The sequence below is a fragment of the Pseudomonas sp. MN1F genome (assembly GCF_009391885.1).
Taxonomy (GTDB): domain Bacteria; phylum Pseudomonadota; class Gammaproteobacteria; order Pseudomonadales; family Pseudomonadaceae; genus Aquipseudomonas.
In genome coordinates, this window is sequence record NZ_VZII01000014.1 from 114,128 (window position 1) to 170,965 (window position 56,838).

Sequence of the window (56,838 nt, forward strand, 5' to 3'; positions counted from 1 at the left end):
CTGTGGCTGCTCGGCAGCTGGTACCAGCCTTATGACCAAGGCAATGCCCACGCGGGCGACACCCATGTGGTCTCCGACCAGGCCTACAAGGAAAGCTGGGCGTGGAAGATCGCCCAATCCCACCCCATGGGCTACAGCCAGTACCACTTCGGTTACTGGGCCGAGCAGCCACCGACCCTCAAGCAATTCACCGGTGTCGACGCCAAGGAAGGGCAGCAGCCATGAGCACTCTACACACCCAGAACATCGAAACCGCCGATGTGATCGTCGTGGGCGCCGGCATGGCCGGCAGCGTCATGGCCTACCAGTTGGGCCTGGCCGGCTTGAACGTGCTGGTGCTCGAGTCGGGCCCGGCGATTCCGCCGAACCGCAGTGAGTACCTGGAGCGCTTCTACACCGCCGTGCTCAAGTCGCCCGAGTCGCCATACCCACCGGAGCAGACCGAGCAGACCCCGGCCACGCAGTTCGCCCCGCGAGCAACTATCCAGGACTTGATCACCGCCGGCAGCAGCGACCCGAACAAGGTGCAGAAAAGCTACCTGGTACAGAAGGGCCCGCAACTGTTCGCCAGCACCTATGAGCGGGTAGGCGGCGGCACCATGTGGCACTGGATGGGCACGGCCCTGCGCCTGTTGCCCAACGACTTTCGCATGCGCAGTGCGTACAACGTCGGGGTCGATTGGCCGATCAGCTACGACGACCTGCAGACCGCCTACTGTCGCGCCGAGGAGGAGATGGGCGTGTCCGCCGATGTCGCCTCGCAGACCTACCTGGGCGTGACCTTCCCGCAGGGCTATGAGTACAGCATGCACGGCATCCCGCCGTCGCTGGTCGACCAGGGCCTGGGCAAGAACGTTACGGGCACGGTGTACCAGAGCGCGGAGAAGGCGCCCGACGGCAAGCCGTACCCAGGCGTCACCCTCAATGTCCGGCAGACCCCGGCCGGGCGCAACTCGCAGAACGACAACGGCCGCCGAGTGTGCGCGGGCAATACCAGCTGCACGCCGATCTGCCCGATCCAGGCCAAATACGACGCCACCGTGACCATGGCCAAGGCACTGGATACCGGCAACGTGCGCATCCTCTACCAGACCGTGGCCAGCCAGGTTCAGGTCGATGCCAATGGGGTCACGGGTATTGATTTCATCCAGTACCAGAACGATGGCACGCGTCAGAACGGCACGGCCCAGGGCAAGCGCTACGTGATCGCCGCCCACGCCATCGAAACGCCGAAGCTGCTGCTCAACTCCATCGGCCCGAACAGCCCTGAAGGGGTCGCCAACAGCAGCGGCCAGGTCGGCCAGGCGTTGGCCGACCACCCGGTGTACCTGGCCTGGGGCCTGATGCCCGAAGGCAAGCCGCTGTTCCCGTTCCGCGGGCCGTTGTCCACCTCGGGGATCGAGGACATGCGCGATGGCCCGTTCCGTAGCCAGCGTGCTGCCTGGCGAATCGAGATCGGCAACGAGGGCTGGAACTGGTCGGTGAACGACCCCTACGCCTCGGTCTGCGATTTCATCGACGGCACCAACAACGGCGGCGCCAACCCCGACAAGCTGGCGTTGTCCGGCCAGGCGCTGGTGCAGCAGCTCAACAGCGTGCTGACCCGCCAGTTCCGTCTGGGCTTCCTGATCGAGCAGGTGGAGAAAGACCCCGACAATGCGCTGTGCCGGGTGGAGAGGACCACGGCGTTCACCGACGGCTTGGGCCTGCCTCGGCCTCAGATCACCTACGAACTGTCCGACTACACCAAGGAGGGCTTCAAGCAGGCGCGCCTGGCCGCCACGCATATCATCACCGAGCTGATGGGCGCCACCGAGCTGACCAACCTGAACCCTAAGCTCGAACCCGGCTCACAAACGGTGTTCGAGTACGACGGCCAGCACTACGCGTTCTTCGGCGCTGGCCACCTGATGGGCACTTACCGCATGGGCTCGGACCGCACCAAGTCGTTGGTGGACAAGGAGCAGCGCAGCTGGGACCACCCCAATCTGTTCCTGGTTGGCGACGGCGTGTTCCCCACCACCGGCACCGCCAACCCGACCTTGACCATCACCGCGCTGACCTTCCAGGCCGCCGACGTGGTGGCCAGCGACCTGCTCAAGCGCACGCTGCAGGTGCAAGCCAACCAGGCATGGCAAGGTACGGGCATGCAGGTCAATGGGCAGAGCTGGCAGTTGGCAGTGTGTACGGGCGGGCAGTGGACGGCCAACCCGGCCACCGGCATGGTTGGCGCGCAGGGCAACCCCGCGTTGATCGCCAAGCCCGGCTACACCTTGCCGGGGCAGAACGAAGGGACGTTGATCGGGCGTATCGGCAGCAACGGCGTGCCGTTCCTGGTGGGTAGCCAGGTGCAATTGCCGCGTGGCCAGCAGGGTGAGTTGCAGCTGTGCATCAATGACGACCTGGCGGGACGATATGGGGCTGGCCTGAGCGATAACCTGGGCAGCCTGTCGGTGGAGGTGCGTTTCGGCGCGCTGTAGGCGCTGTCATGCCAACCCCATGGTGCTCCGGCAATGCCGGAGTATTGTGGGGTTGCTCTCTCAGCCCTGGTGATTCAGCGGTTCGCAGCCATGCGCCGGCTACCGCAACACTTGCAAACGCCAAGGCAGCCGCTGCTGCCGACAAGCGAGCAAGCTGCAAGGCAGCGAAAAATCTGGTTTCCTGACACTCCCGAGCAAACCGTTTTTCGGATGCTGAAAAGCCACCAGGAATGAAATGAGAAAGTACCTTACCGTAACAATCGCACTGCTGGCCCCGCTGCTGCTCAGTGCCTGCTCCACAACGGGCACAGCCAAAGCACCCAGCGAAACGGCAATCACAACGCCCAAATACCTGAAAAGTGACTTGTACGGTGTCTGGTACTCCAACGCCGATGACGGCACCTCTCAGGCGCTGGCGTTGCTGCTGCTCAAGGCAGACGGTTCAGCCACCGACTTTCTGATCCTCAGCGAAAAAAACTCAATGCAGAAGATCGTGCAGCAGTCGTCCTGGTCGTACGACGTTGAACGCAATGTCTTCGAGCAGACAGTCAGCGAAGTATCCATTCAAAAAGGCAAGGCGCCCGCAGCGGTCACTCATCCGCATGAAGTCATCCGGGCATCGGTCGAGCTGATCAAGCTGGATAACAAAGTGATGGGCATCAAGTTCAAAAGGGAAGATGGCGAGGTCACCGGCTACCTCAAGGGCAGCGCCGCCATGCTCGAAAAGCTCAAGAGGATCCAGTAAGCGCGCTTGCCCATGGTGCAATCGAACGCCCGCCGAAGCGGGCTGATGGCTTTCACGATTCCATGACCGGGCATTCCACCCGCAAGAAGGGGAAAAGTTCGTCTGGATTTCGGCATTCGTCGTTCAGCTTCACGCGCGCCGCTTCTGCAAGCGAGCGAGTCGAGTAGCTCGGCTTCAAGCGCAGTTTTTCTTGATTGTCATAAATGTCGAAACCACCCGAAACCGTAGCGGCGTAGAAGCGGGACCCTGATTGAAAGGATTCTTTTTCGATGGGTACAGCTGGAACGATAACAAATCTTGTTTGCATGACCCGTGCCTCCCCAGACATTGACCTTAGTATTAGCCTGAGGTGTGAAGGCATCAATATGACTCATCGAGACGATTCAATGGCGCGCCGTGTCAGTGCTGTCAGGCAACCGTTTGCGAAGCAGGCGGCTGTTCAACCTTGAGCTTTCTGCCGCTGCGAGCGCTGGATACGGTTGACCGCGATCTGCACGCAGGCTGCCACGACACAGAGCAAACCGACTTTCCAGCTGCCCTCAAGGCCAAAATGCTCGGCCAGTTTCCCCGCGATGATCACGCACACGAAGATGGCCACAGGTAGGATCAGTTTGTTCATCAGGTCTTCCGGGGAGGGGCAAAGAAAGGCCCAAGTCTACTTCACTGGGCTTGCCCCGTGACAACGGACAGCAATAAGCACTTCCCCGCGACTCAGCTTCAGGCATCATGCTCCTAGCCCCACTCGAAAACCGACCCCCTGCCAATGACTGACAGCACCAAATCCAACCGCGCCATCTACGACCTGGACATGCTTCGCGCCGTGGTCATGGTGGCCGACTGCGGCAGCTTCACCACCGCCGCCGCGCGCCTGCACTCCACCCAGTCCACGGTCAGCCAGAAGGTGCGTCGGCTGGAGGAAATGGTCGGCCACCAACTGCTCGACCGCAGCAACCGCGAGGTGCACCCGACCGACGCCGGGGAAACCCTGCTGCGCTACGCACGGCATCTGCTTTCGGTGAGCAACCAGCTGAGCGAGGCGATGTCGGGCGGGGTCTCGGTCACGGTGCGCATCGGCCTGCCGGACGATTTTGTCGCGGGCAAGACGATGCAGGCGCTGGCGGCCTTCAACCGGCTCAACCCGACGGTCAAGCTGGAGATCACCGGTGGCCTGAGCCGTGACCTGATGAGCACCTACGACCGCGGTGAGTTGGACCTGGTGCTGGTCAAGCAGCGCCGCCACAGCCGCGAGGCCAATGCCTGCCAGCCGGAGCGTATCGAGTGGATCGACAGCGCGCAGTATCCGAGCTTCGCCCAGGAGCCGATCCCGCTGGTGACCTTTCCACCGCGCGGCCTGTACCGTGATGACATGATCGGCGCGGTCGAGGCCATGGGCCGCAGTTGGCGCATCGGGTTTACCAGTTCGAGCCTGGCGGGTATCCAGGCAGCGGTTGCCAATGGATTGGGGGTCAGCCTGTTGCCGTCGCGGGTGGTGGCGGCTGGGCATCGGGTGCTGGGGGCGGAGGAGGGGTTCAAGCCGATTCGAGTGTTTGAGGCAGCGATCTTCCATCGGCCTACGGCGGATCCGATGGTCAAGGAGCTGGCCGAGATTCTGATTGGCATATTGCGGGCAGAGGCTGAGTAAGCGGGGGGCCGCAGAGCGGCCCATCGACGCGCTTCGTCGCCACGATAAGCGCGGCTCCCACAGGTGTGGATGACCTAGTCAAAATAATCAGAGCCAGATTGCATCCCAATGTGGATAGTCGCCAACTCTCTCGACCAGGCCTGCCCGCTTCGGGTTCATGATGATGTATCGCGCGACTGCCCGAATGTCTTCTTCACGGCGTAATGCCCGGTCATGAAAACCCTTCTGCCACAGCTGACCGCTTCGTCCTTTGTGCCGATTGACCATCATTGTGCTTCGCGATTTCACACGTCGCATCAGTTGCCTCAAGCTCATTGGCCCGAGCTCGACCAGCCAGTGAAAATGGTCGGGCATCACCACCCAGGCCAGAGATTTGGCGACACACTCTTCCTGAGCCAGGCGGAACTGCGCCACCAGCAAACGTGCCGAGTGAAAGTCTGTGAATTGAGGTGCCCTGCCCAGCGTCGTGCTGGTCAGGAGATACAGCCGGCTGGTTTCCGAAAACCGGCCAAGCCTCAATCGATCTGAATGGGGACGATCCATGTTCCCTGCCTCCTGATAATTTACCCATCAGGTTAGCGGCCGTGAGTTTATCGCAGGGGTAACAATTGGTACCTGGTGTATCTGTATGGGGGCTGCTTTGCAGCCCATCGCCGGCAAGCGCGGCTCCTACAGGAAATGCACAGCCCTGAGGGCCAGCGCAGTCCACCCTATGGGTCTCACTAGCGACTCAGTTCTACAGCAAATTGCGCAGCCTTCAACTGCAACTGCGCAGGCCCGCCCCAGAATGCGCCATGGCGCACGATCACCCGTTCATGGATGGCCGCCGCCACCGCCGCCGCAGCATTCGGCGCCTTGAACAGAATAAAGCTGGCTTCATTGCCCACCTTCAACCCGTAATCCTGCTTGCCCATCACCCCGGCACTGGCCACGGTCGCCATCTCCAGCGCTACCCGCAGTTCCTCGTCGGTATTGAACCCGGAGCGGTAACTGACCAGCATCGCCCGCTGCAGCATGTCGCCGTTGCCGTAGGGCCACCAGGCGTCCTGGATATTGTCGTTGCCAGTGAACACCCGCACGCCACCGGCACGCAGGCGCAGTACAGGCGGGAGGGCGTGCTCGCCTGGGGCATTGGTCATGATCGAAACGCCGGCACGGGCCAGCACTTCGGCAGTGCGGTCAACCACGGCATCACTGACATCGCCCAGGCCATAGGCGTGGCTGACCGCCACCAGGCCTTGCATGCCCAGTGCCTGGGTACGGGCGGCGATGCGCGCGAGCTGGGCGATGCAAGTGTCGCCCGGTTCGTGCAGGTGGATATCGACCTTCACGCCATGCCGGTCGGCAATGCCGAACACGATATCCAGCTGGGCTTCGGCGTCGCCGTCCAGGGTGGTCGGGTCGATGCCGCCGACTACCTGCACGCCTTCACGCACGGCGGCTTCCATCACTTCGGCAGTGCCGGGGCAGGTCACTACACCGGCTTGCGGGAACGCCACCAGCTCAATGTCGATCAGGTCTTTCCACTTGTCGCGGGCTTCGAGGATGGCACGCAGGTTGGTCAGCCCGGTGGTGGCGTCAACGTCGACATGGCAGCGCATGGCCAGGGTGCCGAACGAGGCGGCCTGGCGGATCAGCGCGTCGGCGCGCTCGACGATTGGCGGGGCGCTGGCGAGTTCGCGTTTTTCCACGGCCAGGCGCTCGCGCAGGCTGGCGACCGGCTGGTGCGGTCGCCAGCGGTCGCCGACGAAGCTCTTGTCCAGGTGGATGTGGCCGTCAACGAAGCCGGGTAGTACCAGCAGGCCTTCGAGGTCGATGGAATCAACGGCGGCGGTGCTGGCGCGCTGCGGGCCGATGTGGCTGATGCGCCCGTCGCGCACGGCGATGTTCAGGGGGTGGCCATCGGCGTCGATGGCATTGATGAACTCACGGTCGTTCATGATGGGGGCCGTTTTTCCGAGGCTTGAGTAGCGTCATACGGTAGGGATGATCCCGGCCCCCCACAAATTAATTATCAGGATCGACCACAGTGCATTTCTTGATGATGTTGTTCGTGCAGATCGCCATCTATTGCGTGTGGGGTTTTATCGACCAGCTGGCGCGTGACCAGGGCATCGACGGTGTCGATATCGGCTGGGCGTTCGGGCTGTCGGCCATCGGCGGTCTGCCCGGGGCAGGGCTGCCTAGCCTGCTGGGGGCGCGGGTCAACCGTCAGCTGATGATCGCCGTGGGGCTGGTGGCGGTGTTCATCTCCATTGCCATGCTCACCGGCCACACCCGCACGCCGATACAGCTGTTTGTCGCGTTGTTGCTGATCAATTTCGGCTGGGTGCTGTCGCTGTCGTATTACATGGCGCTGATCACCACCAACGACCCGACCGGCAAGCTCACGCCGCTGGTCAGCATTACCTTGATGGGCGCGGCGGCGGTGACCCCGGCGCTGATCGCCCTGCTGGTTGAGGGCTCCAACCAGCCGCTGATCTTCTTGCTGGGCACTGCGGCGCTGGTGGTTGCCTTCGCCGTGACCTGCCTGGGGGCGGGGCGCCGGGCGATGCGCAGCAAGGCAGCTGTCTGAACTATCACGCGCCGGTCATGGTCACTCAATCGACACATTACCCTCCTACAGTCGGGACAGGAGCCTTGCACGGCTCCAGTCCGGTCAACCGAATGGGATCGCGCGCGCATGAAGGCAATGGACACGGCTACGGCCAGACGCAAGGGCATCAAGCTCCGCGCCACGGTGATCTACCGCAAGGATGGCGAGGTGCTGTTCGTACGCAAGCGCAACGCCAAATGGAACCTGCCAGGCGGCACGGTGGAGCGCGATGAAACGCCGCTGGAAGCGGCGCATCGCGAGATGGTCGAAGAGACCGGCCTGGCCTTCGACGAGTTGCGCTACATCGCCGAGTTCAGGGAGGACAAGGTCATCCACTACCTGTTCGAAGCCCGCAAGAGCGCGTGCAAGCCGCGCCCTTGCAACGAAATCGAGGCCTGCCGCTGGATCAAGCCAAAGGCGGTAGGCAAGCGCCGGGTAAGGCGCCCGATCAAGACCCTGCTCAAGCGCTGCGCGTGAGCTTACGCACTTGCAAGAACGCCCCGCGCTGACGGGGCGTTTGCTTTTCTACTGCAGCGTCGGCGGTTTGGCCGCTGCAGGCAATGCAGCCACTACTGCCTCTATTCGCGAAATTTCCCGCCCCAGTCGTTCAGCTTCCTGATGCTTGCCTTCGGCCTTCAAGCGATCCCGCTGCCGACGCAGGTTGAGCAAATTCTTCTGCAAGGCCAGGCCGGATTTATTGTATTGATCCATGTTTCTCTCGTGGCATTGGCATCCGTGCCGTTGTAGGAAAAATGGACCGTATCAGTGACAAATTCTTGCGGGAACTGGGGTTTCATACAGGAAAATGGCGATACAGCGATTTTGCCTACATTACCCGGAGGAAGCGTCCTACAAAACCACCTGCGGGTTGTTTCAATTCATGTTCATGAAAAGCCCGCCAAATGCCCGTATTTGCTGAGCTTTTCGGCAAACTGGCTAGGCTACGGGGTTTAGCGGCGCAGCCAAGGCGTTTTCGCCCTGGCCGCAACGTTATGTAGCAATTGCGACGCCGGCGGTGCTCCGCTCACTTGAAGAATTGACTGGGCGTGATACCGAACTGGCGCTTGAACATGCTGGCAAAGGCGCTGGGGCTGTCATAGCCCAGCGTGCCCGCCACATCGATGATGCGCTGGCCTTGGGCGATGCGCTCCAGCGCTTGCATCAGCCGCGCCTGCTGGCGCCACTGGCCGAAGGTCATGCCGGTTTCCTTGCGGAACAGACGCTGGATGGTCTTCTCGTCGACGCCCAGGTGTGCCCCCCAGTCGGCCAGGGTCGAACTGTCCTGCGGCCGCTCGTGCAGGGCCGAGCAGATGGCCCGCAGGCGTTTGTCGCTGGGCTGCAGCAGTTTCAGCGGCAGGGTTGGCAGCACGCAGATCTCGTCGAGGATCAGGCGCATGATCCGCGCTTCGCGTGAGTCCTCGACAAACGGCCCGGCGAAGTCGACCGACGCCTTGATCAGCTCGCTGAGCAGCGGTGAGATGCTGATGGCCTTGCTTGCCAGCGGCAGGTCGAGCGCTGCAGCGGGGTGCACGAACACGCTGCGCATCTTCACGTCACCCACGCAGCGGATGGCGTGCACCTGGCCGCAGGGCATCCAGATGCCGCGGCTGGTTGGCACGGTCCAGCGTTCGGCCTGGGACTCGACCAGCATCAGGCCCTTGATGGCGTAGATCAGTTGGTGCTTGGCATGCGAGTGAGCGGCGATGTACCAGTCTGGCGGGTAGTCGGTTGCCCGGCTGGCTACCTCCCAGGGCCATTCATCGACCTCCATCAGCAGTTCGTGCTGGGGTTTGACCATGATGCTCTCGTCCAGTCCAACAGGCGCGGCCATCTTAGCAGCAGCGGGTAGGCCGTGCTTTCGAGCGGGTTGCCGGCAGCAGCGCGGTGGCCAGGCCCAGCAGCGGCAGGAACGAGATCACCTGGTACACCCACTCGATGCCATGCAGGTCGGCCAGTTCGCCAAGGCCCGCGGCACCGATGCCGCTGATGCCGAACATCAGGCCGAACATCACCCCCGAGACCATGCCGACGCGGCCAGGCACCGCCTCCTGGGCGTAGACCACCAGCGCGGCAAAGGCCGACGACATCACCAGGCCGATGGCCACCGCCAGTACCGCAGTCCAGGCCAGGTTGGCGTAGGGCAGGGCGAGGGCGAACGGGGCCACGCCGAGGAACGAGATCCAGATCACCGCCTTGCGCCCGATGCGGTCACCCACTGGCCCGCCGGCAAAGGTGCCCAGGGCCACGGCGGCGAGGAACACGAACAGGTACAGCTGGCTTTGCTGCACGCTCAGGCCGAAGTGCTCGATCAGGTAGAAAGTGAAGTAGTTGGTGAACGACGCGATGTAGACGAACTTGGCGAACATCAGCACCGAGATCACCCCGACCGCGCGCCACATCGCGCCTTTCGACAGCCCCGGTGCCTGCTGCCCGGCCAGGCCTTTGAGCTGGATCTGGCCGTGGCGGATGGTCCAGCCGGTGACGCGCAGCAACACCAAGATGGCCAGGGCGGCTGCCAGCATGAACCAGGCAATGGCCGACTGGCCGTGGGGGATGACGATGGCGGCAGTCAGCAGTGGGCCGATCGCGGAACCTGTGTTGCCGCCGACCTGGAAGGTCGATTGCGCAGTGCCGAAGCGCCCGCCGGAGGCCATGCGCGCCACCCGCGAGGCTTCCGGGTGGAAGGTCGCTGAACCGATGCCCACCACCGCGGCGGCGAACAACAGCATTTCGTAACTATTGGCCAAAGCCAGCAGGGCGATGCCGACCAGGGTGAACAGCATGCCGGTGGGCAGCAGGTAGGGCATGGGGCGCTTGTCGGTGTACATGCCGACCCAGGGTTGCAGCAACGAAGCGGTCACCTGGTAGATCAGGGCGATCCAGCCGATCTGGGCGAAGCTCAGCGAGAAGTCGCGCTTGAGCATCGGGTAGATCGACGGCAGCACGGCCTGGATCAGGTCGTTGAGCAGGTGGGCGAAGGCGGCGGCACCGACGATGCGGACCAGAAAGCCCTGGGGTTGATCGGCGGTGGCGGTCGGGGCCAAGGTGGCGGCAGGAGTCGTCATGGGCGAGGCTCTTTTTCGAGTGAGGGCAAGGCATTGCCCGACGGAGGTTATCCAGCCGGGCAATGCCTGTCTCACGTCGAACAGGCACTCACTGTCGCGATTCGGACATTCAGTCGTCAGGGTGGCGTTGTCGATCACCAAGCGGTAGAGATTCCGACAGCCAGGCGGGCAAGCGGCTGTTCATCCTGCTATGCCTAACTATGGCGCATTCACTCGCCCCAGGCCCCGGCGCCCCCGGGGCGGGTGTCTGGCACAGGTGCCGAGCAACTGGGAGGTGCCACATGCTTTTCATCATTCAGTGGAGCATTGCCCCGGAAAACCGCAACGCCGTCATGGCCCGCTTCGCCAAGACTGGCGGCCTGCCACCCGCCGAGCTGAAGGTCCATGGCCGTTGGCATGCAGTCGGCGAGCTGCAGGGTTTTGCCGTGGTCGAAAGCAATGACCTGCAACCTGTCTTGCATTGGACGATGGACTGGAGCGACCTGGCGCACATGCAGGTCAGCCCGGCGATGACCGATGCAGAGCTGGCCCCGATACTGGTGGCCGCAGTGAACAAGATGACGCACTGAGTGGCGTAGTCAGGATGGCTGGGGTGTCGTGCCTGCTCTGGCCATCCACTTCAACAGCGTGGCGCTGGGTATCGCCACCGTTGCCGTAACGTAGCCGATAACGGCTGGCGATCAGATCGCGTCCATCCACCGGTGGGTGATCATCCGGGAGTAGGGCTGCGGGGATGATCAATGTGGGGCTCAGATTCTGATGTTGCTTCGGCCTGCCTCATCGCCGGAAAGCCGGCTCCCACAGGTGTTTCACGGGGCTCAATAGCGGTGATTCACCTGTGAGAGCGGGTTGTTAAGCTGCCTTCAGCTTCTGCTCGGTAGCCTTGTTGCGCCCACCGAGCCATACCAGCAGCAACCCGGCAGCTGCCAGTACGCCACCCGCCATCGGCACTGCGGCATAACCGAGGTCCAGGCTGATCACTGCGCCGCCCAGCGCTGCGCCAACCGCGTTACCCAGGTTGAACGCACCGACGTTGATCGACGACGCCAGCCCGGGCGCTTCGATGGCGGCGGTCATCACCCGCATCTGCAGCGGCGGCACCACGGCGAAGGTGAACATGCCCCACACCAGCAAGGCGATGGCGGCACCGATATGGCTGCCCAGCACCAGCGGCATCAACAGCATGATCAGCGCCAGCACGCCGAGGAAGATGCGCGCCGAGCCATCCAGCGACCAGTCGGCCAGGCGGCCACCGAGGCTGTTGCCCAACGTGAAGCCAATGCCGATCAGCACCAGGCCAAGGGTGACGAAGCTGTCCGAGGCGCCGGTCAGTTGCGCCAGCACCGGCGCCACGTAGGTATACAAGGTGAACATGGCGCCAGCCCCCAGCACCGTGGTGGCCATCGCCAGCAGCACGCTGGGACGGGCGATCACCGCCAGTTCCCTGCGCACATGCGGCACGCTACCACGCTCACCCTTGGGCAGGGCGTACCACAGGGCCGCCATGGCCAGCAGGCCGAGCACCGCCGTGCCGGCGAAGGCCATGCGCCAGCCGACCTGCTGGCCAACCCAGGTGGCCGCCGGCACACCGCCGATGTTGGCGATGGTCAGGCCCATGAACATGGTTGCCACGGCGCTGGCCTGTTTGTCCTTGGGCACGACGCTGGCGGCCACCACGGCGCCAAGGCCGAAGAAGGCGCCATGGTTGAGGCTGGTGACCAGGCGCGAGGCGAGCAGGGTGTAGTAGTCCGGTGACAGCGCCGAAAGCAGGTTGCCCAGGGTGAAGATCGCCATCAGCGCCATCAGCGCCGCGCGTTTGCCGAAGCGGCTGAACAGCAAGGTCATGATCGGCGCGCCGACCATCACGCCGATGGCGTAGGCGGTAATCAGCATGCCAGCGCTGGGGATGCTCACGTCAACGCCTTGGGCAATCACCGGCAGCAGGCCCATCGGGGTGAATTCGGTGGTGCCGATGCCAAAGGCACCGATGGCCAGGGCGAAGAGGACGCGTCCGGCTTTCATTGGGCTGGCTCCTGCGCGGTTGGATGGAAGTGCGGCGGTCGGTAATCGGCGATGGACATGGCATCAATCCCAGATCGGCGCCAGGCCTTCAGGGCTGACTTCGCGGCCATTGCGTTCGAGCTTGGCGATACGGGCCATGTCCTCGTCGTCCAGGCGCAGGTCGCGGGCGAGCAGGTTGCTGGCCAGGTTCTCGCGCTTGGTCGAGGACGGGATCACCGCGTAACCCAGCTGCAGGGCCCAGGCCAGGGCAACCTGGGCGACGGTGGCCTTGTGCTTGTTGGCGATCTCGGCCAGCACCGGGTCTTTCAGCACCTTGCCGTAGGCCAGGGTCATGTAGGAGGTGACGGTGATGCCTTGCTCCTTGAGGAACGCGGTCAGCTTGGTGTTCTGCAGGTACGGGCTGAGCTCGATCTGGTTGGTGGCGATTTCGCCTTTGCCCACCACGGCGATGGCTTGCCTGGTCAGCTCGATGTTGAAGTTGGACACGCCGATCTGACGGGTCAGACCCAGCTTCCTGGCTTCGGCCAGGGCTTGCATGTATTCGGCCAGTTCGACGCCGTTGCCTGGGGCCGGCCAGTGGATCAGCAGCAGGTCGACGTAGTCGGTGCGCAGTTTCTTCAGGCTGTCGCGCAGGCTGGGGACCAGCTTGTCGGCGGCGTAGTTTTCAACCCAGATCTTGGTGGTGATGAACAGCTCGCTACGCGGCACGCCGCTTTCGGCGATGGCCTGGCCGACGTCGGCTTCGTTCTGGTAGATCTGCGCGGTGTCGATGACGCGGTAGCCCAGTTCCAGGGCCGACTTGACCGAATCGATGACGGCTTGGCCGGTAAGGCGGAAAGTACCGAGGCCGAAGGATGGAATGCTCATGGATCTGCTCCTTATGAGTGAAAGGTGGACCGGACTGAGCCTAGTTGCTCGAGTGCGGTCGATCTCGAATGGGGGGCAGTGTGCGGGTTTACCTGGGATTGATTAAGACAGGGCGGAGCCAATGTCATTTGACCTGGAGTCACGAATCGGCTGTGCGCTTATGATTCTGGCAAGGGCAATTGCCCAAACGAAACGGCCCGCCAAAAGGCGGGCCGTGGGGCATTGCGAATGACGATCAGCGGCGACGGAACAGCGGCAGCGGCTCGTCGGTGGCGCCCTGGTAGGTCACCGAGAAGTCCTTCAGGCTCTGCAGCGCGTCTTCCGGGTCCTTGTCGGCACGGATGGCGAACGCGTCGAAGCCACAGCGGGCCATGAAGAACAGCTGGTCGCGCAGCACGTCGCCGATGGCGCGCAGTTCGCCCTTGTAACCGTAGCGGTCACGCAGCAGACGCGCATTGGAGTAGCTGCGCCCGTCGGTGAAGGCCGGGAAATTCAGGGCGATGACCTGGAAGTGCTGCACGTCATCGCCGATCTCTTCCACTTCCTGGTCGCTGTCCAGCCACACGCCCAGGCCGCCGTCGCGGGCCTTGAGCACGTGGGCATGGTCGCGCCACATCTGCAGCGGGACGATGTAGTCGTCGCAGTTGGTCAGCTCGTCGAACGAGGTGTCCTTGGGCAGCAGGTGCCAGGTTTCGTCGACGATCTGGTTGTTCTTAATGATTCGCTGCATAGACGCGTTCCTTGAAAGGGTCGATGCCGATACGCTGGTAGGTGTCGATGAAACGCTCTTCCTCGGTACGTTGTTCGACGTACACGGCGATCAGCTTCTCGATCACATCAGCCATGTCACCCTGGGCGAACGACGGGCCGAGGATCTTGCCCAGGCTTGCGTCGCGCGCGGCGTTGCCGCCCAGCGATACCTGGTAGAACTCCTCGCCCTTCTTGTCCACCCCGAGGATGCCGATGTGGCCGACGTGGTGGTGGCCGCAGGCGTTCATGCAGCCAGAGATGTTCAGGTCGATCTCGCCAATGTCGAACAGGTAGTCCAGGTCGTCGAAACGGCGCTGAATGGATTCGGCGATCGGGATCGACTTGGCGTTGGCCAGCGAGCAGTAGTCACCGCCGGGGCAGCAGATGATGTCGGTCAGCAGGCCGATGTTCGGCGTGGCGAAGCCGCTCTCGCGCAGCTCCATCCACAGCGCGTGCAGCTGGCGCTGCTCGACGTCGGCGAGGATGATGTTCTGCTCGTGGGAGGTACGCAGGAAGCCGAAGCTGTAGCGCTCGGCGAGGTCTGCCACGGCGTCCAGCTGCTTGTCGGTCAGGTCGCCAGGGGCAACGCCGGTCGGCTTGAGCGACAGGGTCACGGCCACGTAGCCAGGGCGCTTGTGGGCGCGAGTGTTGCGCGAGCGCCAACGGGCGAAGCCTGGGAATTCGGCGTCCTGGGCGCTGTAGTCGACGTTGTCGAGGGCCAGGTAGTCCGGGTCGACGAAGTGGCGCGAGACGCGCTGGACTTCGGCTTCGGTCAGGGTGGTGCTGCCGCCACGCAGGTGGGCCATTTCGGCCTCGACCTTCTCGGCGAACACTTCCGGGGTCAGTGCCTTGACCAGGATCTTGATCCGCGCCTTGTACTTGTTGTCACGGCGACCGTAACGGTTGTACACGCGCAGGATGGCGTCGAGGTAGCTGATCAGGTCCTGCCATGGCAGGAACTCGTTGATGAACGAGCCGATCACCGGGGTACGGCCCAGGCCACCACCGACCAGCACGCGGAAGCCCAGCTCGCCAGCGGCATTGCGCACCGGCTCCAGGCCGATGTCGTGCACTTCGATGGCGGCGCGGTCTTCCTTCGAGCCGTTGATGGCAATCTTGAACTTGCGCGGCAGGTAGGCGAATTCCGGGTGGAAAGTGGTCCACTGGCGGACGATTTCGCACCATGGGCGCGGGTCGACAATTTCATCCGCGGCAACACCGGCGAACTGGTCGGTGGTGGTGTTGCGCAGGCAGTTGCCGCTGGTCTGGATCGCGTGCATCTGCACGGTGGCCAGCTCGGCGAGGATATCCGGGATGTCTTCCAGCGCCGGCCAGTTGAACTGCACGTTCTGGCGGGTGGAAATGTGGGCGTAGCCCTTGTCGTAGTCGCGGGCGATCTTGGCCAGGGTGCGAACCTGGGTGGCGTTCAGCTGGCCGTACGGCACGGCGACACGCAGCATCGGCGCGAAACGTTGGATATAGAGGCCGTTCTGCAGGCGCAGAGGGCGGAATTCTTCTTCGCTCAGCTCACCGGCCAGGTAGCGGCGGGTCTGATCACGGAACTGCTTGACGCGGTCCTCGATGATCCGCTGATCGTACTCGTCGTATACGTACATAAAAGTCCTGTCTCAGGCTGCATGCAGCTATTCGCGCGCACGGCCGCGCACTCCGGTTCGGAGCCGGGGAACGATAGCAGGTTGGGTTTATGCGCTAAAGTGATGTTTTTGCATATGAAAAGAACCAAACGAACTAAGTGAGACTGACTGGCATTTGTTACCCCAAGGTGCGACGGGTTTATACTCGTTGGTTTGTTTCAAGGGGTGTATCCGCATGCTCAAGGCGCTTTGCCAAAGCTTGTGCCTGAGCCTGCCGCTGGCAGCTTCCGCTCAGGCCGCTTCGGTGGTCTTTCTCAACCCTGGCCATTCGAACGAGACGTTCTGGACCAGCTACTCGCGTTTCATGCAGGCTGCCGCCGACAAGCTGGGCATGACCCTGCGGGTGGAGTACAGCGAGCGCGATGCCACGCTGGCGATGAGCCAGGCCCGGGCGGTGCTCAAGGGCCCGCAGCGGCCAGACTACCTGGTGCTGGTCAATGAACAGTACGTGGCGCCAGAGATCATCCGCCTGTCCCGGGGCACCGGGGTCAAGCTGTTCCTGGTCAACAACGGCCTCACCGCCAGCCAGGCCAGGAGCATCCAGGCCCAGCCCGACAAGTACGGGCAGGTGCTCGGCAGCTTGACCTCCAACGACCAGCAGGCGGGCTTTCGCATGCTGCATGAAATGGTCGCCTTGCTGCCGCGTGACAATGAGCCGATCGACCTGGTGGCCTTTGCCGGGGTCAAGACCACCCCGGCTTCGCAGTTGCGCGAGGAGGGCATGCGCCAGGCGTTGGCCGACTTCCCCCAGGTGCGCCTGCGCCAGGTGGTGTATGGCGGCTGGAACCGCGAACGCGCCTACGAGCAGGCGCAACAGTTGCTGCAGCGCTACCCGAAGGCCCGGCTGGTGTGGGCTGCCAACGACCAGATGGCCCTCGGCGCCATGCAGGCGTTCGAGGAGGCCGGGCGCAAGCCAGGGCGCGATGTGGTATTCGGTGCCATCAACAGTTCGCCGGAAGCCTTGCGCGCCCGTATCGATGGGCGCCTGGGCGTGCTGATGGGCGGGCACACCACGCTCGGTGGCTGGGCCATGGTGCTGCTGCACGACGATGCCCACGGGTTGGAGGTGAATCGCGACGGCAAGCGTGAGCACATGCTGCCGGTGCTGCAGTCAATTGACCAGGCCAGGGCGCGGCGATGGCTGAAGCTGCTGGAACGGGACGACTACGGGGTCGATTTCCAGCATTACAGCGCCGAAGGGCGCCCGCCGAGCTACCAATACCCGTTTCTGACGTCACCCGTCGACTATTGAAAGACCTTGCTTGAGCGAAGGGCATTGCTCGTCTTAACTGCTGGTGGTGAAGTGCATTCCCATAACCACTACAAGAGGCAATGCAATGGGAAACTCTACCAAGGTCCGCAAAGCTGACAGCAGTGTCGATGCCTGGGCGATCCTCTGCCTGATCGTCCTGGTGGTGGTCACTGCCGTATATTGGGTCAGCCACCAGTGACTTGAACTCAAGACCGTGATGCAGCCAGAACGCCTGTGGGAGGGAATCCCGCAGGCGTTTTTGTTGGTTTGCAGCGCGTTCAGCGGGCTGTGAGGTGCAGCGCCAGTTGCACCAGGCCGATCAGCACGGCAATGAACACCAGGGTAAACAGTGTACCCAGCACGATGAAGTGGCTGGCCTTGCCGTGGGTGAAATCGCGGGCGCGGTTCTTGCCGCTCTGCACGCCGAAGGCGGCGGCGAGGATGCTGTGCAGCATCTGCCAGAAGGTCGGGGGCTTGCCTTGGCTGGAATCGTCCATGGTGGCTCCTGAAGAATCAGAGGCTATCAGGGACAGTGTAGGCAATGGGCGGGAGGTTGCCTGTGCCGGCCTCTTCGCGCCGAACCGCCGCGAAGAGGCCGACGCGGTCTTAGCTGTCGTACCCGAGGTTAGGCGCCAACCAGCGCTCGCTCACGCTGATGTCCTGGCCCTTGCGCGCGCTGTAGCGCTCGATCTGGTCCTTGTCGACCTTGCCCACGGCGAAGTACTGCGCCTGCGGGTGAGCGAAGTACCAGCCGCTGACCGCCGCCGCCGGGAACATCGCGAAGTGCTCGGTAAGGAACACACCGCTCGGCCCGGTCTCGCCAATCGCGGTGCCATCGAGCAGGCGGAACAGGGTTTCCTTCTCGGTGTGGTCCGGGCAGGCCGGGTAGCCCGGGGCAGGGCGGATACCGCTGTACTGCTCCTTGATCAGCGCCTCGTTGTTCAGGTGCTCGTCGCGGGCATAGCCCCAGTGCTCTTTGCGCACCTGCTCGTGCAGCCACTCGGCACAGGCCTCGGCCAGGCGGTCGGCCAGGGCCTTGACCATGATCGAGCTGTAGTCGTCGCCCTTGTCCTGGTACGCCTTGGCCACCTCCTCGGCACCGATGCCGGCGGTGGTGATGAAGCCGCCGACGTAGTCGGTGACGCCGCTGGCCTTGGGCGCGACGAAGTCGGCCAGGGACAGGTTCGGCTTGCCATCGGGCTTGATGGTCTGCTGGCGCAGGTGATGCAGGGTGGCCAGGGCCTGGCCGTCTTCGCCGTAGACTTCGATGTCGTCATCGGCAACCTGGTTGGCCGGCCAGAAACCGAACACCGCGCGGGCGCTGATCAGCTTCTCGTCGATCAGCTTGTCGAGCATCTCGCGGGCATCCTTGTACAGCGCGGTGGCGGCTTCGCCGACCACTTCGTCGGTGAGGATGCGCGGGAACTTGCCGGCCAGGTCCCAGGAGATGAAGAACGGGGTCCAGTCGATGTACTCGGCCAGGGTGCGCAGGTCGATGTCTTCCAGCACCTTGACGCCGGTGAAGGAAGGCACCGCTGGCTGGTAGCCGGCCCAGTCGTACTGTGGCTTGGTGGCGATGGCCTGGGCGTAGCTCAGGCGCTCGGTGCGGGCGCTGCGGTTGGCGGTGCGCTCGCGCACTTCCACGTAGTCCTGGCGGGTTTTCTCGACGAAGCCGGGCTTGAGCTCCTTGGACAGCAGCTGGGTAGCCACCCCCACCGCACGCGAGGCGTCGGTGACGTAGACCACGGCGTCGTTGCTGTACTTGGGTTCGATCTTGACCGCGGTGTGTGCCTTGGAGGTGGTGGCGCCGCCGATCATCAGCGGCAGGTGGAAGTCCTGGCGCTGCATTTCGCGGGCGACGTGGACCATCTCGTCCAGCGACGGGGTAATCAGGCCGGACAGGCCGATGATGTCGCACTTCTGTTCGCGGGCGGTCTGCAAAATCTTCTCGGCAGGCACCATCACGCCGAGGTCGACGATGTCGTAGCCGTTGCAGCCCAGCACCACGCCGACAATATTCTTGCCGATGTCATGCACGTCGCCTTTGACGGTGGCCATGAGGATCTTGCCCTTGGCTTGCGGCTTGTCGCCTTTCTCGGCTTCGATGAACGGGATCAGGTGCGCCACGGCCTGCTTCATCACGCGGGCCGACTTGACCACCTGGGGCAGGAACATCTTGCCGGCGCCGAACAGGTCGCCGACCACGTTCATGCCGTTCATCAGCGGGCCTTCGATGACCTCGATCGGGCGCGCGCACTGTTGGCGGCACTCTTCGGTGTCTTCGACGATGAAGGCGGTGATGCCCTTGACCAGTGCGTGCTCCAGGCGTTTTTCAACGGGCAGCGAACGCCATTCTTCGTTTTCCACTTCCTTGGTGGCGCCGCCGCCCTTGTAGTCGTCGGCAATCGCCAGCAGGGCGTCGGTGCCGTGCGGGGTGCGGTTGAGCACCACGTCCTCGACCTTCTCGCGCAGTGCGGCCGGGATCTCGTCATAGATCTCCAGCTGGCCGGCGTTGACGATACCCATGGTCAGGCCGTTCTGGATCGCGTGGTAGAGGAATACCGAGTGGATCGCTTCACGCACCGGGTTGTTGCCGCGGAACGAGAACGACACGTTGGATACGCCGCCCGAGCTCAGCGCGTGGGGCAGGTGATCACGGATGTAGGCGCAGGCCTCGATGAAGTCGACGGCGTAGTTGTTGTGCTCTTCGATGCCGGTGGCGACAGCGAAGATGTTCGGGTCGAAGATGATGTCTTCCGGCGGGAAGCCCACTTCGTTGACCAGGATGTCGTAGCTGCGCTGGCAGATTTCTTTCTTGCGCGCGGCGGTGTCGGCCTGGCCGACCTCGTCGAAGGCCATCACCACCACGGCGGCGCCATAGCGCTTGCACAGGCGGGCGTGGTGCTTGAACTGCTCGACGCCTTCCTTCATGGAGATCGAGTTGACGATGCCCTTGCCCTGGATGCACTTCAGGCCTGCTTCGATCACTTCCCACTTGGACGAGTCGATCATGATCGGCACGCGGGAGATGTCCGGCTCACCGGCGATCAGGTTGAGGAAGCGGACCATGGCGGCCTGGGAGTCGAGCATCCCTTCGTCCATGTTGATGTCGATCACCTGGGCGCCGGCCTCGACCTGCTGCAGGGCGACTTCCAGGGCTTCGGTGTAGTTCTCTTCACGGATCAGCCGGGCGAACTTGGCCGAGCCGGTGATGTTGGTGCGCTCGCCGACGTTGACGAACAGCGACTGGCGGTCGATGGTGAACGGCTCCAGGCCCGACAGGCGGCAGGCCTTGGCGATTTCCGGGATTTCGCGCGGTTTGTACTTGGCCACGGCCTCGGCGATGGCCTGGATGTGGCCAGGGGTAGTGCCGCAGCAACCGCCGATGATGTTGAGGAAGCCGCTGGCGGCGAACTCTTCGACCACCAGCGCCATCTCGGCCGGGGTTTCGTCGTATTCACCAAACGCGTTCGGCAGGCCGGCGTTGGGGTGGGCGGACACGTGGGTGTCGGCCTTGGTCGCCAGCTCTTCCAGGTACGGGCGCAGGTCCTTGGCGCCGAGGGCGCAGTTCAGGCCCACGGAAATCGGCTTGGCGTGGCGCACCGAGTTCCAGAACGCTTCGGTGGTCTGGCCCGACAGGGTGCGGCCAGAGGCGTCGGTGATGGTGCCGGAGATCATGATCGGCAGCTCGACGTTGTCGTCCTCGAACACCTGCTGCACGGCGAAGATCGCCGCCTTGGCGTTGAGGGTGTCGAAGATGGTCTCGATCAGGATCAGGTCGGCGCCGCCCTCGATCAGGCCACGGGTGGCCTCGATATAGTTCGCTACCAGTTCGTCGAAGGTGACGTTGCGGTAGCCGGGGTCGTTGACGTCCGGGGAGATCGAGCAGGTGCGGCTGGTCGGGCCGAGCACACCGGCGACGAAGCGCGGCTTGTCCGGGGTTTCCAGGGTCTTGGCATCGGCCACCTGGCGGGCGATGCGCGCACCCTCGACGTTCAGCTCGTACACCAGCGATTCCATGCCGTAGTCGGCCTGGGAAATTTGCGTGGCGTTGAAGGTGTTGGTTTCGAGGATATCGGCGCCGGCATCCAGGTAGGCTTTCTCGATTGCGGCGATCACGTCCGGGCGGCTGAGCAGCAGCAGGTCGTTGTTGCCTTTCACGTCGCTTGGCCAATCGGCGAAGCGCGTGCCACGATAGTCGTGTTCCTCGAGGCGATAGCTTTGGATCATAGTACCCATGCCGCCGTCGAGGATCAGGATGCGCTCTTTGAGTGCGTGCTGGAGTGCTTGGAGACGAGCGCTGCGGTCGGACATAGGAACTACCTGGTCGGGCAAATTTCAGAAGGTGCCGAATCATAACAAAGCTGCGCGGTTTTTAGGTGCATTGCCCTTTTGCATGAATTCTGTTCATGTTGGGCCGGCGTCAAGCAGGTTATGCCAGCAGAGCACCCAAGGACGACCAGGCAAATCGTGATGGCTTTCAAAACCCAGGACTTTCCGCACATGGTGCATCGTATCCTTGTCAGCGTCTTCGCTCTGCTCATCAGCAGCGTGGCGTTTGCACAAGCCCCCCAATCGAGCCCGGTGATTTCCTACACCCGGGACATCCAGCCGATCTTCACCGAGAAATGCGTGGCCTGCCACGCCTGCAACGATGCCGCCTGCCAGCTCAAGCTGGAAAGCCCCGAAGGTGCGGTGCGCGGTGCCACCAAGGTGCCGGTGTACCAGGGCGAACGCAGCAAGGCCGTGCCCCCCACGCGGTTGTTCTACGACGCCCACAGTGAAGGTGAATGGCGCAACAAGGGCTTCTATTCGGTGCTCGACAACCAGGGCAGCCAGGCGGCGCTGATGGCGCGCATGCTCGAACTGGGGCACAAGAGCCCGCTCACGCCCAACGCCAAGCTGCCTGACGAGATTGTCTTGGGGCTTAACCGCAACAACATGTGCCCGCTGCCCGAAGAGTTTGACGCCTATGCCGGCGCCCACCCCAAGGAGGGCATGCCGCTGGCGGTCACTGGCCTGACCGACAAGGAATACGACACCCTGCGCCATTGGCTCGCTGCTGGCGCTCCGGTCGAATATCAGCCGATCCAGCCAAACGCGGCAGAGGCCAGGCAGATCACCGACTGGGAAGAGCTGCTCAACCGCCCCGGTTCCACCGAGGCGCTGGTCGCCCGCTGGCTGTACGAACACCTGTTCCTCGCGCACATCTACTTCGTCGGTGGCGAGCAGGGCCACTTCTTCCAGTGGGTACGTTCGCGCACGCCAAGCGGCAAGCCGGTCGACATCATCGCCACACGCCGCCCCAACGACCCGCCAGGCACCGACTTCTATTACCGCCTGATCCCGGTGCAGGGCGTGATCGTGCACAAGACCCACATCACCTACCCGATGGGGCCGCAGAAGCTCAAGCGCGTCAAGCAGCTGTTCTACGCCGGCGACTGGCACGCCACTGCGCTGCCGGGCTACGGCCCACGCCACCGGGCCAACCCGTTCGAAACCTTCGAGGCGATCCCGGCGGTGGCGCGCTACCAGTTCATGCTGGATAACGCCGAATACTTCGTGCGTACCTTCATCCGTGGCCCGGTGTGCCGCGGGCAGATCGCCACCGACGTGATCCGCGACAACTTCTGGGCGTTGTTCCAGGAGCCGGCCCACGACCGCTACATCACCGATGCCAAGTACCGCGGCGAAGCCACACCGCTGCTGGCCATGCCGGGGCAGATCGACGATGTCGGCAGCGTGCTGAACCTGTGGCATGCCTACCGCGACAAGCGCAACGATTACGAAAAACTGCGTCGTGAGGCCTATGCCGAAATGCCAGCGCCGGGCTGGGCAACCCTGTGGGCCGGCAACGACAATGCGCTGCTGAGCATCTTCCGCCACTTTGACAGCGCTTCGGTAACCAAGGGCCTGATCGGCGATGTGCCGCTGACGGTCTGGCTGTTCGACTACCCGCTGTTCGAGCGCACCTACTACCAGTTGGCGGTCAACTTCGATGTGTTCGGCAATGTCTCGCACCAGTTGCAGACGCGCCTGTATTTCGACCTGATCCGCAACGGCGCCGAAGTCAACTTCCTGCGCCTGATGCCGGCCGACCAGCGTAGCAAGATCCTCGGCAGCTGGTATCAGAACAGCGGCAAGGTGAAGATGTGGATGGACTACGAGGACATCGACACTGACACGCCGAGCGGCATCAAGCTCGACCCGCGTGACCCCAAGCGCGACTTTGGCCTGAAACTGCTGCAACGCACCGCCAGCCTGAACGCCGCGCCAGACCCGATCAACCGCTGCACCGGCGCCTATTGCTCGCGGCCGCAGATGAACGAGGAAATGCGCAACGTCGAGCAGTCGCTCAGCCGCCTGGTGTCACGCCCGGCCGCCGGCCTGAAGGTGATCAGCCAACTGCCTGAGGCGACCATGCTGCGCATCGAAGGCGAGGGCGGCCAGCGCCAGGTCTACAGCCTGCTGCGTAACCGCGCGCACAGCAACGTGGCGTTCCTGCTCGGTGAGGCATACCGCTACATCCCGGGGCTGGATACCCTGACCCTGTACCCGGGCGTGCTCAGCAGCTACCCGAACTTCATCTTCAACATCCCGGCCAAGGATGTGCCGGAGTTCGTCGAGGACATGGAGTACGCCAAGGATGACCCGGCGAAGTTCGAACGTATCGTCATGCGCTGGGGCGTGCGCCGCAGCCACCCGCAGTTCTGGCGCTACTTCCATGACCTGAGCACCTACATCGAGGAAACCCAGCCGGTGGAGGCCGGGGTGCTGGACATGAACCGCTACGAGAACCTCTGATCGGGTCGGTTGACCTTTGCCAATACGCTGCGGTCGGAAACGGTGGGTGGCCCGGGGGCTGTTATAGCCTCCGGGCCTCAATGCACCGGCAATCGCAGGTATTCCATGCTGTATTCGCTTCAGGCACTGCGGGCGTTCGCCGCCTGGGTGGTGGTCTGCCACCACTTCATGCAAATCTTCTTCGACTTCCACGCCACCGGGCCCATCGGCCAACTGCTAAGCGACCGCGGCGCCGTGGGCGTCGACATCTTCTTCGTCATCAGCGGGCTGGTGATCTACCTGTCGACCCGCGACAAACCCATCGAGCCGCGCCAGTTCCTGCTCAACCGGGCCCTGCGCATCGTCCCGGCCTACTGGTTCTATACCGCGCTGATGGCGGCCCTGCTGCTGGCCTTCAGCCAATGGATGCCGCACCAGGCCTTCGACTGGCATCACCTGCTGCTGTCGCTGTTGTTCATTCCAGCGGAAAACCCCGGCGGTTACGGTTTGTACCCGACCCTGAACGTGGGCTGGACGCTGAATTTCGAGATGTTCTTCTACCTGTTGTTCGGCCTGGCCTTCCTGGTGCGCCAGCGCCATCACCTGCTGCTGGTGACTGCAGCATTGCTGCTGGTCAGTGAAGTGCTTGGCCGCATGGGCGTGCTCAGCCGTTTCTACAACAACGACATCATCTACGAATTCCTGCTGGGCATCGGCCTGGGCGTGATTCAGCGCCGCGGCCTGATCCGTGAGGGCCTGTGGCTGCCACTGGCGGTGCTGGGCGTGGCCGGTTATGCGATCTATCACCTGGACGCTTCGCAGCGCCTGCTGCACTGGGGCGTGCCAAGTGCGATGATCGTGCTGGCGTTCATCGCCCTGGAGCCTTGCTTCAAGGGCAACCGTGTACTCAAGGCGCTGGGTGACTGTTCCTACTCGGTGTACCTGATCCACGTGCTGGTGCTGTACGCCGGCTGGTTCGCCTGCCAGCGCCTGCGCCTGAACCCGTACCTGGTGTTCGCCTTGTGCGTGCCGTCCATTGGACTAATGTCGTGGTTCAGCTATCAGTGGCTGGAGCGCGGCCTGTACCGGCGGATGCAGGCCTGGCTGGCGGCGCCACGGGAGCAAAGCCCGGGATTTGCGCTTTCCCGAGTCAAATACTAGGACTTTGTTCAAAGGCCAGGTTGGCGTACACTTGGCCGCAAGTCTGTGAGGAACTTCCATGAGCGCTATAACCATTACTGACGCCGCCCATGATTACCTGGCCGATCTGCTCTCCAAGCAGAACACGCCTGGCATTGGCATCCGTATTTTCATCACCCAGCCGGGCACCCAGTACGCCGAGACCTGCATCGCCTACTGCAAGCCAGGCGAAGAGAAGCCCGACGACGAGCCGGTTGGCCTGAAGAGCTTCACCGCCTACCTCGACGCGGTCAGCGTGCCGTTCCTGGAAGACGCGCTGGTCGACTATGCCACCGATCGCATGGGCGGCCAGCTGACCATCAAGGCGCCGAACGCCAAGGTGCCGATGGTCAACGAAGACAGCCCGATCAACGAGCGTATCAACTACTACCTGCAGACCGAGATCAACCCCGGTCTGGCCAGCCACGGCGGCCAGGTGAGCCTGGTGGACGTGGTCGACGACGGCATCGCCGTGCTGCAGTTCGGTGGCGGCTGCCAAGGCTGCGGCCAGGCTGACGTGACCCTCAAGGAAGGCATCGAGCGCACCCTGCTCGAGCGCATTCCGGAGCTCAAGGGCGTGCGTGACGTGACTGACCACACTCAGAAAGAAAACGCCTACTACTGATCTTTCGAGGTCAAGGCCTAGCAATAAAGTGTTACGGTTTCAACCCCTGCGACAACAGGCCGCAGCCCGTATTCAAAGGGCTGCGGGCCATCACCGCCTTGGTCGGGTAGAAGCTCACCGGGTGTCATGCCAGAATGCCCCGGTTTTTCGCCGGCCCATCCCGAGGGCCGGCACCTTCCCTGTAAAGGTAGCCTGTAAAGGATAGTTTAATGACTGATCTGTTTACCCGGCGCGCGGTTGTCGCCGGCATGGGCGTTCTCGGGCTTGGCCTGCTGGCAGGCTGCAACCCGGCCCGGGGGCTCGAGTTCAAGTACGGCAAGAACATGAGCAACGAAATCCTGGGGCGCAAGTTCAGCCTCAAGGACCCTCAGGGCAATGTCCGCACCTTGTCGAGCTTCTACGGCAGCATGCCGATGATCTTCTTCGGTTTCACCCAGTGCCCGGCCGTCTGCCCGACCACCCTGGCACGTGCGGCTCAGATCAAGAAGCTGCTCAGGGGCCGCGACCGCGAGATCTTCCAGGTGGTGTTCATCACCCTGGACCCGGAGCGCGACACCCCCGAGGTGCTGGATGCCTACGTCAAGGCCTTCGACCCTTCGTTTACCGCCCTGACCGGCACCCCGGAAGAAATCGCCGCGGTGGCCAAGGAGTTCAAGGTGTTCTACGAAAAGGTCCCGGCCGGTGACACCTACACCATCTCTCACTCGTCCACCAGCTACGTCTACGATACACGTGGCACCTTGCGCCTGAGCCTGGGCCATTCGCTGAATGCCAAGGAATGCGCTGAAGACCTGGCAACCCTGATGGAGATTTGCTAATGGCAGTAGCACTGCAACCGATCAAGCGCGGCCTGGCCGCCATCGCCCTGCTGGGCCTGGCCCTGCCGGCCCTGGCGCAGACCACCGTGAGCGACGCCTGGGTCCGCGCCAGCGTGCCGCACCAGCCGTCCACGGGTGCCTTCATGACCCTGACTGCCAGTGCTGACAGCAAGCTGGTCGGCGTGGCTTCGCCAGTGGCCAAGACCGTGCAGGTGCACGAGATGACCATGAACGGCGACGTGATGGGCATGAAGGAAGTCAAGGCCGTGGAACTGCCAGCGGGCAAGCCGGTGAGCCTGGACCCCAACGGCTACCACGTGATGCTGATGGGCCTGACCCAGCAGGTGAAGGAAGGCGAGAAGGTACCGCTGACCCTGACCATCGAAGATGCCAAGGGCGCCAAGGAAACCGTCGAGGTGCAAGCAGAAGTGCGCCCGCTCAACGCCGAGGCTGGCGGTGGGCATGACCACATGCACATGAACCACTGACTGACAAAAAGGGCCGCATAAGCGGCCCTTCTTCGTTGTGCTGCGCGCTTCAGCTACGGAAGCGTGGCAGCGGCCTTTCGAGCGTCAGTGAGGTCAGGGTCTTGCGGACCTGGGCCTCATCGGCCTCCAGCGCTTTCAGGCTGGCGCGGATCTTGCCGGCAGCGGGCACATCGCCCTGGCGGTCGATCCAGTCGGCAATTTCCTTGCAGGCACTGCTCAGGCAGGCTTGGCGCTGGTTCATCAGCGATATCAGGGTGGTGAGCTCTCTTTCGGACATGGCGGGATCCTCCGTTTAGCTCTGTCAGTGTAGCAGTGGCTGACCGGCTTGCCTGAGGCTTGGCGTCGCAGGCGCTAACTGTGCAGGCAGGCACTGCGATAGGCGCCGGGCGTCACGCCATACGCCTGCTTGAACTGCCGACTCAAGTGGCTCTGGTCGGCAAAACCCAAGCTGAACGCCACGTCAGAAGCCGCCAGGCCGTTTTTCAGGAATTCCCGTGCCCGCGCCAGGCGCCGCTGCTTCAGCCAGGCATGCGGTGGTAAGCCGGTGGCCTGGCGGAACACCCGGGCAAAATGGAACGGTGAAAGATTGACCGCAGCTGCCAGGGCCTCCAGTGACGGCGGGTCTGCCAGTTGGCTTTCCAGCAGCTCCCGGGCACGTGCCACCGCCAGCGGTTCATTGCCGGGGGCCGTGGGTCCCGGGCAGTGGCCGTGGCGCTGCACCAGCGCCAGCACCGCCTGGCGCCAGGCGGTCTGCTGCTCCAGGGCGCTGGCACCGGCTTCCGACAGCTGGTGCAGCTGGCTGAAGGCCCACGCCAGGGCCGGGTCCTGGATCACGCTGTCCTTGAAACGCGGCATGCCGTGGCGGCCCAGTTCCAGTTCGTCCAGCACACCGGTGACCCGTTCGTGCTCTGGGTAGAAACCCCGGTAGCGCCAGCCGGCTTCGTGGGCGGTGGCGCCGGTGTGCAGTTCGTCCGGGTTGATCAGCACCATGCTGCCGACCGGCGCCAGGTGCTCGCTGCCGCGGTGCCAGAAGCGCTGCGCGCCCGACTCGATCACGGTGAACACGTAGCCTTCGTGTACATGCGGGGCGAAGCGCTGCTGGAAGTAGCGCGCATGCAGCATCTCGACGTCGCCGAGCGCCGGCGCCTGCCAGAGGTGGGTCTGTTCGCGCAGGGGCGTGCTCATGCCAGCCAGCTGCGCAGCAGGAAGAAGATCAACATGCTCACCAGCATGCTCAGCAACACGCTGCGGGTCAACAGCACCAGCGCAACGGCCACCAGCGCGCCAAGCAGGTAAGGGTTGAACGGGCTCAGGTCGAGCTGATGGCCGGGCAGGAAGATGATCGGCCCGCAGATCGCGGTGAGCATGCCGGGCACGGCAAAGCCGAGGAACTGCCGGGCGTTGGAGCTCAGGCGCAGCGGCAGGCGCGGTTCCAGGAAAGCGTAGCGGTTGAGGAACACCACGGCGCCCATGGCGAAGATCAGCAGCCAGATCATGGACGGCCTCCGGAGAATTTTTGGCAGATGAAACCGGCAGCCATGCCCAGCAGGCCAGCGGCAACCAGTGCGGTTTCCCAGTGCCAGTAACTGAACAGCACTGAGCAAAACAGCGACACCGCCACGCACACCACAGTGGCGAGGTTGCGCACCAGCGGGGCGATCAGCGCGACGAAGGTGGCGACGATGGAGAAGTCCAGACCGAGCTGGTCAAGGTGCGGGATGTTCTGGCCCAGCACGATGCCGGCCAGGGTGAACAGGTTCCAGGCGACGTAGAAGGTCAGGCCCACACCCAGGGCGTACCAGCGGTTGAACTGTTGCTGGTCGTAGTGGCTGGTCAGGGCGAAGAATTCGTCGGTGAGCAGGAAGCCCAGGCCCAGTCGCCAGCGCAATGGCTGGTTGGACAACAGCGGGCGCATGGACAGGCCATAGAGCAGGTGCTGTGACGTCAGCAGCAGGGTGGTGAGCAGGATCGACAGCAGGCTGGCGCCGCCCTTGAGCATGCCGATGGCCACCAGTTGCGCGGCACCGGCGAAGACGATCGCCGACAGGCCCTGGCCTTGCCAGGCGCTGAGGTTGGCCTCGATGGCCATGGAGCCGGCGAGCAGGCCCCAGGGGGCGACAGCCAGGGACAGCGGCAGGATGGCAATGGCGCCGTGCAGGAAGGCTTGGCGGGCGATGGGGGGGCTGCTGGGCATGATGGCTGCGACACATTTTGCTTGGTAGGGCAGCATGACAGAGCGGTGGGACGGGTGGCTTGAACGATCTTGCTGGTTTGCTGCCTGTACCGGCCCTTCGCGGCTAAAGCCGCTCCTGCAGGGAAAGCGCCGGGGGCAGGCGACTATCGTTTGGTCAGCCGATGCTGCGCCGCCACACAGCCATTGATGTCCACGGCCTTCTGCAGCAGCGCCTGGCGATGCTGCGGATCGAGGTCGCCCAGCAGCCGGTAGACCTCGGCCTGGTAGTCGCGCTGGCGCCCCCACTGCATCTGCAAGCCCTGCGGGTGGCTGCGGCTGCAGGCCAGGCGGACGGCTGGCTGCGGGTAATAGGGCGCATACAGGGTCGCCATGCTCGGGATCGCTTCGAGGGCTTCGCGGTAGGCCGGGCTGGCGTTGTAGGGAGGGCACCAGGTGGCAATAGCAGTCGCCGGTGGTGCAAAGCCTTGCTTCAGGCTGGCTTCCAGCAGCGGGCAGGCGGCATCGGCGATCTGTGCGGCAGGCAGGTAGTTGGTGTAGTACAGCGCCAGGCGATACTGCGCCACCGGGTGGCCAAGCTCCACCGACTTTTTCAGCAGGGCCACCGCCGTTGGCAGGGTGTGTGCCATCGCCCGGCCTTGGCGGTTGAGCTCCGGGTCGACGCCCATGGCGGTCCGCAGGGTGCTGTTGTCGTCCGGGGTATCGGCTTGTTCCAGCAGTGGCAGCGCCTGGCGGTAAAGCAGGTCGGCGTGTGGGTCGATGCTTACTTCTAGTGCGTTTGCGGCAAGCGGGGCCAACGCGATGAACAGCGCCGAGGCCAACGCGACACGGCTCACAGTCGTGCCCCGGGCAACGAACGGAACCGGCAGGTTGCCGGGTAAGGGTGGGCGGCTTGATGATTGATCACAACTGCGCGTACGCCTCGGGCGAATCGGAACGACGGGCTATTCTAGCCAAGCGCAGGCCGAAACCGAAACCCCCACGGTCGGCCGTCAGACCAGCTTGATCGGTGTGACCTTGCGCTGGCCGTGTCGTTCCTGGGCCAGCCCCAGTTTGGCGGTGATCACCTTGGCCAGGGCGTTGTGGCCCAGATCATTCAGGTGCAGGCGATCGACAAACAGGTCCGCGCCGAATACCGGCGAGCTGCTGAGCATGCTGTTCATGTCGTAGCAGGGCACAGGGTCTGCCTGGCTCTTGATGCGGCGGAAGAAGGCCATGTGCAGCTGGCTGTCAAAGGCACCGTCGAGCAGGCGATCAAAATTCCCCGGTTGCTGCTCGAGGGTGGCCAGCATCGCCTGTTCACCCGCTGGCAGGGTTTCCCGGCACCAGGGTAGCAGGGGCTGGAGGATGAAGGTCAGGGTGGCGTGGCTGTCAGCCAGCATGCGCTCCCATTGGCGCAAGGTGCGGCCGATGCTGTCGGCCGCACGTGCCAGGCGCTTTTCCGGCGCGGACAGCGACCAGTTGGGCGCAGGCTCGTTGCGCCGCGGTGCCAGTGCCTGGCCCAGGCGCTGCCACAGCGTCTCGCGGCGAGCCGGCCCGGCAGGCGGCATGCCCTCGTTGAAACTGTTCAGGTAAGCCTGGTGAGCCTTGGCCTGTTGTGGGTCATGCGGGCCGGCCAGGACTTCGCCGAGGGCTTCATGAGCCAAGGTATTCAGGCCGCTGAGCAGCACCACATGGCCCACTTCGCCGAAGCGGTGCTGGTGGGTCAGGAACAGCAACAGCTCCTGGCTGGCATTGAGCCCGCAGCCGGCCAGGCTCAGCCATACCTCACCGGTCAGCATCGACAGCTGCGAGGCCACCGTATGTTCATCGGAGCTGGCGCCGATGCCCAGGGCGGTCGAGCCGCCGACCAGCAGGTTGATGCGCGGTGCTCCGCCGCGTTCGGCGGCGGAGAAGCGCTTGCCAGCGCAATGGCTATAGCGCAGGCCAAGGACATCGGTGTTGATGGTGCCGGAGCGATAGCCGCTTTCATGCACGTGCAGCGTGTGGGGGGCGCGGCGGTTGCCCAGCAGCAGAAAGCGCTGGTAATCCTGATGCAGTGGCGAAGCGAGGCCCGGGACGTGCGTGGTGGTTATGGGCGGTGTCATGGGCGCTCCTTCACGGCTGACGTTGCGGCGGTACAGGGCGTTCAGCCCGCCAGCTCCCTGAGGTTATAGGCCAGGCCACCGGCCGCGATCAGCAGCAGGACGACCCCCGAGGCCAGGGAAATCAGGCGGTTGCTACGCTGCGAGGTGATCTTGCCAATGGCAAAGATGTACAGGCTGAGCACAGCGAAATCGATCAGCACCCACAACAGCGACAGCACCACCATGCTCTTGCCGAACGATTCGGTGATCTGGATGAACTGTGGGAAGAAGGCGATGAAGAAGATGATGTCCTTCGGGTTGGAAATACCGACCATGAAGCCTTGCCACAAACCGCCGCGCCCGGCTTTGGCCGGTTGCAGTTCGGCTTCGTCGACGGCAGGCGCCTGCAGGCACTCGCGCAAGGTGCCCACGGCGATGTAGCCGATGAACAGGCAGCCCAGCAGGCTCATGCCACTGAGCCAGGCCTTGTCGATGGCTGCGCTGGTGAGGATGACCCAGGCGGCGGCGCCGATCAGCACCAGTGACGCCCAGTTGGTGCCGACGGCGGTGAACATGGCCTTGCGCGAGCCGGAGGCTGCGGCGGTGTTGACGATCAGTGCCACCACCGGGCCGGGGGTGGCGATCAACAGCAGGACGGTGAGTGCGTAAGTCAGTGTCAGTGCGGTATTCACGGTCAGTTCTCGATCAGAGTGTCGGGTGTTGCATGGACGTGGGCATGAAAGGGGCAGCGCGACGGATTGAGCGAGCCTGCTTCCTGCAGTTGGTATTGCTTCCATTCGAAGTTGTCGTCCTGGCCAAAGAAGCCCAGGGTTTCGGGCATGACCCCGTCGTTGTAATGGCGCACGCGATCACGAATGCGGGCGCGAATGCGTTGCCCGCTTTCGGTGCTGGCGTTGGCCACTTCGTCGAAGTTCTCCCGCGGGTTGATGACGAAGGTGATGTGCGGGCCCAGGTTGCGGCTTTTCATCTGCCGGTGGCCGGGGAAGTTCATGTTGATGAACAGCGGCATGCCGGCGTAGCAGAACGACCAGGCGTTGTCGTGCGGGTCGGTGGGGATCGCCTGTGGCCACGGATGCGGGTCCCGGGCGTGGACCCCGCGCAGGACTTTCCAGGCCAGCGCCTGTTGTTCGGCCAGGGTGCTGTCGGTGGCGGTTTGCAGAAACACCACCAGCGGGCTGCCGATGCGCTGCTTGATCGGCACAGGGCTAATGGTGCGGACATACTCGGCCAGGCCCTGGGCGATATCGTCGGCCAGTTGCTCGGCACGGGCGAAGAGGATGTGGCAGGATGCGCCGGCTACCGCCTTGCGCCCGAACAGGCACGGAAAGTCGGGGTTGGCGAGCACGCTGCGAAAATGCTGTAGGGTTTGGTGCGTCCAGTGCTGAGTGCTCCGTGCATGTTCATCGGCCAGCTCTAGCGCATCCAGGCGATAGCAGTTTCCATAAACCGTAAACATGATTTCCCCAGGAGATTTAAGTAAAAGAGCGTTCCACTCATATGCAGGCAGGTTGGATACTTATCGTTGTTATTTACCTGCATTTTCTGAGACGCTCTTCACGTTGTAAAACGCGTGGAACTATGACCTACTATTAGTCTTACTCATGCTTCGAGGGCATCATGTCGGAACGGATTCAAGCGCTGCACGCCCTGCGTGCCTTCGAGGTGGCCTCGCGCTACGGCTCGTTCACCCGGGCTGCCGAAGAGCTGGCCCTGACCCAGGGGGCGGTCAGCCATCACATCAAGACGCTCGAATCGATGTTCGGTTGCGACCTGTTCGAGCGCCGTGGCCCCAAGTTGAGCCTCACGGAGCATGGGCGGGTGCTGGCCCAGGAGCTCAAGGTCGGCTTCAAGATCATCGAAAACGCTTGCGCGTTGCTGCGCCAGGATCGCTATGGGCTGCGCTTGAAGGCCCCCTCGACGCTGACCGTGCGCTGGCTGCTGCGAGCGCTGGACGGCTTCAAGAAGCTCGAAGACAACTGCAGCGTGCAGCTGTCGAGCGTGTGGATGGACATCGACTCGGTGGACTTCTACTCCGAGCCCTACGACTGCGCCATTCTCCTGGCCAACGGCCGCTTCCCGGCCGATGTCGAGAGCGTCAAGCTGTTCGATGAATGGCTGATCCCGGTGTGCCACCCCGACTACATGGCACAGGCGCAACCCGAGCTGGCCGACCTGCGCCAGTGTGAGTTCCTCCACCCATCACCGGACCGCCGCGACTGGCGGCGCTGGCTGGCGCGCATGGATGCGTTGGACATCAGCATCGACCAGGGCCAGGTGTTCGACACCCTCGACCAGGGCATCTCGGCCGCGCAGCAGGGCCTGGGTATCTCGGTGGTCGACCTGGTGCTGGCCAGTGCCGACCTCGCGGCCGGGCGCCTGGTGACGCCGTTCAAGCATGCGGTGTCGACCGGTGACGGGTACTACATGACCTGGCTCAAGAGCAGCCCCAAGGCACGGCAGATGCACAAGCTGCGCGACTTCCTGCTCGGCCAGGTGCCACCGCTGAGCTACAAGGACATCAACTACCTGTACGGCTGAGCATGGCTACGTGGCAGGGCTGCAATCGCGTAGAATCGTGTTTTTGAACTGAGGTCGACGCGGTGGAGTTGCAGCAGGGCTTTGTCCTGACCCGGCATTGGCATGACACGCCCGAAGGCACCTGCGTGGAATTCTGGCTGGCCACCGATGCCGGGCCACGGTTGTTGCGCCTGGCGCCGCAGGAATCGGTGGCCTTCATCCCGCAGGCGCAGGCTGAGCACGCCCGGGTGTTGCTGGCCAAGGAGCAGGGCGCACAGCTCAAGCCATTGCGCCTGAAGGACTTCGACCAGCGTCCGATGCTCGGCCTCTACACGCGCCAGCACCGTCAGTTGATGCAGCTGGAGCAACGCCTGCGTACAGCTGGCATCGACGTCTTCGAGGCCGATATCCGCCCGCCGGAGCGCTACCTGATGGAGCGCTTCATCACAGCGCCGGTGCAGTTCACCGGCCAGCGGGACGAGCAGGGCGTGTACTGCGAGGCCCAGCTCAAGCCGCTGCCAGACTACCGCCCGACCTTGCGCCTGGCCTCGCTGGACATCGAGACCAGCGAGCGCGGCGAGCTGTACAGCATCGCCCTGGAAGGCTGCGGCCAGCGCCAGGTGTACATGCTCGGCCCGGCCAATGGCGATGCCGCTGGCGTGGATTTCGAGCTGCGCTACTGCGCTGACCGCGCCGAGCTGCTGACCTGCCTCAACCAGTGGATGGCCGAGCATGACCCGGACGCGATCATCGGCTGGAACCTGATCCAGTTCGACCTGCGTCTGCTGCATGAGCACGCCAAGCTGCTGCAAGTGCCACTGGCGCTGGGGCGCAACGGCGCGCCAATGACCTTGCGCAGCCATGCCGGCGGTGGCCATGTCTTCGCCGATGCCCCGGGGCGCCTGCTGATCGACGGCATCGAGGCGCTGCGCTCGGCGACCTGGAGCTTCCCCTCGTTCAGCCTTGAAAGCGTCGCCCAGACGCTGCTCGGCGAAGGCAAGGCCATCGACACCCCTTACCAGCGCATGGACGAGATCAACCGCCGCTTTGCCGAAGACAAACCGGCGCTCGCTACAACCTCAAGGACTGTGAGCTGGTCACGCGCATCTTTGCCCACACCCGGCTGCTCGACTTCCTGCTGGAACGTTCGTCGGTCACCGGCTTGGCGGTGGACCGCAGTGGCGGCTCGGTCGCCGCATTCTGCCACCTGTATATCCCGCACATGCACCGCATGGGCTTTGTCGCGCCGAGCCTTGGCAGCCGTCCGGACGAGGCCAGCCCCGGTGGCTTTGTCATGGATTCACGCCCGGGGCTGTACGACTCGGTGCTGGTGCTGGATTACAAAAGCCTGTATCCGTCGATCATCCGCACCTTCCTGATCGACCCGGTGGGCCTGGTGGAAGGCTTGCGCCTGCCCGATGACGAGCATTCGGTGGAGGGCTTTCGCGGTGGGCGTTTCTCGCGCACCCAACATTGCCTGCCCGCCATCGTCGAGCGTGTGTGGCAAGGCAGAGAGGCGGCCAAGCGCGAGGGCAACGCGCCGTTGTCGCAGGCCCTCAAGATCATCATGAACGCCTTCTACGGCGTGCTGGGTTCCAGCGGCTGCCGCTTCTTCGACCCGCGCCTGGCATCGTCGATCACCATGCGCGGCCACCAGATCATGCGCCAGACGCGCGCACTGATCGAAGCACGGGGCTTCGAAGTCATCTACGGCGATACCGACTCGACCTTCGTCTGGCTCAAGGGTGCGCACGCCGAGGAGGCGGCTGCGCGGATCGGGCGCGACCTGGTCGCCCAGGTCAACCAGTGGTGGCGCGAGCACCTGCGCACCACCCTGAACCTTGAAAGCGCGCTGGAGTTGCAGTTCGAGGTGCATTACCGGCGCTTTCTGATGCCCACCATCCGCGGCACCGACGAAGGCAGCAAAAAGCGTTACGCCGGCCTGGTGCAGCGGGCCGATGGCAGCGAAGAGATGGTCTACAAGGGCCTGGAGTCGGTGCGCACCGACTGGTCGCCACTGGCCCGGCGCTTCCAGCAGGAACTGTACGGGCGGATTTTCCGTGGCCAGCCTTATCGCGATTACCTGCGCGAGTACGTGCGTCAGACCCTGGCCGGTGAACTGGATGAGCTGCTGGTCTATCGCAAGCGCCTGCGCCGGCCGCTGGCCGACTATCAGCGCAATGTGCCACCGCACGTACGGGCCGCGCGCCTGGCAGATGAGTTCAACGTTCGGGTCGGCCGCCCGCGGCAATACCAGCGCGGTGGCTGGATCAGCTACCTGATCACCACGGCTGGCCCCGAGCCGCTGGAGAACCTGCTGGCGCCTGTCGATTACGAGCATTACCTGAGCCGTCAGCTGCAGCCAGTGGCGGATGCCATCCTGCCCTTCGTCGGTGATGACTTCAGTGCCCTGACCGACCGCCAACTGCTGCTTTTCTGAAGTAGGGGTAGTTATCTAGGGCTTGCTGCGTGATACCGGACATTAGCTTCGCACTTCCCGACTCAGGAGGTGTGTCATGCAACCCCGCGCAAACCCGGTACAAGAGCACAATGCCCAGCTGGCCATCGAGCAAGCGTTTCAGGATGGCATGATCGCCCGTCGCTTGCCCGCCTGGATCCGCTCGTTGCGGCTGTCCGAACCGTCCGCGGATCGCCCGCTGACGGCCGAGCAACTGGAGGCCATGTTCGAGGCGTTGAAAACAAGCTATGCCAGCCGCCAGCGTCTTCGCCAGGAGATAGGGCGAATCGAGCCCATTCATCAGTACTGCAGGCCGCTCCTGCAGCGTGCGCTGAACATTGCGCAAGACGTCGACACGCTTTTCTATCGGCACTTCTACTTCACCGTGTCGCCGGAGCCTGTGTGGGCCACCGGGCTTACACCGCAACAAGACAAGAACAGCTACGACATCCCTCTGCTCGATGCGGCACTGGCCAATTTCACCGAGGACGAGTCGCGAGTTGGCGGGATGCCTCGTGATAATTGCCTGGTGCAAACCGACGGCAGCACGCTCACGTCGCTGTCGGCCTCGGCGTTCGCCAAGCGCTGTCGGCAGTTGGACCTGGGCAGGCGTTATCAGGAGCATCTTGCCTCGATCCTGGACAGTCCGGTCACGGCAGCCTCGGGCTTCAAGGCCTCCTGCAAGGCCTTGCAAGCCGCCTCGATGCTGCTTGACGCCTGCAAGGCCAGGACGGAAGGGATCCTGACGGCGCAAGAGCTGGTAGTGATCCTCGACCTGTGCCGCGATGCCAGGCCGAGCATGTTGGACGGCAAGCCGGTGATCGCCAAGCAGCTGAGCGTTTATGGCTGCAAGGTCGAACAGGTGATCGTGCTCGATCAGATCGCTAGCACGTTTGGCTTCCTGTCCAGCCAGCGTGTGTTGGTGTACATCCCCGGTGACCCGGTCTGCGCCTGGAATGCGGCAGATGACCTCGACACCTTTATTCGACGCACGTTGGGCAAGCGCTTGGGTAACGAGCCTTATCAGCGCTTCTTCGCCCGTTTCATCCGTCGCCGTGACAGCGACGCATTCTTTGCCAAGGTGGCCAGCGAGCTGACGGATGTCGCCGTATGGGCCTCCCGTGACATGGATCAGCACATGGCGGCCTACCGCTTGCCGCTTTTCGATCACCTGGCCCAGGCGCGGGTAGACCAGATCAAGGATGATGCGGCAGTCATTGCCGTGCCGGTCAGGGATATCGACAGCGCGGTCCGCCAGGCCAGGGATGATCGCCTGGTGTCTGCGGCATGGACCATCGCCAACGTGGCAGGACTGTTCGTGCCCGGGCTCGGTCTCATCCTTGGCGGTGTCATGGTCTGGGACATGCTCAAGGATGTTTTCCATGCCGTGGAGGACTGGCGCGAAGGCGACATCGATGCGGCGCTCGAGCACCTGCTGAGCGTGGCCGAAACCGTGGTCATGGTCGGTATCACCACGGTGGGGGCAGCGGCTGTGGCGCGTGAATGGCACCAGGTAGACGCGTTGGCGACCGCTCGCCTGGAAGACGGCAGCGAGAAGCTCTGGCGGTTCGACCTCAGCCCTTTTCGCAGTGCGGCGCCGCCCCTGCAGGCACTGGCTGACGCCGAAGGCATCTACCGTCTGCGCGGGCGCTGCTGGGTGAACATGGAGGGCCACTTCTACGAGGTGCTGCAGCAGCCCGACGAGCAGTGGCAGATTGTGCCCAAGCAAGGGCATGGCCCACAGCTCAGGCATAACGGTGCCGGCGCCTGGCGGGTCTGGTGCGAGCAACCGATCGAGTGGGAGGCACCGCAAGTCCTGTTCCGTCGCCTGGGCAGCGGGTTCAGCGTTCTCGAGGATGAGCAGGTCGGCCAGGTGCTTGACATCCATGGCCTGGATGCCAGCCATTTGCGCGGCTTGCACATCTGTGGCCAGGCGCCCGATGCCTGCCTTGTCGATAGCGTAAGCCGGGTAGAGACGCTGAACCGCATCCTGACGCTGGTCACTCAGCTGCGTTCGGGCAATCAGCCGGAGGACTCGGCGCTGCTCGCCAAAGTCCGCCAGTGGGCTGGCACGCAGGCACTGACGGACGCCCAGTTGGCCGAGCGGGTCTGGAGTCGTCGGCGATCATTGTTCCAGCAGCTTTACTACGAGCAGTATCCCGTGACCGCCGCCACGCACGTGTTGCAGCGAGACTTTGCCAGCCTTCATCGCCTGGCGGCCGAAGCCCTGTTAAGTATGGTCGACAGCGCGGGGCTGAACGGTGCCGCAGCGTCCATGGTCAAGCGCATCCGTTGCATTCGGGTGCACGAGGCGTTGCTGTTCGATACCCCGCAAAATCTTGACCTGGCCCGTGTCGTGCTTAAGTTGCTTGAACAAATGCCCGGGGCGGCCAGCGGCCCACGTTGGCAACTGTTCGATGGCGACGTGGCAGAGCCGTTGTCGAGCAGTACCGGTATGGGAGCGATACGGCGTATTCGTTTTCAGGCTGGCGAATTCCAGTGCAGCGATGAGCAGGGCAATACGCTGAGTGAGCCGGGCGAATTGTTCCAGCAGCTGGCTGGCGGCTATTCTCCTGCGCAGCAAAGCGCCCTGTTCATCGGCAAGCCGTTCGCGTTGCAGCTGCGAGCGTACATGGCACGGCGTGTTGCGCAGCACCGGGAGCTGATCCGCGAGTTGCTGGGCATCGTGCGCTCGGGTGAAGCCTTTCTGGCGCCGCAGCGTCTGGCCAATGGCAGGCTCGGTTATCCTCTGAGTGGCTGGCGGCAACGTGTGCCTGCCGGCAGTCGCGGGGTAAGGAACCTGGCTGCACAGGTACGGGACCTGTACCCAGGCTTTGATGATGAGCAGGTCGAACAATGGTTGGCACACCTGCGTGTGCTCCAGCGTGACCCGGCTACCGAACTGCTCGCCCTCAAGGGGCAACTCAAGGCCTTGCGCAAACGCCTGGCCAGCTGGCAGACCGCGACCGTCAAGCTCTGGTGTTGGCCCGCCCGCCGCCAGTTTGCACGGGGGCTGATCGATTGTTGGCGCTACCTGATACCCCACCAGGCCTTGGAGCTTGAACAAGCGAGGGGCTATCTGCTTAGCAGTTTTGCCGGCGATCTGGATGAACTGCCACCTATTCCAGCGGGCGTCAGCTTCCCCCATGTAGCGGATATCGCGCTGCGCGCGTTGCAGATACGCCGAGCGCCGCAGACGTTTCTGCGGGCATTCGATGGGCTGAGGTCACTGAGTATCACCAATTGCCGCTTGCGCAGCCTGCCGCTGACCCCGGCACTGGCCGCGCGACTGGAAATGCTCGATGTGTCTGGCAACCAGATCAAGCTGGAGGCCGAGGATGTCGACCTGCTCGCCGGCTGCAGGCAACTGGTCTATCTGAACCTCTCGCATAACCCATTGCAACGTGCGTTTCCCGTTACCGGCATGCCTGGCCTCAATGCCTTGATGCTGCGCAACACGCAACTGACGCAAATGCCGTCAGGTGTAATGGAGTCCAGCAGCCTGCATACGCTTGATGTGGGTGACAACAATATCCGGACGCTGCCATTTGCGTTCTATCGGTCGAGGCTGTGGCGCTCCGGGCGGGTCAGGCTCAGCGATAATCCGTTGCTCGATGCGCAGGATGTCTGGGGGGAAGCGGTGAATGACCAGGTGCCGGTGAAACAGCGCTGGATTGATCTGGTGGCGACGGATCAGCGTGACCGCATGGCCAACATCTGGGGCACGCTCTTCGGCGACAGCGCCTCGAGAGACTTCTTCCACTTGCTGGAGCGGCTGACCACTTCGGCGGACTTCCAGAGTGAGTTCTTGTCCCGTTACCTGGCCATGCGTGTGCTACGCATGCTTGATTACATGGCCGAGCGGCCGGCATTGCAAACCGAGCTCTACGCGCACGCGCTGACCGAACACTGCCAGGACAATGCCACGCTGCGGTTCAGTGATCTGGAGGTACGTGTCAACCAGTGGAAAGCGTTGCACAACGACGTCCTCGGTGATCAGGAGCCGGTGCTGTTGCACCTGGGTGCGCAGTGCTGGCGCTTGGAAATGCTCGACGATGTAGGTGGCTGGCATGCCATACGCGTGGGCCGGCCTGACGAGTCGCTGGAATTCGCACTGTCGTATCGCCTGAGCCTGGTTGATGAACTCGATCTGCCCATCGAGCATGACGAGATGCTCAACCCTGGTGTGGCCAACCTGTCAGTGGTGGACCTGCATGCAGCTGTGCGTGCTGTCAGGGCTGTGCAGTCCAGGGATGTGCTGGTGGATTATCTGTCGACCACACGCTTCTGGAGGGAATACCTGGCCAGCAGGTATCCCGGACGGCTCGAAGTTCCGCAGGCGTTGCATGACGAGCTGGAGGCGCTGGTCGAAGGCAATGCGTCACCTGCTGCAATCAACCGCCTGCAGGATCGGGTGCGCCAGCGAGAGATCAACGTGTACAGACAGCTCACCCGTGAGGCGGTGGACAGGCACCTGATGGCCGTGTTGCTGGTGCCGGCCTTGCCATGGCATTGAAACGGCGCGCCAGGACCGCGGCGCAGGTGGTAGCCACATAGGCGCCGCAAGGCTGCGCCCAGCGATAGCCTCAAGGTTTCATCACTCGGGGCTATTCAACATGGGCACATCCGCACACACACATGATCGCCTGGAGCAGGCTGAGCAGGACCGGATCATCGCCAAGCGCCTGCCAGGCTGGATGCTTGCCGTCAGCGCCGCGCATGCAGCGGTGCTGCGAGAGGCACTCAATGGCAGCCTGGACTGCCGGTACCGCCTCGCTGCGCTGCTGCAGCGCATCGACGGAGTCGAGCAGTTCACAGCGCCAATTCTGCAAAAGGCGTTGCGGGAGCGTTTCAACATCGGGCATGAACTGGGCCAGCTGTGGTTTCGCGCGGCCTCTGAACGCCCACTGAGCACTTATGCGCCTATCCGCGTACCCTTGAGTGAAAAAGTCTACTACCAGATACCGCTGCTCGAAGCGGCACTGAGGAATTTCACCCTAGACGAGAGTCAGGCGGGCGGACAAGCCCCTGGCAATGGCCTGTACGATGCTGCTGGCTCCAGGCTTGCCTCGTTCAGTGCGACGCAATTCGCTGCACTGGTGCGTGAGCTGGACTTGGGGGAACGCTACCAGGCGCATCTGCACGCCCGGCTTGGCACCGCTGAAACCCAGGCCCTGTTTGCCGAGAACATGCGCCATGGCATGCTGCTGGATGCTTTCAGGGCGCGCCACGACCGCGTGCTGAGCGAGGCCGAACTGGAGCTGGTGATCGGCTTGTGGCGCCAAGGCTGGTTGCCGCAACTGAATGACACGCGTGTCGTTGGCAAGCGCCTGGAGGTCCTGGGCTGCCCATTGCAGCAGATTGTCGTGCTGGATGTGCGCGATGAAACCTTCGCCCCGATCTACACCTCGAGCCAACGTGTGCTGGTGTACATACCGGGCGATCCGCATGGCCCGTGGAGCGCGCATGATGATCTGCACCGGTTCGCCCGTAAGGTTCTCGGGCAACGGCTGCGCGATGCCGACTACCAAGCGTTCTTCGCGCGCTTCGTGCGCCGTCGCGATAGCCAGACGTTTTTCTCCCAGGTCATTACCGGCTACGCAGGCTTGCCGGTCTGGGCCAACATCGATCTGCACGAACGCATGCATCAGGTCGGCGGCTATCTGTTCAAGGACTTCGCGGCCATGCGCACGGCTCAGATCAAGGACGATGCGGCACTGATTGCCACACCTGTGGCAAAGCTCGACCGTGAGGTCCAGGCGGCCCATGAGCGGTACCTGGCTACGTTGAGCGTGACACTGTTGAGTGCAGCCAGTCTCTACGTCCCGGTATTGGGCCTGGCGCTGCTGGCCATGATCGCCTGGCGCTGGCTGGGCGAGGTATTCGAGGCCGTCGAGTCCTGGCGTGAGGGCGAGACACGCGAAGCATTGGAGCATGTGACCCAGGTTGTGATCGAGGCCACCCTGGTTGCCGCCACGGCGGCGGCTGGCAGCGCGGCGCAGCGTGTGTGGACACGCTCGGCGCTGGTCGATGGTTTGTCGCAGGCACGCCTGGAAGACGGTACGCAACGCTTGTGGAACGCCGACCTGTCGGCGTATCGCAGCGCGCTGCCGCTTGCGGCGACCCGCGATGAACAAGGGGTGTGGCGCTACGGCGGGCAGGCCTGGGTTGCCATGGACGGGCATCATTATCGGGCTGTACAGCGCGCGACCGATGGGCATTGGCAACTGCTGCCGCGTGACGGCCATGGTCCGTTGTTGCTGCACAATGGCGCAGGTGCATGGCGCTTGTGGAGCGAACAACCGCTGCAGTGGCAAGGCCGTGCTTATCTGTTCAGGCGGCTGGGCGGCCAGATGGCCACGCTCGACGACGAGCAGATTGCAGAGGTGCTGGCGATACACCGCCTGGAGGCGGAGCACTTGCGAGCCATTCACGTTCTAGGGCAGGCCCCTGAGCCTGGTCTGCTCGATAGTGTCCAGCGGGTATTGCTCGATCAGCGTATTCGTCGGCTGGTCAACCGGTTGCGCTTGGGGCTGGCGACAGAGGACGACAGTGCCGCGCTTGAGCAGGCGCGCAACCTGGAAGGAAGCCAGGGGCTCAATGATCAGGACCTCGCCGAGTTGATCTGGAAACAGCGCCGGGTCCTGTTTCAGCGGCTCTATGCCGCCGAGGCTTTTCACAGCGACCGCGAGGTGCAAGCGCTGCAGCGCCAGTTTCCCAGCCTGCATGGGCATGCCGCACGGGCGCTGCTCGCTCAGGCCAGCAGTGCAGAGCGCACACGCCTGCTTGCCGGCCGGGTAACGCTGGGCCTGGCCGAGGCCGCCCGGCGCATGCTGGTGCCCGTTCGCATGGCGCGTGTCTTCGAGTCCTTGCACTGGGACACGCCACAAAACCTCGACCTTGCCCGGGTTACGCTCGGCATGCTCAAGCACCTGCCAGCCGCTGGGCGGGGCGTGCGCTGGAGCCTGTTCGAGGGTGATACTGGCACGCGGGCCCTGGCCACGTCGCAGGAGGGGACACATGCCAGCGGGCTGGTTCACCGCGACGGCATCTTCCAGCGCACCGATGCCCAGGGCGATGCGGTCGGTGAGGCGGGCGAACTGTTCGAGGTCATGGCGGGTGCCTATGCCGACGATCAACGGCGCGCCCTGCAGGTAGGTGAACCCTTTGCACATAATCTTCGCGTGATGGTCACCCGGCTGGCGCAAGCAAGGCGCCAGGAAGTCGAGCAACTCCTCAGCCCTGCACGCGCAGGTGGCCTGCGCCTGCCGTCGCGGCTGGACGATGGCCGGATCGGCTACCCGTTGAGCGGTCGCAACCCGGGCTCATCGTCCTCCAGCTACCGGCCTGGGCCTTTCCTGCGGCGTGTACGCTACCTTTACCCGGCCTTCACCGATGAGGAGGTATTCGCCTGGATCGAGCAGGCGCGTGGCACTGCAATCGGCCTGGAGCGCACGCTGCAGCAGTTCGAACGAGAGTTCGAGGCGCTCAACACGCAGTTGCGCAGGTGGGTGCATGAGGCGGCCAGTGGCCGGGAAAGGGAGGACCGGCGCAGGTTGAGGCGGGCGCTGCGCGGCTGTTGGCAGCGTGCTTATGATGAGGGCATGCAGGCTGAGGGCACCAACACGGTCTACCGTTGGGAGGTTGCCAGCTCCAGCAGTCTCCCCGAATTCCCCGAGCCTATCGTGTTCGATCACGTCCGTGTGCTGACCCTGCGCAACATGCAGATTGAACACCTGCCCGAGAGTTTCCTGCGCGCCTTCCCCAATGTCCACGCGGTTGAAATGCCCTATAACCGCCTGGCGCGCGTTCCGCAGGCGCTGCTGGGCATGCCCAACCTGCAGTCACTGGACCTGCGCGCAAACCGCATCAGCCTGGACCCTGGCCAGGCGACGATCCTCGCCAGTTGCCCGTACCTGACGCAGGTGAACCTTTCGCACAATCCGCTGGGGCGAGCGTTTTCGCTGACCGGGCTACCTCAGCTGCGCGAACTGCAGCTGGCCGGCACGGGCATCAGCGAATTGCCCTATGGGTTGATGCAGAGTACTTCGCTGAGGACCGTTGACCTGCGTGACAACCTGCTCACAGGCATGCCTGAGGGTTTTTACCAAAGCCGCTTGTGGATCGAAGGCGATGTGCAATTGAGCGGTAACCCGTTTTCCGAGTCAGAGTCCTTGGGCCTGCGTGATGCGTTGCAGGCAGCGGCCGTGGTGCCTGAGGAGGAAGAGGCGGCGCCGGTGTCTGCCCGGTTACGCTGGATGGATGCCGGCGGCGCGCAGCTGCGCGGCGAGCTGGACAGGCACTGGCGAGCGCTGGAAGCGTTGCCGAACGCGCTTGAATTCTTCACCTTGATCGAGCGCCTGATGGAAACGGCTGACTTTCAGCATGCCACCGGCGCGCGCTTTCTGGCTGGCCGGGTGCTGGAGATGATGCGTGCCATGACCGACTCGGCCGAGCTGTGCCAGCAGCTGTTCAGCAATGCTGCACAATTGACCTGCCAGGACAGCGTCGCCCTGCGTTTCGGCGATCTTGAACTGCGGCTGTTGGTCTGGCGTGCCCAGGCGCAGGCGGCAACCGGTACTCAGGAGCAGGGGCTGCTGCGGTTGGGGCGGCAGCTGTGGCGGCTTGAGGAGCTTGACCGGATTGCCTTGTCAGATATTCAGGAACGCCAGCTCGGTGGCAGCGACCCGGACCAGATTGAGGTGGTCCTGGCCTATCGCATCGCGTTGCGCGAGGCGTTGGACCTTCCCTTGCAAACCCAGGGCATGTCGTTCCGGCCCATCGCGGGTGTCGATGCGCGGCGAATAGCGCGTGCACGCAACCGGGTGCTGCGCCATGAAACCGGTGAGCGACTGGCCAGCTCGCTGATCGACCGCGCGTTCTGGCAAACCCACTTGCGTAGCGCCTATCCGGCACGTTTCGATGACCTCAATGCGCCGTTCCATGAGCGCCTGGAGGTCTTGCAGGGCGACAACGCGATGGCAGAGCCTGAGCGTGCAGCGCAAATCGACACGCTCGCCCGCGAGCAGCGGCTTGCCGAGGGCGAACTGATGCAGGCACTGACGCTCGAAGTTCTGGATGCGAACAGTGAACAGGAGGTCATTTACGTTCGCTGATCACGTCGGCACGGCCAGAGCCTCCTGCGCTGGCCGTCGACGGGCGTGGACGTCCCGATGGACTATGCTCAGGTTCGGGCGCTGGCATTTTTTGCAGCGTCAGGCGCCCTTGCCGAGACACGCGAAGTTACCTTTGCGTAAACCCTCTGGCAGTGCAGTTGGTTTAGGCTCGCACGTCGGATCTTTCTCCATGATCTGTAGTCTTTGGTTTATCGAGAGAATAAGGAGATTTGCATGCTCGTCCGGTCACTGACCCTCGCCACTTTGCTCGCTATTGCCGGCCCGCTGTTTGCTGCCGACAGTGATGCGCCGCTGGCCAAGGAACTGGGCAAGGCCAGGCCATTGGTCGTTATCGCTCCGAGCAGCGCCGACCCCACCCTGCGCGGGTTGAACGAGGCGCTCAAGGACCCGGCTACCCAGGCGGGTTTCAAGGAGCGCAACCTGGTGCTGTTCAGCGTTGCCCAGATGATGGGCAAGCGTGAGGACAAGAACCTCGAACAGCAGACCACGATGGCCCTTATTCGCGAGCTCAAGCTGGGCGCCAGCAAGGGCACCAAGGTGATCCTGGTGGGCCTGGACGGTGAACGGCATGTGCTCAAGGATGATGAGTCGGGCGAGAAGATCGACCCGCAGGCGATCTTCAAGGCCGTCGATGAACTTCCGGCGAGTGAAAAAGCGGCGGTTGCGCCTGAACCCGTGGCGGCTGCTGTGCCCGAGCCCAAGGCCAAGGACAGCAAGGCCGCCAAACCTGGCAAACCGGCCAAGCCTGCCGCGCCCCCCAAGCCACTGGACGATTGAGCGGCGTCAGCCTTGCTGATTGGTTGGTGAGGTCCTACAGCGGCAGCCGAATCAGGCGATACCGGCCAAGGCGCCGCAACGGTTGAATAGCCCCTCTTGCTATCCAGAGTGGAGCTTCAACATGACGCATACCCCTAACAAGCTCGGGCTGATCGGTGCTGCACTGATCGGCAGCATGGCCATCGGCAGCCAGGCATTCGCCGTCGAACCTCTCAGCCAGGGTTACCAGCTGGCATCGGCCAAGGCCCACGGCGAGGGAAAGTGTGGCGAAGGCAAATGTGGCGGCAGTGAAAAGGCCGGCGAGAGCGAAGGCAAGTGTGGTGAAGGCAAGTGCGGTGGCGATGGCGGTCACGGCAAAAAACAGTCCTGAATAGAATGCATTGAGAAATGCACCAACGCCCCGTCTGCACGTCAGCCGGGGCGTTGTGCTTTGTTATGGAGACTCGAAGATGAATACCACGCCCATGCACGCCGGCCTCGGCCTGCGTCGCAGCCTGATGCCCGAATTGCTGGCGCTGGAGGAAGGTACGGTGGACTTTCTGGAATGCGCCCCGGAAAACTGGATCGGCGTCGGCGGTGCCTTGGGGCAGGGGTTGGCTCAACTGGCAGAACGCTTCCCGCTGGCTTGCCACGGCCTTTCCCTTTCGCTTGGCGGCAGCTTGCCGCTGGACCGTAAACTGCTCGGGCAGATCCGCCAGTTTCTCGATCGCTATCAGGTACGACACTACAGCGAGCATCTGAGCTATTGCACTGATGACGGCCACCTTTATGACCTGCTGCCGCTTCCCTTCACCGAAGCCGCCGTACGCCAGGTCAGTGCGCGTATTCGCCAGGTGCAGGACACCTTGCAGCAGCGCATCGCTGTCGAGAACATCAGCTACTACGCCGCCCCCTATCAGGCGATGAGTGAGCTGGAGTTCATCAGGGCAGTGCTCGACGAGGCCGACTGCGAGCTGCTGCTGGACGTCAACAATGTCTATGTCAATGCCTGCAACCATGGCTACGACGCACAGGCATTTCTCCAGGGCCTTCCGCTGGCGCGGGTCCGGGGCATGCATCTGGCCGGGCACCATGATCAGGCACCCGACCTCAAGGTCGACACCCATGGAGCCGCAGTCAAGCCGCAGGTCTGGGCGCTGTTCACGAGTGCCTGCGAGCGTTTTGGCATCCAGCCAACCGTGCTGGAACGCGACTTCAATTACCCGCCCATGACCGAGCTGCTTGCAGAAGTTGCGTGGATTCGCGCCGTGCAGCAGGAGGTCGTGCATGCACAGTGCATTGCGTGAACAACAGTCCTGCCTGGCTCGTCACCTGCGTGACCCGGTACGCCATCCAGCGCCCGTCGGTATCGAACAAAAACGCCTGAGGCTGTACAGGGAATTGCTCTACGGTGGCATCGAGGCGCTGTTGGCAGGAAGTTTCCCGGTGCTGCGCAAGACGTTGGGCGATCAGTGTTGGCATGCGCGCGTGCATGATTTTTATGCCAGCTACCGCTGCCGTACGCCGCTGTTCAGCCAGATAGCCGCTGCTTTCGTCGATTACCTCCAAGGCATCGAACCTGACACCCCGTGGCAGCTTGAGCTGGCCCACTACGAGCTGATCGAATCCCAGGTGTACCTGAGCGATGCCGAGGAGCCTGCGCATGATCCGCAGGGCGACCTTCTACAAGGTGAGCCGCTGTTGTCGAGCACGTCAAAAGTGCTGGCCTATCGTTGGCCGGTGGAACAGATCGGCCCGGCGTACCAGCCGCTCGAAGCCCCTGCATTACCCACGTTGCTGCTGGTCTATCGCGACGCTGCGCTGCAGGTGCGCTTCGCCCGTCTTTCGCCTATGGCCTACCGCTTGCTGGCTGAAGTTCAGGGCACTGGTCGACAGCGCTTGCAGGCACTCGCTGCGGACCTGCGGGAGGGTTTGGCATTGCTCGAAAACCTGCGTGAACAAGGTGTTGTGATCGGTACTCGATGATGCCAAAGGGGCTGTCTGGCAGCCCCTTTTCATCATCAGCCGTGCAGGCGCTTGCTGATCCAGTGGTCCAGGCTCAGGCGTCCCGAGCCTTTAAGCAGCAGCGGCAGCAAGGCGACCAGATAAATCAGCGGCAGCTTGAAGTTGCCAAAGCCCTGGTCGGTGATGGCATAACCCTGTGCCAGTTCTGCCAGGCTTGACCAGTGTGCGGGCCAATGCACTGCCGCAATCGCCACCACGGTCACCACCATCAGCCCGGCCGATGCCAGTCGCGTGCCCAGGCCAAGCAACAGCAACAGGGGCAGCACCAGCTCCGCCCACATCGACAACTGCCAGTTGAGCTCCGCCGGCAGCACGTTGAAAGGGAACGGGAAGTTGGCCTGCAAGCCGCTGAACCAGTTGCTGCCGTTGAATTTCTCCCAGCCGGACTCGAAGAACTCCCAGGCCAGGAACAGCCGCAAAGGCAGGTCGGCGCTCCAGTTGCCAAAGCGATCGACAGTCGTGAGGGTGCGGGTCAGTGTGGTCATTGTGGTCATCTCGTTTCAGGAAAGGGCAGAGGCCGTGCGGCGTTGCTGCCGGGCCAGCTTGGCGGTGAGCTTGAAGGCAATGGCGCTGAAGATCAGGGCGAACGCCAGCGGGTACCACCCGCCCTTGGGGGTGCCGTTGTAGAAGGACAGGCAGAACACCCCGGCCAGCACCCACATGCCGGTGCTGTGCAGGGCTTTCCAGGCTCGGCGGCCGAGCAGGCGCATCGGGGTCTTGAACGAGGTCAGGGTGAGCAACAGCAGGAACAGGTAGCCGATGCTGCCAGGTAGATTCGAGGTGATCGTCTGCCCGTCCCAGAACAGTTCAGGAAACTGCTGGGCGTAGCGGTAGATCAGCAGACCATGCAAGGCATGCGAGAAGGCAAAGGCCAGGCCGACGAAGCGCCGCTCGCGGAGTAACCGGCGGCTGCCGTTGCCAGGCAGCAGGGTAACCAGTGACGAGGCCAGGAACGCCAGCAGGAACAACGCGAAAGAGCTGCGTGCGGTGGCGCGGATGGCGCTGAGCAGGCCATCCGCACCGGGCGGATAACTGAGCAGTACCGCGGCAGTCATGAACAAGGTCAGGCCGGCAAAGGCGGCGAACAGCTTCCAGCCGGAGGGCAGGATGAGCAGCTTCATGGGTGAGGTCTCCCGGAGTGTCGTTGTGTGACCGGGAGTGTGCGGGGCGCGGTATCTGCAGAGTGTCAGTCAAAGCGGCTTTGTGTATCGGACTTTAGTTATCGGCGCTGTAGGCAGGCCGGCCCAGGCCGCCGCTTTGGGCGTTACAGCTCGATCTGGGCGCACAACCCGCCGCTTTTGCGGTTGCTCAAGGTCAGCCTGCCGCCCATGGCCTGGGTCAGTTGCTGGGCGATGGCCAGCCCGAGGCCCGTGCCCCCGGTGCTGCGATTGCGGGAGCTCTCGACCCGGTAGAAGGGCTTGAGCACCTCGTCCAGCTCTTCGGCGGGAATGCCGGGGCCTTCATCGAGGACCCGAATCAACGTCTTGCCTCGCTCGCGGCTGACCTCAAGCTGTGCCTTGCCGGCAAACTTCAGGGCGTTGTCCACCAGGTTCACCAGTACCCGGCGCAATGCATGCGGTCGGGTTTCCAGCAGGCTGCCAGTATCGCCGTGGCGCTCCACCTGGGCGCCGCTGTCCTGGTAATCGAACACCAGGCTGTCGAGGAAGGCGTCGAGGTTGATCCGGCAGGGCGCTTCGGTGTTGATGTCCATGCTGCGGGCGTAGGCCACGCCTTCGCGGACCAGATGCGCCATGGCGTCCAGGTCATGGCAGAGCTTGTCTTTCTCGACGCCGTCGTCCATCACCTCAACCCGCAGTTTCATGCGCGTGATCGGTGTTTGCAGGTCGTGGGAAATGGCCGCCAGCAATTGCATTCGCTCTTTGAGGTAGGCGGCGATGCGTGCCTGCAGGGCATTGAACGCCACGGCAGCGTACTTGACCTCGCGCGGGCCGCTTTCATCCAGCAGCACACCGGGTTTGTCCGGGTCGAGGTTGTCCACGGCCTGGGCCAGGCGGGTCAGCGGGCCGATCGCCAGGCGCACTGCCAGCCAGGTGCAGAACAGCAGCACACCGAGCTGGATCAGCAGCACCAGTGGCAGCCAGCTTGCCACCGGTGCCGCCGCCGGGGTGACATCGATGGTCAGCGGCGCGCCGTCGGACAGGTGCAGGTGCACCTGGAAGTGCTGATCCGGCCCGGGAATACTCTGGAATTTCAGCTGATAGTGCCCGCCGATGGCCTTGGTGATCGATGCGGCAGCCATGGGCGGGTCGTCACTGGCCATTGGCATGCCCGCCTGGCCCTGGTCCAGGCGGTAGCGGAGCGTGTGGCGTTCAAGGCGTGGCAGCCAGCTGGCACGCTCGGCCGCGGGGAGGCGCTCCAGAATCGCCATCGAAGTGGTGACATCCTGCTCCAGGTGGCTGAGCATCATCGAGCGGCTGCTGACATAGCGCTCATAGGCCTGCAGGCTGAACGACAGCCCGTAGGCCAGCACCAGCCCGGTGAAAAAGATCAGGGCCAGGCGCGAGGCGAGGGTACGCGGCCATTTCATGCCGGTGACTCGAGCAGTTGCACGGCCAGCGAGAACACATAGCCCTCGCTGCGCACGGTCTTGATGCAGCTCGGCTCGCGGGCATCGTCACCCAGGCGCTGGCGCAGGCGGCTGACCAGCAGGTCGATGGAGCGGTCGAAGATGTCGGCTTCGCGGCCCTGGGTCAGGTTCAGCAACTGTTCGCGGCTGAGCACCCGCTGCGGGTGGTCGAGGAACACCCGCAACAGGCGGTATTCGGCGCCGCTGAGCGCTACCAGGGTGCCTTCGTTGTCCAGCAGGTGGCGGGCGGTGGTGTCCAGGCGCCATTGGCCGAAGGCAAGCAGGCGGCTACTTTCGCTGATGGTCAGGTTCGGCGGCAGCATGCGCGTGCGGCGCAGCACGGCGTTGATGCGCGCCAGCAATTCGCGGGCGGAGAACGGTTTGGTCAGGTAGTCGTCGGCGCCCATTTCCAGGCCGATGATGCGGTCGGTCTCGTCGTTGCGCGCAGTGAGCATCAACACCGGCGTGTTGCGGTGCTTGCCGGCACGCAGTTCGCGGCACAGCAGCAGGCCGTCGTCGCCGGGCATCATGATGTCGAGAACGATCAGATCGACGCTGTTGGCCTCCAGGAAGGCGCGCATCTGCCGGCCGTCGGCAACGATGCTGGTGCGCAGGCCGTTCTTTTTCAGGTAGTTGCCGACCAGTTCGCGGATCTCACGGTCATCGTCGACGATCAGGATGTGATCGACATGTTCCATTCGCGGCGTTCCTGTTCAAGGGAGAGTGAGCGCAGTGTACCGAGCGCGTCGGGGCTTGCCTGTGGGGTTTTGTATTGCAGTGTATCTGGCATGGGGGCAGATACAGGCGCAAGCAAATCACGGGCCGAGGCGACACATGGGAGATACCTGGCAGGCGTGCAATGGCTCTCGACCGGGGAGCACCGATCCCCACCCCCTAAGTGTTGCAAAGGAGAGATGCCATGAACCTCAAGACTATCGCCAGTGCCAGCCTGTTCGCCGTGCTCAGCTTCGCTGCCGTTGCCGCCAATGCCAGCACCACATCGATGAACGACGCCAGTGTCATGCAGTACCGCTACGGCGACCATCTGGATGTGAAGAAAGTGCTGTCGGTGAAAGACGACCACAGCAATGCCTGCGGCCCGGTCAGGACCCGTATGGACTACCTCGACTCCAAAGGCCAGCATGAGAGCGTCGAATACCGCACCTACGCCACGAGCGGTTGCCATGACAACTGATCGCCGGCGGCTGTTGAAAGTGGGGGGCATGGGCTTGGCGCTGGTTGGTCTGGGCCTCGCTGGAGGGCAACTGCTGGCCCGCGACAACTATGGCGCCATGCCGTCGCTGGCTGGCGCCAGCCAATGGCTCAACTCACCGCCACTGGACGCCCCGGCGCTCAAGGGCAAGGTGGTGCTGGTGGACTTCTGGACCTGGGACTGCATCAACTGCCAGCGCAGCCTGCCGCACGTCAACGACTGGGCACGGCGCTATGCCGACCAGGGCCTGGTGGTGGTGGGTGTGCATACGCCCGAGTACGACTACGAGCACGATGTGGGGCAGTTGAAAAGCAAGGTGGCCAGCCTGGGCATCGCTTACCCGGTGGCGGTGGACAATGATTACCAGGTGTGGAACGCCTGGGGTAACCAGTTCTGGCCAGCGCATTACTTTGTCGATCGGCAAGGGCAGGTGCGGCATGTGCACTTTGGTGAGGGTGACTATGCCGGGCAGGAGAAAGTCATACAGGCGTTGCTGGATGAGAAAGGTTAGACCTCTGTTGCCTCATCGCCGGCAAGCCGGTGATGAGGCCGGGGCAGGTTCAGGAGAAACTGGCGAAATGCGCCTGCATCCGCTCGGCATCCGCCTGTTTGCCACTGAACAGCTCGAACGCCTTCACCGCCTGGAATACTGCCATGTTGCTGCCATCGAGCGTGCGGCAACCTAGTGCCCGTGCTGCTTTCAGCAGTTCGGTCTCCAGCGGGAAATAGATGATTTCAGCCACCCACAAGCGCGGGTGCAGCAGCTCCACGGGAAGGGGCGTGCCGGGTAACTTGGCCATGCCCACGGGTGTGGTATTGACCAGGCCATCGGCCTCGGCCACCTCGACCGCCAGGTCCGCGCCAAGTACCGCCCGACCTGGGCCGAAATGGCCGTTGAGGTTATCCACCAGCGCCTGGGCACGCGCCGCATCCACTTCGAACAGCACCAGTTGCTCGACACCTTCGCTCAGCAGCGCATGGGCCACCGCCGAGCCAGCGCCGCCAGCGCCCATCTGCACCACGCGCCGGCGCGACACATCCGGCAGGCCACGGCGCAGGCCTTCGGCAAAGCCCAGGCAGTCGGTGTTGTGACCCACCCGCTTGCCGTCCTTGAGTACCACGGTGTTCACCGCGCCAATGCCGCGGGCCTCGTCCGACAGCTCATCGAGCAACGGCAGGATCGCCTGCTTGAACGGGTAGGTGATGTTGAGCCCGGTGAAGCCGGTGTGCTGAGCGGCATCGAGCAGTTGTGCCAGGGCGCTGTCCTCCAGCTGGAGCTGGTCGGCGTCGATCAGGCGATAGAGGTAACGCAAGTGCTGGGCGTCGCCTTCGTGTTCATGCAGGGTGGGGTACGCGACAGCTGGATGCCACGGCCGATCAGGCCGGCAAGGATGGCTGGCTGGGTCATGCGCGTGGCTCCTGAAGCATCTCGGCAAAGTGGCTCAGGGCCATGCGGTAGCCGTGGCTACCCAGGCCGCAGATAACGCCCACGGCAATCGACGAGACGAACGAGAGGTGGCGGAACGGCTCGCGCTTGTGCACGTTGGACAGGTGTACTTCGATGACCGGGAGTTCGCTGGCCACCAGGGCGTCGCGGATGGCCACCGAGGTATGGGTCCAGGCACCGGGGTTAATCACGATACCGGCACAACGGCCACGGGCGGCATGGATCCAGTCGATCAGTTCGCCTTCGTGGTTGGTCTGGCGGAATTCGATCTCCAGGCCGTGGGCCAGGGCCGTGTCGGCGCAACCCTGGGCCAGGTCGGCGAGGGTTTCATGGCCATACTGGGTGGGTTCACGGGTCCCCAGCATGTTCAGGTTGGGGCCGTTGAGCACGAGAATAAGGGGCTTCATGACGGGCATCGCTTTGTTGTTGTTGAATACTCCTATGTTTGTACCGGGTGGTTAATTTCGTCAATTGGCTCAGGTGTCGCATGGCGGCAAAGTGGGCGATTATCGAACTTGTCCGGCCAGGCCGGCGGATTACACAATTGTAATGTTCACGCCACCGCCTCGATAACCAGCCCTCCTTACAGTCCCTCGCCAACGCTTGTCGACGAGGACTCCCGAAGTGCCCACCCCCCGCAAGATCGCCTTGCTCAGCCTGTTGCTGGCGGCCACCGCCAGCGCCCAGGCCGGGCCAGGCATGAGCCTGCCCGAGGCGCTGAGCGCCGCTTTCGCCAACAACCCTGAACTGGCCGCAGCCGGTCGCGAAATCGGCATTGCCGAGGGTGAGCGGCGCCAGGCCGGGTTGCTCCCCAACCCTGAACTGGCCTGGGAAATGGAGGACACCCGGCGCGAAACCAGCACCAGCACCGTCACCCTCAGCCAGCCACTGGAGCTGGGCGGCAAGCGCGGTGCGCGCATTGCCGTGGCCGGTGCCGGCCAGGCCATTGCGCAGCTGGACCTCGAACGCCAGCGCAATGGCCTGCGCGCCGATGTGGTCCAGGCCTATCACGCCGCCCTGCGCGCGCAGACCGGCGTGGAACTGGCGCAGCAGTCGCAGGCGCTGACCGAGCGTGGCCTGCGGGTGGTACAGGGCCGGGTCACGGCCGGCCAGTCGTCACCGGTTGAGGCCACCCGTGCCCAGGTGCAACTGGCCCAGGCCCAGGCCGAGGTGCGTCGCGCCGAAACCCAGCGCACGGTGGCCTACCAGGCCCTGGCGCGGTTGACCGGCAGTCCGCTGGCGACCTTCGACACCTTGCCGGCGGCCAGCCAGTCGCCTGGCGCTGCACCTTCAGCCGATGCTTTGCTCGGCCAGGTCGAACGGACCGCCGAGTGGCGCCTGGCGGCCGCCCAGGTCGAGCGCGGCGAAGCGTCGCTGGGCTCGGAAAAGGCCCTGCGCATTCCCAACCTCACCGTCAGCGTCGGCAGCCAGTACAGCCGTGAGGACCGCGAGCGGGTCAACGTGGTCGGGCTGTCGATGCCCTTGCCGTTGTTCGACCGCAACCAGGGCAACGTGCTGGCTGCCGCACGCCGCGCCGACCAGGCCCGCGACCTGCGCAACGCGGTGGAACTGCGCCTGCGCAGCGAAACCCGTAGCGCCGTCGGTCAGTGGCGCACGGCGATGCAGGAGGTGCAGGCCTACGACCGCACCATCCTGCCGTCGGCGCAGCAGGCCGTGGACACCGCCACCCGTGGCTTCGAGATGGGCAAGTTCGCCTTTCTCGACGTGCTCGACGCCCAGCGCACCTTGATCGACGCGCGCGGGCTGTACCTCGAGGCCTTGGCCGCGGCAACCGATGCACGGGCACAGGTCGAGCGGATCTATGGCGACCTGGATGGTTTGAGCAACATTTCGAGCAGTAGGAGCAACAATGACTAACCCGCGTAAACTCGCACTCCTGGCCGCTGCCATCGCCGTTCTCGGCGTGGCTGGCCTGGCCTGGACCGGCAACCTTGGTCAGGCCAGCAAAGGCCAAGCCAGTACCGCAGAGCCCCGGCACGACGATCATGGCGAAGACAGCCACGGTGACAGTGATGAGGCTGGTGAAGCGCACCAGGAAAAGGAAGGTGCGCTGCACCTGTCGATCGCCCAGATCGAGTCGGCCGGCATCCAGCTGGCCGCCGCCGCCCCTCGGGCACTGGGCACCGCCATCAGCTTCCCTGGCGAGATCCGCTTCGATGAAGACCGCACAGCCCATGTGGTGCCACGGGTGCCGGGGGTGGTCGAGGCGGTGCAGGCCGAGCTCGGCCAGGCGGTCAAGCGCGGCCAGGTGCTGGCGGTGATCGCCAGCCAGCAGATCTCCGACCTGCGCAGTGAGCAGCAAGCCGCCCAGCGCCGCCTGGAACTGGCGCGCCTGACCTTCCAGCGCGAGCAGCAACTGTGGCAGGAACGCATCAGCGCCGAGCAGGACTACCTGCAGGCGCGACAGGCCTTGCAAGAGGCCGAGATCGCCCTGGCCAATGCCCGGCAGAAGGTGGCCGCGGTCGGCCCGGCCGGTGCCGGTAACCGCTACGAATTGCGCGCCCCCTTCGATGCCGTGGTGGTGGAAAAGCACCTGACCGTGGGCGAGGTGGTCGACGAGACCAGCAATGCCTTTACCTTGTCCGACCTGAGCCGGGTCTGGGCCACCTTCGCCGTCGCACCCCGCGACCTGGCCCGGGTCACCAGCGGGCGCAGCGTGACCGTCAGCGCACCGGACCTCGGCGCCGAGGTCGAGGGCAAGGTCAACTACGTCGGTAGCCTGCTCGGCGAACAGAACCGCGCCGCCACCGTGCGCGCCACCCTGGCCAACCCCAACGGTGCCTGGCGCCCCGGGCTGTTCGTCAACATTGCGGTCCATGTCGAGCGCTTCAATGCCGCCGTCGTCGTGCCCGAGAGCGCGTTGCAGAGCTGGGAGGAACAGACCGTGGTGTTCGCCCGCACCGACGAAGGTTTCGAGGCCCGCCCGGTGAAGACCGGCCGCCGCGACGCCGGCCAGGTGGAGATCACCTCAGGCCTGGCGGCCGGCACCCAGGTGGCTGCCGCTGGCAGCTTTGTCCTCAAATCCGAGCTCGGCAAGGCATCAGCCGAGCACAGCCATTGATTGCGGGGACGCTTGCATGTTCGAACGCCTGATCCAATTCGCCATCGAGCAGCGCCTGGTGGTGATGCTCGCCGTGGTGCTGATGGCCGCCGTGGGCCTGCACAGCTACCAGAAACTGCCGATCGATGCGGTGCCTGATATCACCAACGTCCAGGTGCAGATCAACACCGCCGCACCGGGCTATTCGCCGCTGGAGACCGAGCAGCGCATCACCTTTGCCATCGAGACCGCCATGGCTGGCCTGCCGGGCCTGAAACAGACCCGCTCGCTGTCGCGCTCGGGGCTGTCGCAGGTGACGGTGATCTTCGACGATGGCACCGATATCTTCTTCGCCCGGCAACTGGTCAACGAGCGCCTGCAGGTGGCCCGCG

The 56,838-nt window shown here is 63.7% G+C and carries 49 protein-coding genes and 4 pseudogenes (2 of these 53 only partly in view); 26 read left to right on the forward strand and 27 right to left on the reverse strand.

Annotation, left to right across the window (positions count from 1 at the left end; all coding sequences use genetic code 11):
* The 3 genes from F6X59_RS09450 to F6X59_RS09460 all read left to right on the forward strand — a co-directional run.
* A protein-coding gene (locus tag F6X59_RS09450) for a sorbitol dehydrogenase (RefSeq protein WP_152956010.1) crosses the window boundary here: on the forward strand, positions 1-225 show its 3' end. It extends 267 nt beyond the left edge of the window; 225 of the gene's 492 nt are visible here — the last part of the coding sequence; its start codon lies beyond the left edge, outside the window; it ends in the stop codon at positions 223-225.
* Positions 222-2,480 carry a GMC oxidoreductase gene (locus F6X59_RS09455; RefSeq protein ID WP_152956011.1) on the forward strand — a complete coding sequence of 753 codons (2,259 nt, stop codon included), beginning with the start codon at positions 222-224 and terminating at the stop codon, positions 2,478-2,480. The genes F6X59_RS09450 and F6X59_RS09455 overlap by 4 nt, the downstream gene beginning before the upstream one ends.
* 235 nt (positions 2,481-2,715) lie before the next feature.
* Positions 2,716-3,225 (forward strand): hypothetical protein, encoded by a 510-nt coding sequence (locus tag F6X59_RS09460; protein ID WP_152956012.1) that lies wholly within the window; start codon positions 2,716-2,718, stop codon positions 3,223-3,225.
* Positions 3,226-3,277: 52 nt separating this feature from the next.
* Here F6X59_RS09460 and F6X59_RS09465 read toward each other — a convergent pair whose 3' ends face one another.
* Together F6X59_RS09465 and F6X59_RS09470 are read right to left on the reverse strand one after the other, a co-directional pair.
* The gene (locus F6X59_RS09465; RefSeq protein ID WP_152956013.1) at positions 3,278-3,532 is read right to left on the reverse strand and encodes a hypothetical protein; all 255 of its coding nucleotides are present in this window, start codon (positions 3,530-3,532) and stop codon (positions 3,278-3,280) included.
* A 132-nt stretch (positions 3,533-3,664) separates the two neighbouring features.
* On the reverse strand, positions 3,665-3,844 hold the full coding sequence (locus F6X59_RS09470; RefSeq protein WP_152956014.1) for a hypothetical protein: 180 nt from the start codon (positions 3,842-3,844) through the stop codon (positions 3,665-3,667).
* A 144-nt stretch (positions 3,845-3,988) separates the two neighbouring features.
* On the opposite strand from F6X59_RS09470, the gene F6X59_RS09475 reads away from it, so the two are divergent.
* Complete coding sequence (locus F6X59_RS09475) at positions 3,989-4,867, forward strand: LysR substrate-binding domain-containing protein (RefSeq protein WP_152956015.1); 879 nt, start codon at positions 3,989-3,991, stop codon at positions 4,865-4,867.
* An 87-nt stretch (positions 4,868-4,954) separates the two neighbouring features.
* Here the strand turns inward: F6X59_RS09475 and F6X59_RS09480 are convergent, their stop codons facing one another.
* Together F6X59_RS09480 and F6X59_RS09485 are read right to left on the reverse strand one after the other, a co-directional pair.
* Positions 4,955-5,410, reverse strand: coding sequence for a transposase (locus F6X59_RS09480; protein WP_152956016.1), 456 nt, complete (start codon positions 5,408-5,410; stop codon positions 4,955-4,957).
* 179 nt (positions 5,411-5,589) lie between these two features.
* A complete protein-coding gene (locus tag F6X59_RS09485; protein ID WP_152956017.1) occupies positions 5,590-6,807 on the reverse strand; it encodes an amidohydrolase family protein in 1,218 nt (405 codons plus the stop codon).
* 104 nt (positions 6,808-6,911) lie between these two features.
* Here F6X59_RS09485 and F6X59_RS09490 point away from each other — a divergent pair.
* Positions 6,912-7,442 (forward strand): annotated as a pseudogene (locus tag F6X59_RS09490) (MFS transporter); the annotation flags it as partial.
* Positions 7,443-7,550: 108 nt separating this feature from the next.
* Positions 7,551-7,940 (forward strand): NUDIX domain-containing protein, encoded by a 390-nt coding sequence (locus tag F6X59_RS09495; protein ID WP_178120063.1) that lies wholly within the window; start codon positions 7,551-7,553, stop codon positions 7,938-7,940.
* A 48-nt stretch (positions 7,941-7,988) separates the two neighbouring features.
* Here the strand turns inward: F6X59_RS09495 and F6X59_RS09500 are convergent, their stop codons facing one another.
* The 3 genes from F6X59_RS09500 to F6X59_RS09510 form a co-directional block, all read right to left on the reverse strand.
* Positions 7,989-8,174, reverse strand: coding sequence for a hypothetical protein (locus F6X59_RS09500; RefSeq protein WP_152956018.1), 186 nt, complete (start codon positions 8,172-8,174; stop codon positions 7,989-7,991).
* Between the two features lie 313 nt (positions 8,175-8,487).
* Positions 8,488-9,261: a helix-turn-helix transcriptional regulator gene (locus F6X59_RS09505; RefSeq protein WP_152956019.1), complete on the reverse strand. Its 774-nt coding sequence runs from the start codon at positions 9,259-9,261 to the stop codon at positions 8,488-8,490.
* Between the two features lie 34 nt (positions 9,262-9,295).
* Positions 9,296-10,528: an MFS transporter gene (locus F6X59_RS09510; RefSeq protein WP_152956020.1), complete on the reverse strand. Its 1,233-nt coding sequence runs from the start codon at positions 10,526-10,528 to the stop codon at positions 9,296-9,298.
* Positions 10,529-10,809: 281 nt separating this feature from the next.
* Here F6X59_RS09510 and F6X59_RS09515 point away from each other — a divergent pair, with 281 nt between their 5' ends.
* Entirely contained in the window at positions 10,810-11,097 is a 288-nt protein-coding gene (locus F6X59_RS09515; protein WP_152956021.1) for a DUF3303 domain-containing protein, read from the forward strand.
* Between the two features lie 283 nt (positions 11,098-11,380).
* Here the strand turns inward: F6X59_RS09515 and F6X59_RS09520 are convergent, their stop codons facing one another.
* The 4 genes from F6X59_RS09520 to F6X59_RS09535 form a co-directional block, all read right to left on the reverse strand.
* On the reverse strand, positions 11,381-12,550 hold the full coding sequence (locus F6X59_RS09520) for an MFS transporter (RefSeq protein WP_152956022.1): 1,170 nt from the start codon (positions 12,548-12,550) through the stop codon (positions 11,381-11,383).
* Between the two features lie 63 nt (positions 12,551-12,613).
* Positions 12,614-13,417 carry a 2,5-didehydrogluconate reductase DkgB gene (gene dkgB / locus F6X59_RS09525; protein ID WP_152956023.1) on the reverse strand — a complete coding sequence of 268 codons (804 nt, stop codon included), beginning with the start codon at positions 13,415-13,417 and terminating at the stop codon, positions 12,614-12,616.
* A 235-nt stretch (positions 13,418-13,652) separates the two neighbouring features.
* Complete coding sequence (locus tag F6X59_RS09530; RefSeq protein ID WP_152956024.1) at positions 13,653-14,147, reverse strand: DUF934 domain-containing protein; 495 nt, start codon at positions 14,145-14,147, stop codon at positions 13,653-13,655.
* Entirely contained in the window at positions 14,131-15,783 is a 1,653-nt protein-coding gene (locus F6X59_RS09535; RefSeq protein ID WP_152956025.1) for a nitrite/sulfite reductase, read from the reverse strand. Before F6X59_RS09535 ends, F6X59_RS09530 begins: the two co-directional genes overlap by 17 nt.
* Positions 15,784-15,997: 214 nt before the next feature.
* On the opposite strand from F6X59_RS09535, the gene F6X59_RS09540 reads away from it, so the two are divergent.
* The gene (locus F6X59_RS09540; protein WP_152956026.1) at positions 15,998-17,074 is read left to right on the forward strand and encodes an ABC transporter substrate-binding protein; all 1,077 of its coding nucleotides are present in this window, start codon (positions 15,998-16,000) and stop codon (positions 17,072-17,074) included.
* A gap of 278 nt (positions 17,075-17,352) precedes the next feature.
* Here F6X59_RS09540 and F6X59_RS09545 read toward each other — a convergent pair whose 3' ends face one another.
* A complete protein-coding gene (locus F6X59_RS09545; RefSeq protein ID WP_054885148.1) occupies positions 17,353-17,571 on the reverse strand; it encodes a DUF2970 domain-containing protein in 219 nt (72 codons plus the stop codon).
* Positions 17,572-17,680: 109 nt separating this feature from the next.
* Entirely contained in the window at positions 17,681-21,388 is a 3,708-nt protein-coding gene (gene metH, locus F6X59_RS09550; RefSeq protein WP_152956027.1) for a methionine synthase, read from the reverse strand.
* A gap of 189 nt (positions 21,389-21,577) precedes the next feature.
* On the opposite strand from metH, the gene F6X59_RS09555 reads away from it, so the two are divergent.
* The 5 genes from F6X59_RS09555 to F6X59_RS09575 all read left to right on the forward strand — a co-directional run bounded on the left by F6X59_RS09555 (position 21,578) and on the right by F6X59_RS09575 (position 26,967).
* Complete coding sequence (locus tag F6X59_RS09555; protein ID WP_152956144.1) at positions 21,578-23,878, forward strand: fatty acid cis/trans isomerase; 2,301 nt, start codon at positions 21,578-21,580, stop codon at positions 23,876-23,878.
* 105 nt (positions 23,879-23,983) lie between these two features.
* A complete protein-coding gene (locus F6X59_RS09560) occupies positions 23,984-25,018 on the forward strand; it encodes an acyltransferase (protein WP_152956028.1) in 1,035 nt (344 codons plus the stop codon).
* A 58-nt stretch (positions 25,019-25,076) separates the two neighbouring features.
* On the forward strand, positions 25,077-25,661 hold the full coding sequence (nfuA, locus tag F6X59_RS09565) for a Fe-S biogenesis protein NfuA (protein ID WP_027919855.1): 585 nt from the start codon (positions 25,077-25,079) through the stop codon (positions 25,659-25,661).
* A 209-nt stretch (positions 25,662-25,870) separates the two neighbouring features.
* The gene (locus F6X59_RS09570; RefSeq protein ID WP_152956029.1) at positions 25,871-26,479 is read left to right on the forward strand and encodes an SCO family protein; all 609 of its coding nucleotides are present in this window, start codon (positions 25,871-25,873) and stop codon (positions 26,477-26,479) included.
* A complete protein-coding gene (locus tag F6X59_RS09575) occupies positions 26,479-26,967 on the forward strand; it encodes a copper chaperone PCu(A)C (RefSeq protein ID WP_152956030.1) in 489 nt (162 codons plus the stop codon). The genes F6X59_RS09570 and F6X59_RS09575 overlap by 1 nt, the downstream gene beginning before the upstream one ends.
* Positions 26,968-27,016: 49 nt before the next feature.
* On the opposite strand, the gene F6X59_RS09580 is transcribed toward F6X59_RS09575, so the two are convergent.
* The 8 genes from F6X59_RS09580 to F6X59_RS09615 all read right to left on the reverse strand — a co-directional run bounded on the left by F6X59_RS09580 (position 27,017) and on the right by F6X59_RS09615 (position 32,701).
* Entirely contained in the window at positions 27,017-27,244 is a 228-nt protein-coding gene (locus tag F6X59_RS09580; protein ID WP_012313790.1) for a hypothetical protein, read from the reverse strand.
* A 74-nt stretch (positions 27,245-27,318) separates the two neighbouring features.
* Entirely contained in the window at positions 27,319-28,152 is an 834-nt protein-coding gene (locus tag F6X59_RS09585; protein WP_152956031.1) for an AraC family transcriptional regulator, read from the reverse strand.
* The gene (locus F6X59_RS09590) at positions 28,149-28,463 is read right to left on the reverse strand and encodes an AzlD domain-containing protein (RefSeq protein ID WP_152956032.1); all 315 of its coding nucleotides are present in this window, start codon (positions 28,461-28,463) and stop codon (positions 28,149-28,151) included. The genes F6X59_RS09585 and F6X59_RS09590 overlap by 4 nt, the downstream gene beginning before the upstream one ends.
* Positions 28,460-29,161, reverse strand: coding sequence for an AzlC family ABC transporter permease (locus F6X59_RS09595; RefSeq protein WP_152956033.1), 702 nt, complete (start codon positions 29,159-29,161; stop codon positions 28,460-28,462). Before F6X59_RS09595 ends, F6X59_RS09590 begins: the two co-directional genes overlap by 4 nt.
* 143 nt (positions 29,162-29,304) lie before the next feature.
* The gene (locus tag F6X59_RS09600; RefSeq protein WP_346653707.1) at positions 29,305-29,994 is read right to left on the reverse strand and encodes a sel1 repeat family protein; all 690 of its coding nucleotides are present in this window, start codon (positions 29,992-29,994) and stop codon (positions 29,305-29,307) included.
* Positions 29,995-30,150: 156 nt separating this feature from the next.
* Complete coding sequence (locus tag F6X59_RS09605) at positions 30,151-31,245, reverse strand: hypothetical protein (protein ID WP_152956034.1); 1,095 nt, start codon at positions 31,243-31,245, stop codon at positions 30,151-30,153.
* Between the two features lie 41 nt (positions 31,246-31,286).
* The gene (locus F6X59_RS09610) at positions 31,287-31,916 is read right to left on the reverse strand and encodes a LysE family translocator (RefSeq protein ID WP_346653709.1); all 630 of its coding nucleotides are present in this window, start codon (positions 31,914-31,916) and stop codon (positions 31,287-31,289) included.
* Positions 31,917-31,918: 2 nt separating this feature from the next.
* Entirely contained in the window at positions 31,919-32,701 is a 783-nt protein-coding gene (locus tag F6X59_RS09615; RefSeq protein ID WP_152956035.1) for a YqcI/YcgG family protein, read from the reverse strand.
* 161 nt (positions 32,702-32,862) lie between these two features.
* Between F6X59_RS09615 and F6X59_RS09620 the strand changes: the two genes are divergently transcribed.
* From F6X59_RS09620 to F6X59_RS09655, 8 genes and pseudogenes are all read left to right on the forward strand, one after another.
* On the forward strand, positions 32,863-33,783 hold the full coding sequence (locus F6X59_RS09620; RefSeq protein WP_152956036.1) for a LysR substrate-binding domain-containing protein: 921 nt from the start codon (positions 32,863-32,865) through the stop codon (positions 33,781-33,783).
* A 62-nt stretch (positions 33,784-33,845) separates the two neighbouring features.
* Positions 33,846-36,202, forward strand: a pseudogene (locus F6X59_RS09625) (DNA polymerase II).
* A 76-nt stretch (positions 36,203-36,278) separates the two neighbouring features.
* On the forward strand, positions 36,279-40,736 hold the full coding sequence (locus F6X59_RS09630; RefSeq protein ID WP_152956037.1) for an NEL-type E3 ubiquitin ligase domain-containing protein: 4,458 nt from the start codon (positions 36,279-36,281) through the stop codon (positions 40,734-40,736).
* 100 nt (positions 40,737-40,836) lie between these two features.
* Entirely contained in the window at positions 40,837-45,336 is a 4,500-nt protein-coding gene (locus tag F6X59_RS09635; RefSeq protein WP_152956038.1) for an NEL-type E3 ubiquitin ligase domain-containing protein, read from the forward strand.
* Positions 45,337-45,570: 234 nt separating this feature from the next.
* Complete coding sequence (locus F6X59_RS09640; protein ID WP_152956039.1) at positions 45,571-46,134, forward strand: DUF4174 domain-containing protein; 564 nt, start codon at positions 45,571-45,573, stop codon at positions 46,132-46,134.
* A 121-nt stretch (positions 46,135-46,255) separates the two neighbouring features.
* Positions 46,256-46,492 (forward strand): annotated as a pseudogene (locus F6X59_RS09645) (EF-hand domain-containing protein); the annotation flags it as partial.
* 91 nt (positions 46,493-46,583) lie between these two features.
* Entirely contained in the window at positions 46,584-47,420 is an 837-nt protein-coding gene (locus F6X59_RS09650) for a DUF692 domain-containing protein (protein ID WP_152956040.1), read from the forward strand.
* Positions 47,401-48,099: a DUF2063 domain-containing protein gene (locus F6X59_RS09655; RefSeq protein ID WP_152956041.1), complete on the forward strand. Its 699-nt coding sequence runs from the start codon at positions 47,401-47,403 to the stop codon at positions 48,097-48,099. Before F6X59_RS09650 ends, F6X59_RS09655 begins: the two co-directional genes overlap by 20 nt.
* Positions 48,100-48,134: 35 nt before the next feature.
* On the opposite strand, the gene F6X59_RS09660 is transcribed toward F6X59_RS09655, so the two are convergent.
* From F6X59_RS09660 to F6X59_RS09675, 4 genes are all read right to left on the reverse strand, one after another.
* Positions 48,135-48,623, reverse strand: a complete 489-nt coding sequence (locus tag F6X59_RS09660; RefSeq protein WP_152956042.1) for a DoxX family protein — start codon at positions 48,621-48,623, stop codon at positions 48,135-48,137.
* A 15-nt stretch (positions 48,624-48,638) separates the two neighbouring features.
* Complete coding sequence (locus F6X59_RS09665; protein WP_152956043.1) at positions 48,639-49,259, reverse strand: ferric reductase-like transmembrane domain-containing protein; 621 nt, start codon at positions 49,257-49,259, stop codon at positions 48,639-48,641.
* Between the two features lie 143 nt (positions 49,260-49,402).
* Entirely contained in the window at positions 49,403-50,686 is a 1,284-nt protein-coding gene (locus F6X59_RS09670; protein ID WP_152956044.1) for a HAMP domain-containing sensor histidine kinase, read from the reverse strand.
* Positions 50,683-51,423: a response regulator gene (locus F6X59_RS09675; RefSeq protein ID WP_152956045.1), complete on the reverse strand. Its 741-nt coding sequence runs from the start codon at positions 51,421-51,423 to the stop codon at positions 50,683-50,685. Before F6X59_RS09675 ends, F6X59_RS09670 begins: the two co-directional genes overlap by 4 nt.
* 221 nt (positions 51,424-51,644) lie before the next feature.
* Here F6X59_RS09675 and F6X59_RS09680 point away from each other — a divergent pair, with 221 nt between their 5' ends.
* Positions 51,645-51,920: a DUF2790 domain-containing protein gene (locus F6X59_RS09680; protein ID WP_152956046.1), complete on the forward strand. Its 276-nt coding sequence runs from the start codon at positions 51,645-51,647 to the stop codon at positions 51,918-51,920.
* Entirely contained in the window at positions 51,910-52,449 is a 540-nt protein-coding gene (locus F6X59_RS09685) for a thioredoxin family protein (protein ID WP_152956047.1), read from the forward strand. Before F6X59_RS09680 ends, F6X59_RS09685 begins: the two co-directional genes overlap by 11 nt.
* Before the next feature lie 49 nt (positions 52,450-52,498).
* Here F6X59_RS09685 and F6X59_RS09690 read toward each other — a convergent pair.
* Together F6X59_RS09690 and aroQ are read right to left on the reverse strand one after the other, a co-directional pair.
* Positions 52,499-53,346: pseudogene (locus F6X59_RS09690) on the reverse strand (shikimate dehydrogenase).
* Positions 53,343-53,792 (reverse strand): type II 3-dehydroquinate dehydratase, encoded by a 450-nt coding sequence (gene aroQ / locus F6X59_RS09695; RefSeq protein WP_152956048.1) that lies wholly within the window; start codon positions 53,790-53,792, stop codon positions 53,343-53,345. The pseudogene F6X59_RS09690 and the gene aroQ overlap by 4 nt, the downstream one beginning before the upstream one ends.
* A gap of 217 nt (positions 53,793-54,009) precedes the next feature.
* On the opposite strand from aroQ, the gene F6X59_RS09700 reads away from it, so the two are divergent.
* The 3 genes in view from F6X59_RS09700 to F6X59_RS09710 are tightly spaced (at most 16 nt apart) and all read left to right on the forward strand, a layout consistent with a single transcriptional unit that may run on beyond the window.
* Positions 54,010-55,263: a TolC family protein gene (locus tag F6X59_RS09700; RefSeq protein ID WP_372240345.1), complete on the forward strand. Its 1,254-nt coding sequence runs from the start codon at positions 54,010-54,012 to the stop codon at positions 55,261-55,263.
* Complete coding sequence (locus F6X59_RS09705) at positions 55,256-56,467, forward strand: efflux RND transporter periplasmic adaptor subunit (protein ID WP_152956050.1); 1,212 nt, start codon at positions 55,256-55,258, stop codon at positions 56,465-56,467. Before F6X59_RS09700 ends, F6X59_RS09705 begins: the two co-directional genes overlap by 8 nt.
* A gap of 16 nt (positions 56,468-56,483) precedes the next feature.
* On the forward strand, positions 56,484-56,838 hold the 5' portion of the coding sequence (locus tag F6X59_RS09710) for an efflux RND transporter permease subunit (RefSeq protein WP_152956051.1). It continues 2,783 nt past the right edge of the window; only the first 355 of its 3,138 coding nucleotides appear in the window; its start codon is at positions 56,484-56,486; its stop codon lies off the right edge, out of view.

Excerpts from the sequence above, each read along its gene's own strand:
- F6X59_RS09455 (WP_152956011.1), top strand. The coding sequence starts at position 222 with ATGAGCACTCTACACACCCAGAACATCGAAACCGCCGATGTGATCGTC.
- F6X59_RS09460 (WP_152956012.1), top strand. The coding sequence starts at position 2,716 with ATGAGAAAGTACCTTACCGTAACAATCGCACTGCTGGCCCCGCTGCTG.
- F6X59_RS09465 (WP_152956013.1), bottom strand. The coding sequence starts at position 3,532 with ATGCAAACAAGATTTGTTATCGTTCCAGCTGTACCCATCGAAAAAGAA.
- F6X59_RS09470 (WP_152956014.1), bottom strand. The coding sequence starts at position 3,844 with ATGAACAAACTGATCCTACCTGTGGCCATCTTCGTGTGCGTGATCATC.
- F6X59_RS09475 (WP_152956015.1), top strand. The coding sequence starts at position 3,989 with ATGACTGACAGCACCAAATCCAACCGCGCCATCTACGACCTGGACATG.
- F6X59_RS09480 (WP_152956016.1), bottom strand. The coding sequence starts at position 5,410 with ATGGATCGTCCCCATTCAGATCGATTGAGGCTTGGCCGGTTTTCGGAA.
- F6X59_RS09485 (WP_152956017.1), bottom strand. The coding sequence starts at position 6,807 with ATGAACGACCGTGAGTTCATCAATGCCATCGACGCCGATGGCCACCCC.
- F6X59_RS09495 (WP_178120063.1), top strand. The coding sequence starts at position 7,551 with ATGAAGGCAATGGACACGGCTACGGCCAGACGCAAGGGCATCAAGCTC.
- F6X59_RS09500 (WP_152956018.1), bottom strand. The coding sequence starts at position 8,174 with ATGGATCAATACAATAAATCCGGCCTGGCCTTGCAGAAGAATTTGCTC.
- F6X59_RS09505 (WP_152956019.1), bottom strand. The coding sequence starts at position 9,261 with ATGGTCAAACCCCAGCACGAACTGCTGATGGAGGTCGATGAATGGCCC.
- F6X59_RS09510 (WP_152956020.1), bottom strand. The coding sequence starts at position 10,528 with ATGACGACTCCTGCCGCCACCTTGGCCCCGACCGCCACCGCCGATCAA.
- F6X59_RS09515 (WP_152956021.1), top strand. The coding sequence starts at position 10,810 with ATGCTTTTCATCATTCAGTGGAGCATTGCCCCGGAAAACCGCAACGCC.
- F6X59_RS09520 (WP_152956022.1), bottom strand. The coding sequence starts at position 12,550 with ATGAAAGCCGGACGCGTCCTCTTCGCCCTGGCCATCGGTGCCTTTGGC.
- dkgB (WP_152956023.1), bottom strand. The coding sequence starts at position 13,417 with ATGAGCATTCCATCCTTCGGCCTCGGTACTTTCCGCCTTACCGGCCAA.
- F6X59_RS09530 (WP_152956024.1), bottom strand. The coding sequence starts at position 14,147 with ATGCAGCGAATCATTAAGAACAACCAGATCGTCGACGAAACCTGGCAC.
- F6X59_RS09535 (WP_152956025.1), bottom strand. The coding sequence starts at position 15,783 with ATGTACGTATACGACGAGTACGATCAGCGGATCATCGAGGACCGCGTC.
- F6X59_RS09540 (WP_152956026.1), top strand. The coding sequence starts at position 15,998 with ATGCTCAAGGCGCTTTGCCAAAGCTTGTGCCTGAGCCTGCCGCTGGCA.
- F6X59_RS09545 (WP_054885148.1), bottom strand. The coding sequence starts at position 17,571 with ATGGACGATTCCAGCCAAGGCAAGCCCCCGACCTTCTGGCAGATGCTG.
- metH (WP_152956027.1), bottom strand. The coding sequence starts at position 21,388 with ATGTCCGACCGCAGCGCTCGTCTCCAAGCACTCCAGCACGCACTCAAA.
- F6X59_RS09555 (WP_152956144.1), top strand. The coding sequence starts at position 21,578 with ATGGTGCATCGTATCCTTGTCAGCGTCTTCGCTCTGCTCATCAGCAGC.
- F6X59_RS09560 (WP_152956028.1), top strand. The coding sequence starts at position 23,984 with ATGCTGTATTCGCTTCAGGCACTGCGGGCGTTCGCCGCCTGGGTGGTG.
- nfuA (WP_027919855.1), top strand. The coding sequence starts at position 25,077 with ATGAGCGCTATAACCATTACTGACGCCGCCCATGATTACCTGGCCGAT.
- F6X59_RS09570 (WP_152956029.1), top strand. The coding sequence starts at position 25,871 with ATGACTGATCTGTTTACCCGGCGCGCGGTTGTCGCCGGCATGGGCGTT.
- F6X59_RS09575 (WP_152956030.1), top strand. The coding sequence starts at position 26,479 with ATGGCAGTAGCACTGCAACCGATCAAGCGCGGCCTGGCCGCCATCGCC.
- F6X59_RS09580 (WP_012313790.1), bottom strand. The coding sequence starts at position 27,244 with ATGTCCGAAAGAGAGCTCACCACCCTGATATCGCTGATGAACCAGCGC.
- F6X59_RS09585 (WP_152956031.1), bottom strand. The coding sequence starts at position 28,152 with ATGAGCACGCCCCTGCGCGAACAGACCCACCTCTGGCAGGCGCCGGCG.
- F6X59_RS09590 (WP_152956032.1), bottom strand. The coding sequence starts at position 28,463 with ATGATCTGGCTGCTGATCTTCGCCATGGGCGCCGTGGTGTTCCTCAAC.
- F6X59_RS09595 (WP_152956033.1), bottom strand. The coding sequence starts at position 29,161 with ATGCCCAGCAGCCCCCCCATCGCCCGCCAAGCCTTCCTGCACGGCGCC.
- F6X59_RS09605 (WP_152956034.1), bottom strand. The coding sequence starts at position 31,245 with ATGACACCGCCCATAACCACCACGCACGTCCCGGGCCTCGCTTCGCCA.
- F6X59_RS09615 (WP_152956035.1), bottom strand. The coding sequence starts at position 32,701 with ATGTTTACGGTTTATGGAAACTGCTATCGCCTGGATGCGCTAGAGCTG.
- F6X59_RS09620 (WP_152956036.1), top strand. The coding sequence starts at position 32,863 with ATGTCGGAACGGATTCAAGCGCTGCACGCCCTGCGTGCCTTCGAGGTG.
- F6X59_RS09630 (WP_152956037.1), top strand. The coding sequence starts at position 36,279 with ATGCAACCCCGCGCAAACCCGGTACAAGAGCACAATGCCCAGCTGGCC.
- F6X59_RS09635 (WP_152956038.1), top strand. The coding sequence starts at position 40,837 with ATGGGCACATCCGCACACACACATGATCGCCTGGAGCAGGCTGAGCAG.
- F6X59_RS09640 (WP_152956039.1), top strand. The coding sequence starts at position 45,571 with ATGCTCGTCCGGTCACTGACCCTCGCCACTTTGCTCGCTATTGCCGGC.
- F6X59_RS09650 (WP_152956040.1), top strand. The coding sequence starts at position 46,584 with ATGAATACCACGCCCATGCACGCCGGCCTCGGCCTGCGTCGCAGCCTG.
- F6X59_RS09655 (WP_152956041.1), top strand. The coding sequence starts at position 47,401 with ATGCACAGTGCATTGCGTGAACAACAGTCCTGCCTGGCTCGTCACCTG.
- F6X59_RS09660 (WP_152956042.1), bottom strand. The coding sequence starts at position 48,623 with ATGACCACACTGACCCGCACCCTCACGACTGTCGATCGCTTTGGCAAC.
- F6X59_RS09665 (WP_152956043.1), bottom strand. The coding sequence starts at position 49,259 with ATGAAGCTGCTCATCCTGCCCTCCGGCTGGAAGCTGTTCGCCGCCTTT.
- F6X59_RS09670 (WP_152956044.1), bottom strand. The coding sequence starts at position 50,686 with ATGAAATGGCCGCGTACCCTCGCCTCGCGCCTGGCCCTGATCTTTTTC.
- F6X59_RS09675 (WP_152956045.1), bottom strand. The coding sequence starts at position 51,423 with ATGGAACATGTCGATCACATCCTGATCGTCGACGATGACCGTGAGATC.
- F6X59_RS09680 (WP_152956046.1), top strand. The coding sequence starts at position 51,645 with ATGAACCTCAAGACTATCGCCAGTGCCAGCCTGTTCGCCGTGCTCAGC.
- F6X59_RS09685 (WP_152956047.1), top strand. The coding sequence starts at position 51,910 with ATGACAACTGATCGCCGGCGGCTGTTGAAAGTGGGGGGCATGGGCTTG.
- aroQ (WP_152956048.1), bottom strand. The coding sequence starts at position 53,792 with ATGAAGCCCCTTATTCTCGTGCTCAACGGCCCCAACCTGAACATGCTG.
- F6X59_RS09705 (WP_152956050.1), top strand. The coding sequence starts at position 55,256 with ATGACTAACCCGCGTAAACTCGCACTCCTGGCCGCTGCCATCGCCGTT.